74 protein-coding genes and 2 pseudogenes (1 of these 76 only partly in view) are annotated in these 54909 nt (G+C 35.1%); 13 read left to right on the forward strand and 63 right to left on the reverse strand.

Annotated elements, in window-relative coordinates:
- Positions 1-253: 253 nt before the first annotated feature.
- The 4 genes and pseudogenes from DN389_RS27415 to DN389_RS27430 form a co-directional block, all read right to left on the reverse strand.
- Positions 254-373, reverse strand: a pseudogene (locus DN389_RS27415) (phosphonate ABC transporter, permease protein PhnE); the annotation flags it as partial.
- Positions 373-1167 (reverse strand): phosphonate ABC transporter, permease protein PhnE, encoded by a 795-nt coding sequence (gene phnE / locus DN389_RS27420; RefSeq protein WP_088122906.1) that lies wholly within the window; start codon positions 1165-1167, stop codon positions 373-375. The gene phnE and the pseudogene DN389_RS27415, both read right to left, overlap by 1 nt.
- A complete protein-coding gene (gene phnC / locus DN389_RS27425; protein ID WP_060487432.1) occupies positions 1164-1937 on the reverse strand; it encodes a phosphonate ABC transporter ATP-binding protein in 774 nt (257 codons plus the stop codon). Before phnC ends, phnE begins: the two co-directional genes overlap by 4 nt.
- A gap of 84 nt (positions 1938-2021) precedes the next feature.
- Positions 2022-2960 carry a phosphate/phosphite/phosphonate ABC transporter substrate-binding protein gene (locus DN389_RS27430; RefSeq protein ID WP_060487433.1) on the reverse strand — a complete coding sequence of 313 codons (939 nt, stop codon included), beginning with the start codon at positions 2958-2960 and terminating at the stop codon, positions 2022-2024.
- A gap of 184 nt (positions 2961-3144) precedes the next feature.
- Between DN389_RS27430 and DN389_RS27435 the strand changes: the two genes are divergently transcribed.
- Positions 3145-4728 (forward strand): bifunctional metallophosphatase/5'-nucleotidase, encoded by a 1584-nt coding sequence (locus DN389_RS27435; RefSeq protein WP_149237787.1) that lies wholly within the window; start codon positions 3145-3147, stop codon positions 4726-4728.
- Positions 4729-4767: 39 nt separating this feature from the next.
- On the opposite strand, the gene DN389_RS27440 is transcribed toward DN389_RS27435, so the two are convergent.
- Together DN389_RS27440 and DN389_RS27445 are read right to left on the reverse strand one after the other, a co-directional pair.
- A complete protein-coding gene (locus tag DN389_RS27440; RefSeq protein WP_001190582.1) occupies positions 4768-5007 on the reverse strand; it encodes a DUF896 domain-containing protein in 240 nt (79 codons plus the stop codon).
- A gap of 45 nt (positions 5008-5052) precedes the next feature.
- Positions 5053-5709 carry a YneB family resolvase-like protein gene (locus tag DN389_RS27445; protein ID WP_060487435.1) on the reverse strand — a complete coding sequence of 219 codons (657 nt, stop codon included), beginning with the start codon at positions 5707-5709 and terminating at the stop codon, positions 5053-5055.
- Positions 5710-5850: 141 nt separating this feature from the next.
- On the opposite strand from DN389_RS27445, the gene lexA reads away from it, so the two are divergent.
- Complete coding sequence (gene lexA / locus DN389_RS27450) at positions 5851-6471, forward strand: transcriptional repressor LexA (RefSeq protein WP_149237788.1); 621 nt, start codon at positions 5851-5853, stop codon at positions 6469-6471.
- Positions 6472-6549: 78 nt separating this feature from the next.
- Here the strand turns inward: lexA and DN389_RS27455 are convergent, their stop codons facing one another.
- The 3 genes from DN389_RS27455 to DN389_RS27465 are packed head-to-tail and all read right to left on the reverse strand — an operon-like array spanning position 6550 to position 8215.
- A complete protein-coding gene (locus tag DN389_RS27455) occupies positions 6550-7356 on the reverse strand; it encodes a DUF4097 family beta strand repeat-containing protein (RefSeq protein WP_060487436.1) in 807 nt (268 codons plus the stop codon).
- Positions 7357-7899 (reverse strand): DUF1700 domain-containing protein, encoded by a 543-nt coding sequence (locus tag DN389_RS27460; protein WP_149237789.1) that lies wholly within the window; start codon positions 7897-7899, stop codon positions 7357-7359.
- Positions 7892-8215 carry a PadR family transcriptional regulator gene (locus DN389_RS27465; protein ID WP_001102620.1) on the reverse strand — a complete coding sequence of 108 codons (324 nt, stop codon included), beginning with the start codon at positions 8213-8215 and terminating at the stop codon, positions 7892-7894. The genes DN389_RS27460 and DN389_RS27465 overlap by 8 nt, the downstream gene beginning before the upstream one ends.
- 947 nt (positions 8216-9162) lie before the next feature.
- On the opposite strand from DN389_RS27465, the gene DN389_RS27470 reads away from it, so the two are divergent.
- The 3 genes from DN389_RS27470 to DN389_RS27480 all read left to right on the forward strand — a co-directional run bounded on the left by DN389_RS27470 (position 9163) and on the right by DN389_RS27480 (position 10947).
- The gene (locus DN389_RS27470) at positions 9163-9657 is read left to right on the forward strand and encodes a protein phosphatase 2C (RefSeq protein ID WP_255451151.1); all 495 of its coding nucleotides are present in this window, start codon (positions 9163-9165) and stop codon (positions 9655-9657) included.
- 106 nt (positions 9658-9763) lie between these two features.
- Complete coding sequence (locus tag DN389_RS27475; protein WP_223265765.1) at positions 9764-10210, forward strand: protein phosphatase 2C; 447 nt, start codon at positions 9764-9766, stop codon at positions 10208-10210.
- 200 nt (positions 10211-10410) lie between these two features.
- On the forward strand, positions 10411-10947 hold the full coding sequence (locus DN389_RS27480) for a protein phosphatase 2C (protein WP_255451152.1): 537 nt from the start codon (positions 10411-10413) through the stop codon (positions 10945-10947).
- 137 nt (positions 10948-11084) lie between these two features.
- Here DN389_RS27480 and DN389_RS27485 read toward each other — a convergent pair whose 3' ends face one another.
- From DN389_RS27485 to DN389_RS27620, 33 genes are all read right to left on the reverse strand, one after another.
- Positions 11085-12149: an N-acetylmuramoyl-L-alanine amidase gene (locus DN389_RS27485; protein WP_149237791.1), complete on the reverse strand. Its 1065-nt coding sequence runs from the start codon at positions 12147-12149 to the stop codon at positions 11085-11087.
- Positions 12146-12385: a holin gene (locus DN389_RS27490; RefSeq protein ID WP_149237792.1), complete on the reverse strand. Its 240-nt coding sequence runs from the start codon at positions 12383-12385 to the stop codon at positions 12146-12148. The genes DN389_RS27485 and DN389_RS27490 overlap by 4 nt, the downstream gene beginning before the upstream one ends.
- Positions 12385-12621 (reverse strand): hemolysin XhlA family protein, encoded by a 237-nt coding sequence (locus tag DN389_RS27495; RefSeq protein WP_149237793.1) that lies wholly within the window; start codon positions 12619-12621, stop codon positions 12385-12387. The genes DN389_RS27490 and DN389_RS27495 overlap by 1 nt, the downstream gene beginning before the upstream one ends.
- 46 nt (positions 12622-12667) lie before the next feature.
- The gene (locus tag DN389_RS27500) at positions 12668-13627 is read right to left on the reverse strand and encodes a tyrosine-type recombinase/integrase (RefSeq protein WP_149237794.1); all 960 of its coding nucleotides are present in this window, start codon (positions 13625-13627) and stop codon (positions 12668-12670) included.
- A 101-nt stretch (positions 13628-13728) separates the two neighbouring features.
- Complete coding sequence (locus DN389_RS28575) at positions 13729-13875, reverse strand: hypothetical protein (protein WP_175361206.1); 147 nt, start codon at positions 13873-13875, stop codon at positions 13729-13731.
- Complete coding sequence (locus tag DN389_RS28580) at positions 13868-14380, reverse strand: hypothetical protein (protein ID WP_179955908.1); 513 nt, start codon at positions 14378-14380, stop codon at positions 13868-13870. Before DN389_RS28580 ends, DN389_RS28575 begins: the two co-directional genes overlap by 8 nt.
- A gap of 25 nt (positions 14381-14405) precedes the next feature.
- Positions 14406-15620, reverse strand: a complete 1215-nt coding sequence (locus DN389_RS27510; RefSeq protein WP_149237795.1) for a BppU family phage baseplate upper protein — start codon at positions 15618-15620, stop codon at positions 14406-14408.
- Positions 15595-15744: a hypothetical protein gene (locus DN389_RS28585; RefSeq protein WP_179955909.1), complete on the reverse strand. Its 150-nt coding sequence runs from the start codon at positions 15742-15744 to the stop codon at positions 15595-15597. Before DN389_RS28585 ends, DN389_RS27510 begins: the two co-directional genes overlap by 26 nt.
- On the reverse strand, positions 15744-17768 hold the full coding sequence (locus tag DN389_RS27515) for a phage tail protein (RefSeq protein WP_149237796.1): 2025 nt from the start codon (positions 17766-17768) through the stop codon (positions 15744-15746). The genes DN389_RS28585 and DN389_RS27515 overlap by 1 nt, the downstream gene beginning before the upstream one ends.
- A 15-nt stretch (positions 17769-17783) precedes the next feature.
- A complete protein-coding gene (locus tag DN389_RS27520; RefSeq protein WP_149237797.1) occupies positions 17784-18572 on the reverse strand; it encodes a phage tail domain-containing protein in 789 nt (262 codons plus the stop codon).
- A complete protein-coding gene (locus tag DN389_RS27525) occupies positions 18569-22387 on the reverse strand; it encodes a phage tail tape measure protein (protein WP_149237798.1) in 3819 nt (1272 codons plus the stop codon). Before DN389_RS27525 ends, DN389_RS27520 begins: the two co-directional genes overlap by 4 nt.
- 221 nt (positions 22388-22608) lie before the next feature.
- The gene (gene gpG / locus DN389_RS27530) at positions 22609-22926 is read right to left on the reverse strand and encodes a phage tail assembly chaperone G (RefSeq protein WP_149237799.1); all 318 of its coding nucleotides are present in this window, start codon (positions 22924-22926) and stop codon (positions 22609-22611) included.
- A 49-nt stretch (positions 22927-22975) separates the two neighbouring features.
- Complete coding sequence (locus tag DN389_RS27535; protein WP_149237800.1) at positions 22976-23581, reverse strand: major tail protein; 606 nt, start codon at positions 23579-23581, stop codon at positions 22976-22978.
- Positions 23582-23941, reverse strand: a complete 360-nt coding sequence (gene gp17 / locus DN389_RS27540) for a tail completion protein gp17 (protein WP_149237801.1) — start codon at positions 23939-23941, stop codon at positions 23582-23584. It lies immediately after the preceding gene.
- Positions 23938-24372 (reverse strand): HK97-gp10 family putative phage morphogenesis protein, encoded by a 435-nt coding sequence (locus tag DN389_RS27545; protein ID WP_149237802.1) that lies wholly within the window; start codon positions 24370-24372, stop codon positions 23938-23940. Before DN389_RS27545 ends, gp17 begins: the two co-directional genes overlap by 4 nt.
- On the reverse strand, positions 24365-24688 hold the full coding sequence (locus DN389_RS27550) for a phage head closure protein (RefSeq protein ID WP_149237803.1): 324 nt from the start codon (positions 24686-24688) through the stop codon (positions 24365-24367). Before DN389_RS27550 ends, DN389_RS27545 begins: the two co-directional genes overlap by 8 nt.
- Complete coding sequence (locus DN389_RS27555) at positions 24685-24963, reverse strand: head-tail connector protein (RefSeq protein WP_149237804.1); 279 nt, start codon at positions 24961-24963, stop codon at positions 24685-24687. The genes DN389_RS27550 and DN389_RS27555 overlap by 4 nt, the downstream gene beginning before the upstream one ends.
- A gap of 20 nt (positions 24964-24983) precedes the next feature.
- The gene (locus DN389_RS27560; RefSeq protein WP_149237805.1) at positions 24984-26156 is read right to left on the reverse strand and encodes a phage major capsid protein; all 1173 of its coding nucleotides are present in this window, start codon (positions 26154-26156) and stop codon (positions 24984-24986) included.
- Between the two features lie 37 nt (positions 26157-26193).
- Positions 26194-26904: a head maturation protease, ClpP-related gene (locus DN389_RS27565; protein WP_149237806.1), complete on the reverse strand. Its 711-nt coding sequence runs from the start codon at positions 26902-26904 to the stop codon at positions 26194-26196.
- A complete protein-coding gene (locus DN389_RS27570) occupies positions 26891-28144 on the reverse strand; it encodes a phage portal protein (RefSeq protein WP_149237807.1) in 1254 nt (417 codons plus the stop codon). Before DN389_RS27570 ends, DN389_RS27565 begins: the two co-directional genes overlap by 14 nt.
- A 188-nt stretch (positions 28145-28332) precedes the next feature.
- Positions 28333-30027, reverse strand: coding sequence for a terminase large subunit (locus DN389_RS27575; protein ID WP_149237808.1), 1695 nt, complete (start codon positions 30025-30027; stop codon positions 28333-28335).
- A 1-nt stretch (position 30028) separates the two neighbouring features.
- Positions 30029-30532: a phage terminase small subunit P27 family gene (locus DN389_RS27580; protein WP_149237809.1), complete on the reverse strand. Its 504-nt coding sequence runs from the start codon at positions 30530-30532 to the stop codon at positions 30029-30031.
- A 129-nt stretch (positions 30533-30661) separates the two neighbouring features.
- A complete protein-coding gene (locus DN389_RS27585; protein WP_149237810.1) occupies positions 30662-31039 on the reverse strand; it encodes an HNH endonuclease in 378 nt (125 codons plus the stop codon).
- Positions 31029-31382: a hypothetical protein gene (locus DN389_RS28590; RefSeq protein WP_179955910.1), complete on the reverse strand. Its 354-nt coding sequence runs from the start codon at positions 31380-31382 to the stop codon at positions 31029-31031. The genes DN389_RS27585 and DN389_RS28590 overlap by 11 nt, the downstream gene beginning before the upstream one ends.
- Positions 31379-31633: a hypothetical protein gene (locus DN389_RS27595; protein WP_149237811.1), complete on the reverse strand. Its 255-nt coding sequence runs from the start codon at positions 31631-31633 to the stop codon at positions 31379-31381. The genes DN389_RS28590 and DN389_RS27595 overlap by 4 nt, the downstream gene beginning before the upstream one ends.
- Entirely contained in the window at positions 31633-31803 is a 171-nt protein-coding gene (locus DN389_RS28595; RefSeq protein WP_179955911.1) for a hypothetical protein, read from the reverse strand. Before DN389_RS28595 ends, DN389_RS27595 begins: the two co-directional genes overlap by 1 nt.
- Positions 31803-31985 (reverse strand): hypothetical protein, encoded by a 183-nt coding sequence (locus tag DN389_RS27600; RefSeq protein ID WP_149237812.1) that lies wholly within the window; start codon positions 31983-31985, stop codon positions 31803-31805. Before DN389_RS27600 ends, DN389_RS28595 begins: the two co-directional genes overlap by 1 nt.
- Before the next feature lie 353 nt (positions 31986-32338).
- Entirely contained in the window at positions 32339-33304 is a 966-nt protein-coding gene (locus DN389_RS28600; RefSeq protein WP_179955912.1) for a hypothetical protein, read from the reverse strand.
- A gap of 211 nt (positions 33305-33515) precedes the next feature.
- Positions 33516-34058 carry a site-specific integrase gene (locus tag DN389_RS27605; protein WP_149237813.1) on the reverse strand — a complete coding sequence of 181 codons (543 nt, stop codon included), beginning with the start codon at positions 34056-34058 and terminating at the stop codon, positions 33516-33518.
- Positions 34058-34540 carry an ArpU family phage packaging/lysis transcriptional regulator gene (locus DN389_RS27610; protein ID WP_149237814.1) on the reverse strand — a complete coding sequence of 161 codons (483 nt, stop codon included), beginning with the start codon at positions 34538-34540 and terminating at the stop codon, positions 34058-34060. The genes DN389_RS27605 and DN389_RS27610 overlap by 1 nt, the downstream gene beginning before the upstream one ends.
- 27 nt (positions 34541-34567) lie before the next feature.
- Positions 34568-34738, reverse strand: a complete 171-nt coding sequence (locus DN389_RS28605; RefSeq protein ID WP_179955913.1) for a hypothetical protein — start codon at positions 34736-34738, stop codon at positions 34568-34570.
- A 115-nt stretch (positions 34739-34853) separates the two neighbouring features.
- Positions 34854-34976, reverse strand: a complete 123-nt coding sequence (locus DN389_RS27615) for a DUF3983 domain-containing protein (RefSeq protein ID WP_000645582.1) — start codon at positions 34974-34976, stop codon at positions 34854-34856.
- 30 nt (positions 34977-35006) lie between these two features.
- Complete coding sequence (locus tag DN389_RS27620) at positions 35007-35402, reverse strand: hypothetical protein (RefSeq protein WP_149237815.1); 396 nt, start codon at positions 35400-35402, stop codon at positions 35007-35009.
- A gap of 108 nt (positions 35403-35510) precedes the next feature.
- Here DN389_RS27620 and DN389_RS27625 point away from each other — a divergent pair, with 108 nt between their 5' ends.
- Positions 35511-35699, forward strand: coding sequence for a hypothetical protein (locus tag DN389_RS27625; RefSeq protein WP_149237816.1), 189 nt, complete (start codon positions 35511-35513; stop codon positions 35697-35699).
- A 98-nt stretch (positions 35700-35797) separates the two neighbouring features.
- On the opposite strand, the gene DN389_RS27630 is transcribed toward DN389_RS27625, so the two are convergent.
- Together DN389_RS27630 and DN389_RS27635 are read right to left on the reverse strand one after the other, a co-directional pair.
- Complete coding sequence (locus DN389_RS27630) at positions 35798-36157, reverse strand: hypothetical protein (RefSeq protein ID WP_149237817.1); 360 nt, start codon at positions 36155-36157, stop codon at positions 35798-35800.
- A 568-nt stretch (positions 36158-36725) separates the two neighbouring features.
- Complete coding sequence (locus DN389_RS27635; RefSeq protein ID WP_149237818.1) at positions 36726-37100, reverse strand: hypothetical protein; 375 nt, start codon at positions 37098-37100, stop codon at positions 36726-36728.
- Positions 37101-37616: 516 nt separating this feature from the next.
- On the opposite strand from DN389_RS27635, the gene DN389_RS27640 reads away from it, so the two are divergent.
- Positions 37617-38081 carry a hypothetical protein gene (locus DN389_RS27640; RefSeq protein ID WP_060487471.1) on the forward strand — a complete coding sequence of 155 codons (465 nt, stop codon included), beginning with the start codon at positions 37617-37619 and terminating at the stop codon, positions 38079-38081.
- 217 nt (positions 38082-38298) lie between these two features.
- Positions 38299-38898, forward strand: a complete 600-nt coding sequence (locus tag DN389_RS27645) for an undecaprenyl-diphosphatase (RefSeq protein ID WP_149237819.1) — start codon at positions 38299-38301, stop codon at positions 38896-38898.
- Positions 38899-39356: 458 nt separating this feature from the next.
- Here the strand turns inward: DN389_RS27645 and DN389_RS27650 are convergent, their stop codons facing one another.
- From DN389_RS27650 to DN389_RS27695, 10 genes and pseudogenes are all read right to left on the reverse strand, one after another.
- Positions 39357-39833 (reverse strand): hypothetical protein, encoded by a 477-nt coding sequence (locus tag DN389_RS27650; RefSeq protein WP_098831925.1) that lies wholly within the window; start codon positions 39831-39833, stop codon positions 39357-39359.
- A 3-nt stretch (positions 39834-39836) separates the two neighbouring features.
- The gene (locus DN389_RS27655; RefSeq protein ID WP_098831924.1) at positions 39837-40352 is read right to left on the reverse strand and encodes a dUTP diphosphatase; all 516 of its coding nucleotides are present in this window, start codon (positions 40350-40352) and stop codon (positions 39837-39839) included.
- 20 nt (positions 40353-40372) lie between these two features.
- Positions 40373-40846 (reverse strand): sugar ABC transporter substrate-binding protein, encoded by a 474-nt coding sequence (locus DN389_RS27660; RefSeq protein WP_149237820.1) that lies wholly within the window; start codon positions 40844-40846, stop codon positions 40373-40375.
- 25 nt (positions 40847-40871) lie between these two features.
- Positions 40872-41036 carry a DUF3954 domain-containing protein gene (locus DN389_RS27665; RefSeq protein WP_098831922.1) on the reverse strand — a complete coding sequence of 55 codons (165 nt, stop codon included), beginning with the start codon at positions 41034-41036 and terminating at the stop codon, positions 40872-40874.
- 19 nt (positions 41037-41055) lie between these two features.
- On the reverse strand, positions 41056-41415 hold the full coding sequence (locus DN389_RS27670; RefSeq protein ID WP_098774645.1) for a cell division protein SepF: 360 nt from the start codon (positions 41413-41415) through the stop codon (positions 41056-41058).
- The gene (locus DN389_RS27675; protein WP_149237821.1) at positions 41408-41686 is read right to left on the reverse strand and encodes an AbrB/MazE/SpoVT family DNA-binding domain-containing protein; all 279 of its coding nucleotides are present in this window, start codon (positions 41684-41686) and stop codon (positions 41408-41410) included. Before DN389_RS27675 ends, DN389_RS27670 begins: the two co-directional genes overlap by 8 nt.
- A gap of 3 nt (positions 41687-41689) precedes the next feature.
- Entirely contained in the window at positions 41690-42760 is a 1071-nt protein-coding gene (locus DN389_RS27680; RefSeq protein ID WP_149237822.1) for a DnaD domain-containing protein, read from the reverse strand.
- Positions 42761-42995: 235 nt separating this feature from the next.
- Complete coding sequence (locus DN389_RS27685; RefSeq protein ID WP_098831918.1) at positions 42996-43256, reverse strand: group-specific protein; 261 nt, start codon at positions 43254-43256, stop codon at positions 42996-42998.
- A gap of 40 nt (positions 43257-43296) precedes the next feature.
- A pseudogene (locus tag DN389_RS27690) lies at positions 43297-43584 on the reverse strand (ORF6C domain-containing protein); the annotation flags it as partial.
- On the reverse strand, positions 43544-43831 hold the full coding sequence (locus tag DN389_RS27695) for a helix-turn-helix domain-containing protein (RefSeq protein ID WP_255451163.1): 288 nt from the start codon (positions 43829-43831) through the stop codon (positions 43544-43546). The pseudogene DN389_RS27690 and the gene DN389_RS27695, both read right to left, overlap by 41 nt.
- Before the next feature lie 227 nt (positions 43832-44058).
- Here DN389_RS27695 and DN389_RS27700 point away from each other — a divergent pair, with 227 nt between their 5' ends.
- Entirely contained in the window at positions 44059-44403 is a 345-nt protein-coding gene (locus tag DN389_RS27700; protein ID WP_098152302.1) for a helix-turn-helix domain-containing protein, read from the forward strand.
- A 309-nt stretch (positions 44404-44712) separates the two neighbouring features.
- On the opposite strand, the gene DN389_RS28610 is transcribed toward DN389_RS27700, so the two are convergent.
- Together DN389_RS28610 and DN389_RS27705 are read right to left on the reverse strand one after the other, a co-directional pair.
- A complete protein-coding gene (locus DN389_RS28610; protein WP_167514909.1) occupies positions 44713-44865 on the reverse strand; it encodes a hypothetical protein in 153 nt (50 codons plus the stop codon).
- Between the two features lie 34 nt (positions 44866-44899).
- The gene (locus DN389_RS27705; RefSeq protein WP_149237823.1) at positions 44900-46039 is read right to left on the reverse strand and encodes an AimR family lysis-lysogeny pheromone receptor; all 1140 of its coding nucleotides are present in this window, start codon (positions 46037-46039) and stop codon (positions 44900-44902) included.
- Positions 46040-46532: 493 nt separating this feature from the next.
- Here DN389_RS27705 and DN389_RS27710 point away from each other — a divergent pair, with 493 nt between their 5' ends.
- Positions 46533-46886 carry a helix-turn-helix domain-containing protein gene (locus tag DN389_RS27710; protein WP_149237824.1) on the forward strand — a complete coding sequence of 118 codons (354 nt, stop codon included), beginning with the start codon at positions 46533-46535 and terminating at the stop codon, positions 46884-46886.
- Positions 46887-46953: 67 nt separating this feature from the next.
- Here the strand turns inward: DN389_RS27710 and DN389_RS27715 are convergent, their stop codons facing one another.
- Positions 46954-47415 (reverse strand): DUF4429 domain-containing protein, encoded by a 462-nt coding sequence (locus DN389_RS27715; RefSeq protein WP_149237825.1) that lies wholly within the window; start codon positions 47413-47415, stop codon positions 46954-46956.
- A 140-nt stretch (positions 47416-47555) separates the two neighbouring features.
- A complete protein-coding gene (locus DN389_RS29020) occupies positions 47556-47681 on the reverse strand; it encodes a hypothetical protein (protein ID WP_255451165.1) in 126 nt (41 codons plus the stop codon).
- Positions 47682-47843: 162 nt separating this feature from the next.
- Between DN389_RS29020 and DN389_RS27720 the strand changes: the two genes are divergently transcribed.
- Positions 47844-48989 (forward strand): tyrosine-type recombinase/integrase, encoded by a 1146-nt coding sequence (locus tag DN389_RS27720; protein ID WP_149237826.1) that lies wholly within the window; start codon positions 47844-47846, stop codon positions 48987-48989.
- A gap of 122 nt (positions 48990-49111) precedes the next feature.
- On the opposite strand, the gene glnA is transcribed toward DN389_RS27720, so the two are convergent.
- From glnA to hflX, 4 genes are all read right to left on the reverse strand, one after another.
- The gene (glnA, locus tag DN389_RS27725) at positions 49112-50446 is read right to left on the reverse strand and encodes a type I glutamate--ammonia ligase (protein WP_000135338.1); all 1335 of its coding nucleotides are present in this window, start codon (positions 50444-50446) and stop codon (positions 49112-49114) included.
- 48 nt (positions 50447-50494) lie between these two features.
- A complete protein-coding gene (gene glnR / locus DN389_RS27730) occupies positions 50495-50884 on the reverse strand; it encodes a transcriptional repressor GlnR (RefSeq protein ID WP_000656785.1) in 390 nt (129 codons plus the stop codon).
- A gap of 174 nt (positions 50885-51058) precedes the next feature.
- Positions 51059-52330, reverse strand: coding sequence for a methionine gamma-lyase family protein (locus tag DN389_RS27735; protein WP_087982013.1), 1272 nt, complete (start codon positions 52328-52330; stop codon positions 51059-51061).
- On the reverse strand, positions 52323-53597 hold the full coding sequence (hflX, locus tag DN389_RS27740) for a GTPase HflX (RefSeq protein ID WP_142310519.1): 1275 nt from the start codon (positions 53595-53597) through the stop codon (positions 52323-52325). Before hflX ends, DN389_RS27735 begins: the two co-directional genes overlap by 8 nt.
- A 92-nt stretch (positions 53598-53689) precedes the next feature.
- Here hflX and DN389_RS27745 point away from each other — a divergent pair, with 92 nt between their 5' ends.
- Positions 53690-54313, forward strand: a complete 624-nt coding sequence (locus DN389_RS27745) for a trimeric intracellular cation channel family protein (RefSeq protein ID WP_000312271.1) — start codon at positions 53690-53692, stop codon at positions 54311-54313.
- A 99-nt stretch (positions 54314-54412) separates the two neighbouring features.
- Positions 54413-54550 (forward strand): hypothetical protein, encoded by a 138-nt coding sequence (locus DN389_RS28615; protein WP_000181498.1) that lies wholly within the window; start codon positions 54413-54415, stop codon positions 54548-54550.
- Between the two features lie 30 nt (positions 54551-54580).
- On the opposite strand, the gene spoVK is transcribed toward DN389_RS28615, so the two are convergent.
- On the reverse strand, positions 54581-54909 hold the 3' end of the coding sequence (gene spoVK / locus DN389_RS27750; RefSeq protein WP_000438186.1) for a stage V sporulation protein K. The gene runs 628 nt beyond the window's last position; the window shows 329 of its 957 coding nt (coding positions 629-957); the start codon falls outside the window, past its right edge — the gene reads right to left on this strand; its stop codon occupies positions 54581-54583.

A 54909-nucleotide genomic window follows, 5' to 3' on the forward strand; every position in this document is an offset into this window, starting at 1 on the left:
TTTTGACTTAGATGATTCGAGGCGGAAGACCCATTGCTCTAGTGTTTAGGATTTAACCTTGCACCATCTGATTGATTTTTTCTGCTTTCGCAACATTCACGCTCACCATTTCTAGACACGTTGTAGTTCAATCAGCTTTAGGGATTGCCCGCAGTTAACCCTCACTACTAGCCAATCACTTGACTAGCAGGGCTTACTGATATATTTAATTAACTTTGGTTATAATTGGTTAAATAAATCGTAACAGTTAGTTACCCTCTAGCGGGACTCCTGAAAAAGCCCATACATAAACAAATGCAAGTGCTATAAAAATAAACCAGCGATACATACTCGGTTTCTTCGGTTTTGGTACAATTATCGTCGTTTTACTCATTATAATTTCTCCCGCAACAATGTACTTACATAATCAATTAACAATACAACCACAAGAGTATAAATAATAATAGATGCAGTTTGTTGATATTGTAAAAATCCAAGTGTACGGTCATAATACAACCCAATACCACCCGCTCCTACTAAACCTAAAACAGCTGCTGCACGTACGTTCACCTCAAATGTATAAAGAACATAGGAGACAAAATGTGCTTTCACTTGCGGAATTACCCCATACGCAATCCATTGCACTTTATTTGCTCCTACTGCTGTCATCGCCTCTAATGGACCTGGATCAATCGATTCCATTGACTCATACAACAATTTCGCCACGAGCCCAATTGAGAAAAAAGTAAGAGCTAAAATACCTGGAAGTGGTCCTATTCCAAAAATAGCTACGAAAATTGCCGCTAATAATAAATCTGGTATCGTTCGGATAAAATTTAAAACCAATCGAGCTGGACCGTACAAAAATGTACTAGTAAACACATTACTTGCCGCAAATAGTGCCAGTGGAATAGCTAAAATCGCTCCTAAAGTCGTCCCAATAATCGCCATACGTATTGTATCTAACATCGCTGTTGTAATAACTTGAAAATAACTCCAATCAGGCGGCACCATCTCTTTTAACAAATCAATCATATTAGGAAAACCAACTACTAGTTTTGAAAATGATGCGTCGACCTGTACACTACTTCCCCACAACAGTAAAATGACTAGAATAGCCGTTAACATATGTTTCAACTTACTCGGCGGCTTCGGTATCGATTTTGAATATATCGTCGCGTCATTCATTTAACTGCCACCTCTAATAATTCACTTTTCTGCGCTACGTCTCCATAAATTTCAGCAAATTTTTCATCCGTTGCCTCTTCTACTGAACCATCAAAAACAATTTCGCCTGCATGTAATCCAATAATGCGTGTCGCATATTGCCTAGCTAAATCAATAGAATGTAAGTTTACAATTGTTGTAATCCCAAAATCTTCATTAATTTTTTTCAAATCATCTAATACTTGCTTTGTTGTTAGCGGATCTAACGACGCAACAGGTTCATCTGCCAATATGATTTTTGCTTCTTGCGCCAACGCTCTAGCAATCGATACACGTTGCTGTTGTCCTCCTGATAATTCATCAGCTCGCGCATATGCTTTTTCTAAAATATTCACCCTTTTTAACGATTGAAAGGCAAGCTCCAAATCTTCTTTTGGAAATAGACCTAACGTTGTACGAAAAGTCGAATGGTATCCAACACGCCCAGCTAATACATTCTTCAAAACCGTTGATCGTTTTACAAGGTTAAAACTTTGAAAAATCATACCAATATCCCGGCGCATGCGTCGTAATTCTTTTCCTTTCGCAGCAGTAATAGAATCACCTTCAATCAAGATTTCTCCTTCTGTAATCTCATGAAGGCGATTTACCGATCTAAGAAGTGTAGACTTTCCAGCCCCCGACAGCCCTACCATTACAACAAACTCACCTTTTTGAATGTTCAAGTTTATATTATTCAATCCTTTTGTACCATTCGGATACATTTTGGAAACATTTCGAAATTCTATCACACATCTTACCTACCTTCTATGTATTCAAAATGGCAAACTAACTGGAAACATATGCCTTCCAGTTAGCTGCCATTTCCATATGTATTATTGCGTTTTTACTTTCTTTCCATATTCACGAACGATATCAAATTTACTATCATCAGATTTAACATATCCTTCATGTGAATATACTTCTTTAATGATTTTGTGACCTTCCTCATTCTTTCCTATTTCAATGAAAGCGTCCTGTAATTTCTTACTCCACTCTGCATCTAAATCAGAACGTACCGAAATCGTATCATTTGGAATTTTTTCCGTAAATTTCACTATTTTCGTTTGATCGAATATATTCGGAGAATCTTTTTTCACAATATTACGAGCATCTTGGAATACAACAGATGCATCTACATCACCATTTAAAAGAGCAATCAGCGACTGATCGTGACCTTTTAATGTAACAGGTTTCACATCCTTTAGCGGATCAATTCCCTCTTTTAACAATACAGCCGCAGGCCATACATACCCCGCTGATGACGTTACATCTTGATAACCAATTTTTTTACCTTTTAAATCTTTTACACTGTTAATATTGGAATCTTTCTTAACTACAAACTCAGATTTATAAAAGTCTACTAAATCCTTTGTAGGAGCTCCCGTTTCATCATCTACTCCAAAACGTTGTGCTTGTAAAATTACGTTTGCAGCCTTTTTCTCATGCGCTAGCACATACGCTGTTGGAGGTAAAAACCCTACATCTACTTGCTTAGACGCCATCGCTTCTACAATTGTATTGTAATTCGTTGAAATGCTAACTTTTACCGGAATATTTAATTTATCACTTAATAACTTTTCCAATGGTTTTGCCTTTGCCTCTAACGTATCTGCATTTTGAGAAGGAACAAATTGAACATTTAAAGTCTTCGGTACATAACCTTTTTTCGTATCTTCAGTTTTACTTGCACTTGATTCTTTCGTTCCACAACCACTTAATAATCCCGCCGCTAGTGCAACTGTCGTACTCATTGCAAAAACTTTTTTCAACATATTAATGCCTCCAATTTTGTTGTTATAAAATTGCCTTCCGTAAACATGAAGAAATATATCACACATTTTCACGTACAATTGCTTATTTACAGAATCTTTACACATTCTATACATTCTCATTAAAATTCTCTTCATATATTTGATATGCTTAATTAGTAGATAACAATAGAAAAGGTGAATGATATTGAATCCAAATCAAATTGTAACTTTAAACATTTTATTAACAAGTGATATACATGGCACTGTTTATCCAATTCACTACCAAGATAACTCCCAAGCTGAAATTGGTTTAGCCAAAATTTCTACTCTTATAAAAAAAGAACGTTCCCAAAATAGAAACGTTCTTTTAATTGATAACGGTGACTTCATACAAGGAACACCCTTCACTTATCATTACGCTACATATGAAGAAGATAAGAAAAATCCAATGTCTTTATTAGCGAACTATTTACGTTATGATGCTGCAGTTATTGGGAATCATGAATTTAATTATGGAATGGACATATTAAATAATGCTATTTCTACTGCAAACTTTCCGTATCTATCAGCAAATATTTTAAATAAAAACAGAAAAGAACCTTATTTCGGGAAACCATATATAATAAAACATATTGAATCAAATATAAAAATTGCTATTTTAGGGATGACAACGCATTACATTCCCAATTGGGAACAACCCCATCACATTCAAGATTTACAATTTGAAGATGCATTAGAAACAACAAAAAGATGGGTTTCTTACATTCGCGAACACGAGAAACCCGATTTATTAGTCGTAGCCTACCATGGGGGATTTGAACGCGATTTACAAACTGGGGTACCGACTGAAGTTTTAACAGGTGAAAACCAAGGATATGCAATGTGCCATGAAATTGAAGGTATAGACATTTTACTAACAGGCCACCAACACCGGGAAATCGCTCACACCGTAATGAATGGTGTAACAATTTTACAGATTGGATGCAACGGACACTCCGTTGGAAAAGTAACAGTAACATTCGAAAAAACAGAAAAAAAATGGGTAAAAAAAGAGAGTTATTCACAATTATTGCCCGTACAAGGAATTGAGGCTGACCAACATATTCTTTCCTTGGTTGCCGATTATGAAGAAAAAACACAAAATTGGCTAGATCAACCTATTGGAGTAATCTATGGGGACATGCAAATTTCAGATGCTATGCAAACTCGTTTGCAAGACCATCCTTTTATTGAATTCATAAATAAAATACAGATGGATATAGCTAATGTTTCCATTTCTTGTACAAGCTTATTCCATAATACATCTCCAGGTTTTCCTAATCGCGTAACAATGCGTGACATCGTTTCTAATTATATTTATCCAAATACATTAAAAGTAATTAGAATAACTGGAGCGGATATAAAAGATGCCCTTGAACTCTCTGCTTCTTATTTCAAATTAAAAGCAGATGGAACTATCATCGTAAACCCTACCTACATAGAACCAAAGCCGCAACACTATAATTACGATATGTGGGAAGGAATTTCGTACGTATTAAACATTTCCAAACCAATTGGCGCGAGAGTAGAATCCTTACAGTATAAAGGCGCTCCACTTCATATGAATGAAGAATATGACGTCGTTATGAATAATTATCGCGCAAGTGGCGGAGGGAACTTCTTTATGTTTCAAAATAAGCCCGTAATAAAAGACATACCAACAGATATGTCTGAACTTATCGCTAACTATATATTGAAGCACAAAAATATAGAAGCAACAGTCAATAACAACTGGAAAGTTATTAAATAACGGATATAATAAATAAAAAAGATGGGCTTCGCCCATCTTTTAGTTTAATTTTGCATTATCTTGCTTTTTTAAAGCTTTTAATTTCGCCGGTGTAACATCAGTACCTTCTTCGTTAACAACTTTAATTCCTTTAAGTTCGTTTAACATATTTTGACGAAATCCTTTTAAATATTGTTCACGTAGCGATTGGCGCTCACGTTGTTCTTCTTCAGTTAAACCTTCAGCTTTTGCTTTTTTCGCTAAGAAGTTAATGCGTTCAATGAGTTCGTGACTTTGCATCTCGAATCCCCCTTTTACTCAAAACTGATTATTATCATACAATAGTTAGTCCTCTTTATCAAGCAATTGCTTTGTATATTCTACATATCTTCGATGTACAGTTGCTTTTGAAACATCATGACCAAAACCACGAAGTGTTGCTGCAATTTCTTCAAAAGTTAATTCATTCCGGCGTAAACGTACAATTTCCTCAATTGGCACTTCTTTTTTCTCACGTCCTATACTTAAATGACGATTTTTCAAATTATTCTCTGGACGAAATCCTTTCTCTACCGCTCTTTGCATGCCACGTTTAATTTTTAAATTGTGGATCTTTCTTTGATACTCTTCAACAATTCCAATTATATCTAGTACCATCGAATCAGAGTCAGAGAGTTCTAATTCTCCATTATGCGTATGCGTATATACTTTTATTCCCTCTTTATGTAAACAGTGCATTAATGCAATCTTTGCATTCCCTCTACCAAGGCGCGTTTCATCTTGTATGAGAAGTACATCAACTTGTTCATCGCGAATTGTATCTAGCACTTCTAATATGCCATCACGTTCAATTGTATAACCACTAGCCCGCTCCTCAATCACCTTTACAACATTCATTTGATAGCGCTCAGCTAAATGCAATAATTCATCTTTTTGACGCAATAATGATGTTTCCTGTTCTTCTTTTGTTGTGCTCACACGCGCATAAATAATTGCATTCATTTTGAACCCTTCTTTCTCACTATATTTTCCTTATAGTGTATCATAAATTCGTCTTTCGTTCGAACTTATGTTTGTAGAATGTTTTTTCGCATGTTATACTTATTAATAAGAAAAATGAAAGAAAACGAGGTGTTAGAAAACATGGAAAAGTTAACGAAACGCCAGCAAGACATTCTCGACTTTATTAAGCTAAAAGTACAAGAAAAAGGATATCCACCTTCCGTACGTGAAATCGGTCAAGCAGTCGGCCTCGCTTCTAGTTCTACAGTGCACGGACATTTATCACGACTAGAAGAAAAAGGATATATTCGACGCGATCCAACAAAACCACGAGCAATTGAAATTTTAGGTGAAAACCGAATGGATACAGAGACACAATCTGTTATTCAAGTTCCAATTGTCGGAAAAGTTACTGCTGGATTACCGATTACAGCAGTTGAAAGTGTAGAAGATCACTTCCCACTTCCAGCTAGCATTGTTGCTGGAGCAGACCAAGTATTTATGTTACGTATTTCCGGAGATAGTATGATTGAAGCTGGTATTTTCGATGGGGATTTAGTTGTTGTTCGCCAACAACAGTCTGCATACAACGGTGAAATTGTAGTCGCTTTAACAGAAGATAACGAAGCAACTGTTAAACGTTTCTATAAAGAAAAAGACCATTTCCGTCTACAACCGGAAAACTCTTCATTAGAACCTATCATTTTAAAACAAGTATCAGTTATTGGAAAAGTAATTGGCGTATATCGTGATTTACATTAAGAATAATAAAAGAAGATAATTACCTTATTTATATACGGTAATTATCTTCTTTTTTTGTATTTTGATAGATTTTATTTCTTATGAACGAGTTTCAATCGTCACATCGCCAGCAGCTGTTTTACCACTAATCTTTTTACTACCATTGCCAATTGTTATATTTTTATTTTCTTCATTAAAAATCATTACTTCGCCAGCAGCACTTTGCCCAATTATAACTGCATCTTGTGGTTTTTCTAATAAAGTAATATCTACATCCCCAGCAGTTGAACTTGCCTCTACATCATATTTAGGATCATGATCCATAATATGCACTTCCCCGCTAGCCGACTTCGCAGTTACTTTTCCTATTACCTTCTTAAAGCTCACCTCACCAGCTTTTGAAGATCCTTCCACACTTTTTGCTGTGACATTTTTCAAATCTACTTCTCCAGCGAGTGTCCCAACACTTACACAATCACTTTTCACATCACTTATTTCTATTTGTCCAGCTGATGAATTTATTTTTATCTCTTGGTATGAACGTTCAGGCACGAGGAGAGTTATTGTAGATGTTTGAAATCTAAAATCGTAAAAAGAAAAATCAAATGAAGCACCTTTTTCTCTTTCCCCAATAATTTTTAATGTGTCACCATCTTCGTCAATACGAACCTCGTGTTTACGTACATCTCCTGATTGCTTTACATAAAAAGAAGAGTCTGGAGATTTTTGGACAACAATATCCCCAGCATCTAACTTAACTTCTATATTTTTTAGTGTTTCGTTTTTAATTACGTCTTCTTTATTTCCTTCTTCTGCAGTTTGCACTGCTTTTTCATATGTTTGTGAAATCCCTATTACTCCAATAATGATACAAGCGATAGCTACTAACAATATTTTCTTCATCATCTACTCCCCTTTTATCATTTTGAAGTTCCATATTACATAACGTACGCATAACTTTTTAAACCACTTCGTACTATAATAAGCGATAATACATAACAACAAACCTACTCCAACAAACGTTATACTAACGAATAAATCCAACCATATAAAAGTACCCATAAATACTTTTCCAATAACGAAAAATGGTGTCACTACACTAGCAATTCCACCGAGCCAGAAGGAAAATATAAAAGCAATAATTGCAACTAACGGGCCTAACACAATAATAAAATTAAACAAACTAAGTCCAATCGCTGCCATGACAGCCCTTGTTATATTCGGAGTAGATGGGTCCTTTTTCATTTCATCAAAGCGATACAAGGCAAGTAAGTCTTTCGCAATTACTTTCGGAGAGCCAAGGCACTTTATTATTTCCGATTCAGTTTTTCCTTCTTCTATTCCAAACTGAAAATGCTCTTCATAATCAAATAAAATATCTTTCCTCTCTTCTTCCGGTAACTTTCTAAGATGACTTGATAATTCTTTAAGAAACTGTTCTTTACTCATCCCACTCCACCCCTTCAATAATTTCTTGTACGCCTTTTGCAAAATCACGCCACTCCGTTACTAACAAATTCAGTTGCGTTTCCCCTTGCTCAGTTAGTTGATAATATTTACGAGGCGGTCCCTCTGTAGATTCTTTTAAATACGTTTGAAAATATCCTTCTTTTGTTAAACGACGTAATAAAGGATACACTGACCCTTCCGATATTAAAAATTTATTTGAGATTTGCTGAACAAGTTCATAGCCGTAACAATCTTTACGTTTCACAAGTGCTAAAACACACAGTTCTAACACGCCTTTTTTAAACTGAACGTTCAAGGTCAATCCCCCTTTCTCATTTCAGTACTATTCAATACACGGTACCCGTTATATCCATAATATACCACTTAGTATTATTCATTGCAAGGTACTATATTTTTCAATACTTAATTTTCGAATTAAATACATCCACACCATATTTCAACTTCCACATTTTCATTCATAGCTAGCACGCATTTTAAATAATCCACATGACTTTTTTCGGGCATTTTGCGGGCACCCATCTAATTCATTTCACAAGCCTTTATATTTGCCCACAAATAAAAAAAGCCCTGATACCGTAGTATCAAGGCTTTTTCTCTCTTAGTATAGAGACATATATTGATCGCGTTCCCATTGGTGAACTTGCGTGCGGAAAATATACCTTTGTTTTATATAGTTTCATTTCGTTTCACACATAGCATAAATTGAGTGTTTGTCTGATAACGTTTTTCTGTGATTTCACTACTTGTTATTAATTCGTGGCTGTTTTGTGGCTGTTTTATGGTTCGTAATGTGGCTGTTTTTATTTAAGCTAAAATTCATCTTTGCTTAACAATCTCTTCTTATATATACTCATCAGTTTTTTGATTTATTTCCTCATATGGGCTGTATAAAGTATAGCGTATCATTTAGTGTAACTTGTATTACTATTGTTCATTCTATCGCAAATAAAATAAAATGTAATGTCTTTTTCGTGCATTGAATGTATTTAATTTATTTTAAGTGTGTGGTCACTTTTGTGGTCAGTGGTCAAAAAAAGAGCTTCCTTAGGGCGGCTCTTTTTTATTCATCAAACTATTCTTTTATAAGAAATCACTTCCCATATATATAATTCCATTTTTGTTGTCAACTTCACAAATTATGACTAAAAGAATATCGAAAATTCTAATATATTCGTTTACTCTGAAAATCGAATAACGTAATATAATGGATGTAACAAACACATAGGGAAAGGGATGGAAAAGATGTTAAAAAAACTTAAAAAAATTATGGTAGTTGTTGCTGCAGCTGTTATGTTATCTGCTGGCTTTGCAACAGTCGCACCAAAGGAAGCATCTGCACATTGGGCGGATGGAGCTATGGACTGGGGGCTACGAAATGGCTATATCACCGCTGACTTAAGAGATAATTATGCTACCCGACAAGATACTTGGCTGATTATAACACGTGTCGCTAATGACCTTTCAGGTGGATCAAGTTACGCAGCATCACGTAATTACGTAATGAACAGAAAAATATCAGATGGATCAAACCCTCAAGCATATGTTACACGTGAGCAGGTATACACAATGTTGTATAGAGTTGCTTATCCAAACGCATACGGAACTATGGAAGATCATAAAGCATTAGGTTGGGCAGTCAAAAATAGGATTACCACCGACGGGAGACGTGCTGATTTCGCTACAAGAGCTGAAGTTATGACGATGATAAGACAAGCTTGGTATATTGACGCAATCTAATAATTAAATTGTACGAAATCTCAGGTGTTAAAAACATTTAGAGGAAGGAATGGAAAAAATGCTAAAAAAACTTAAAAAGTTCATGTTTGTTGTTGCTGCCGCCGTTATGTTCTCTGCTGGATTTGCAACAATTGCACCGAAGGAAGCTTCTGCACATTGGGCTGACGGAGCTATGGATTGGGGACTACGCAATGGTTACATTACTGCTGATTTACGAGATAATTATGCTACCCGACAAGATACTTGGCTAATCCTAACACGTATTGCTACTGATCATTCCGGAGGCTCCACCTATGATTCCGCGCGTAAGTATGTGATGAAATATAAAATCTCAGATGGTAGCAACCCTCAAAACTATGTTACTCGTTTTCAAGTAGTACAAATGCTACATAGACATACGTATAAATCCATTCATTTCGCAAGTGCGGATTATCAAGCACTCGAGTGGGCAGTTAATAAGGGGATATACGATGGTACACGAAATAGCGATCCTGCTACAAGAGCTGAGGTTATGACTATGATGAGGCAAGCCTGGCTTGTAGGTGCACTCTAATAATTAAATCAATGGAAACAATGAACTAAACAAATGCCGCCCAATTAAGGGTGGCATTTGTTTTATCAAACTATTCTTTTATAAGAAATCACTTCCTATACAAAATTCTCTTTTTTTGTAATCCAACAAATTATTACTAAAAATACCACAAATTACATTTTATCTATTTACTTTTAAAACATAATATATTAATATAATACATGTCACAAACACATAGGGAAGGAATGGAAAATATGTTAAAAAAACTAAAAAAGGTTATGTTTGTTGTAATTGCTGCTATTACGTTATCTACAGGGTTCGCAACAATCGCCCCAAAAGAAGCTTCAGCACATTGGGCAGACCCTCAAATGAATTGGGCTATTAGAAACAATATCGTTAGATTTGATATGAGAGAAGGCCCGGCGTATCGAAAAGACGTTTGGATTATGATGGCTAATTATCAAACTAAAAAACTCACCTTCTCTTACGAAGATGCGCGCCAACATGTAATAAGCCAAGGTATTTCTGATGGATCACGTGGAGATGATCGGATCACTCGTGATGAAATGGTAGGTACGCTCTTTCAATATCATTTTAAAAGCCCTGCATGGTCTCCTAAGGGCGGTTTCACTAATTCAATGGCATGGGGAACAGACAAAGGTATTTATGACGGTAGTCGTAGAAACGACTTTGCAAATAGAGCGGAAGTTATTACTATGATGTACAAGTACACTAAGTACTATTCGTATATCAGATAAAGCTCTACGCCAGCAGACGAAGAGAATAGATAAAAAAGAATGCTGCGTTTAAATTTAATGAACCGATAAAAAATAAAAGCCGCCCAATAGGACGGCTCTTTTTTTATGTTAATCACACTATTCTTTTGTTAAAAAAATCACTTCACATATACATAGGCTTCACTTGCCGTAATATAGTATGTTTTTCCCTTGCTATTGTGTACTTTATATTGTGGTGAACCATTTACACTTACTTTTGCATCAATTGTGAATCCTAAACCTGTATCTACAGAACCAGCAACATCTTTATCTTGCCAAGATGGAGCGTCATAGAAACGTAGATTGTTAACTTTTGAAATAACACGCTTTCCAACAATAGAAGAATCCACTGTACTTTTCTTATTAAACTTCACATAAGATGGATCGTTTTTAATCCATTGCTCACCGCCAAGATTTAACCAACCATCCTTTTCAGCCCACACAATATAAGATTCTGGTTTATTTAACTGACGAATCTTAGAATAGCTTGTACCAGGTCCTTTACGTAAATTAACGTTGTAACCTTGAATGTAAGCAATACCGTCTGTTACAGCTGTTGGCACTTCTGCTGGCTTAGATGGCTTCTCAGGAACAGAAACATCTACACTAGAATTATTGTATGCTCGTTGTACATCTGCTCTAAATTGAGCTTCTGAAACGCCATGAGACTTTAAGTAATCAATTGGATCTTCATGATCCGTACCGCCAAGGTAATGAGTTACATCGCTATGTGTCCACAATCCTTTTTCTACAGATAGCCCACGGTCTCGTAAGATTTTAGCTAGTAACTTAACGTATTTGTCATAGCTACGTTTGAATTTTGTATAATCCGCTGTTTCGCATAACTCTACATGTACAAAGCGCTTATTCGCAGCAGGACCGCCGCCATAAGCAATGTATTTTGTATCAGCAATTTGGATTGTTTCGTTCCAATCGACTGCATAGTGAACAAATGCGTTTCTCCATGTACGAGACTCATATTTTTGAATGTTAATAGCTGGGGCTTCTGGAGTTGCTGTAGAATGTGCTACAACTCCCTCATAAGCACTTACACCATAACGGTATGGTTGTTTTGGTAAATCAGGAATAATAAGCGTTCTATCAGCAAAAGCACTTGTAGCAAAAGAACCAGCAAGTACTAGAATCATAAGGAACGAGGTAATATGTTTCATTGTCTTTTTCATTTAGCATCAACATCCTTTTTTATAATTTTTGTGTGGTCAAATAATCCACTTGCTGACAATCCAATGATGATTCCTTGAAATACATTTGTTTTGATATCTCCACCCAAAAATAAAACGCCTAGCACAATGCCAAGCGTTAAATTTAATAACGGAACATATTTTGTTTGTAATCCAATTGTTTTTACAATCTGCGAAAGACCAACTACAATTCCAATCATTACGGCTAAACTAACCATTACATACCACCCCCCTTCAAGAAGAAGGTAAGTGCCGCCCCGATAATCCCACCAACAATAAGACGCAAAATCCAAGTAGTGTTTGCGCTGATCTTATCTAGTTGTTTGTTAATATTATCAATATCTTTCTCATTTCCTGTTGTACGCATTTCCAAACTTTTGATATCAAATCTTATTTCTTTGATTTCTTGCTTCATTTCTTGTACATCGTTTCTTACATCTTGTAATCCGTCCACTTCAATCACCCCGTTTCAAAATAAAAAGAAGCATAATTATGCTTCTTCACGCTGCAAAATAACTTGGATCCATTCCAAATATTTCTGCAATATCTTCTTCACTTCTATCCTTAAGATAAGATTCCGTTGTAGAAATATCAGAATGATTAGCAAGCGATTTTAATTTTTCAAGTGGCACACCTTGCACCTTTAAATTATCTAATCTGCTATGACGGAAACAGTGAGGATTGATTTTAAATTCTTTTCCTTCCTTTTCGTTCAGCATCTTAGCAAATATCTTGCACCAATAATTAAATACACTTTTATTTAAAAGTTTTCGCCCGCCATTCTTATAAACTCTTACAAATAAATCTGGAATAGTATCTTTACCTCGATGATCTATATATAAACGAATACATTTTTGTACTCGTAGATTGTAATATAGTCTAAACTTCTTACCGCGCTTCCCTCGGACCACATTTGTATAATATTGTTCTGTCAATCCTTCCTTTTGAACCTGGTAAACTTCATTCTTTCTCGCTGCACTGTAATAAGAAAGGGCCAAATAAGTTGCTAACATATATTTTTCTTGTTCAAGTAATTCATCGATTAACCAATTAATTTGATCATCAGTAATAAAGGTAATTTCTCTAATTGGATTCTTAGGTAAACCACGTACCCTTGAACCTACATTGAATTCATAATTATAGTCATCATCGTCTGCGCAAAATTCAAGCGCTGAACGTAAAGCACTCATCAATCCATTTACACGTGCATTAGACATTCCCATTTCTTGAAAAATAATAGATAAATTTCGAATGTCTTTGCGTGTTAACTCAACCAAATTTTTATTTTCGAAGTGTTGATGTATTAGAAACAAAATAATTCGCAAATCCCAACCATATTGTTTTAAAGTGCTTGCCGCTTTCCCTTGTGCTTTCTTTTCAATTAGAAAATCCTTGACTAGGTTTTTGTTTTCTTGGCTAACATGCTTTTCATAAATTGCTTGGTCTACTATTCGTTTCACACTGATCATCTCCTCAAAATAAAAAGAGAAGCGAAATCACTCCTCTTGATCTATGAATTGAATTGATTCAAAGTCGTATTTTGTTCAAAATAAAAAGCCCACTATTGTGCGCTATCCGTAATTAAATCTGCTCTTCCGTTTTCAGTTAAGTATTTATCGATTCTTTCTTTATATGCCCCTAGTTTTGTAATAACAGCAATATACGTAAAAACTCCATCAATCACTCGCTGTGCCATGTACTCAGCCATTTTGCGCCAGCTCCTTTTTATAAACATCGCTACCCATTATTAAATCGTCCAAAGCTTTCTCAGTTAGTTCCAGTTTCTTTTTAAGTTCTTCCAATTCTGATGGTTCCTGTGGCTTTGGTTTGTTCATCTCTTCTAGTTCTTCCTCTGTAATCGTTTCAATCCATTTTTCGCCATCCCATACAGGTTTCCAATTTGGAACAGGTAAAGGTATCTCCGTGTAAGGGTAGTCAGGATATTCATAAATCTCTGTATAACCATCGGACACTTCTTCTTGATAACTTAATTCAACTGATTTGTACTGTAACTTTTTTTGCTCAACTTCTTTTTCTTGATAATTTCCATCTGTATCAAGGTATCTATGAGTAGTTTTTACCGTTATGATTTCTGGTATATCAAATGGTCGTTTTGTTTCTTCCAGTTTATTTAAAGATTTAAAAACTGGAGATATCATTTTTGTTTCTGTGAAAGCGCCCGTTTCTTTATCATATAAATACAAAGTTTTCATGTTAAAATCTCCTATTCTTTTATTTTTAGATGATGTATGTGAGTGTGAATGACCAATATTTCAAAGGATTTGTCCCTTCCGCTATCCACTCACAATGGACTGATCCATCTGCGCGAATTGTAACAAATCCTGTGTTTGTGTCTAAGTTGTTTAAAACATACGTTGCCGAAAATGTTAAATCTCTTACAGGTCGGAAATTCACTGGAAGTGAAGCGATAATGTGATTGTTTTTCACTCCTATAACATTCATATTAAGACAAACTGTATTCCCTGTTCGTTTTATTTGAGATGTTTTACCGGATTGATTTGTTACACCGTTTATTAATGTTAAGTTTGTCCAATCAGTGTCTTTCTTTGTTTTAAGATCAGCTACAGTGATTGCCCCAGTATTTAAGTCCATAGATAATTCGTTTGCCCAGGTAGTATTACCACCAACCTTAGGACCTATAGACCACTTATTCAGAGAATCATTAACTACAACGTTTACCCCTTTAGAACCATCGGAGATTGTATGTTCCCAGTTGTTTCTTAAATAAAGAACCCCTGTCATAGTGTCGCCTGTTTTCTTTAGGAGATTTGATTCTGCTTGCATGGTAAACATCTTATTAGTTGGAGAGTAAGTTAAAATATCTATCAAGTTTTTTCTATCTTGCCAGACAACATTTCCGTTAGCTATTGAAATAAGTCTAGAAGTTTCTGCTCCTGTAGTGTCTTGGAAGCCATAACCTACTGATCCCGATGAAGGGACGGTCATCTTAAGTGACCCTACCATAGTATCGCCACTACGTTTTACAACGTCTGCCTTATCGACTGCTATTTGCAAAGCATCTATCTGTTTCTTGAGCTTATCAAACTCTGCAATATAGTTTTCTATTTGGATAGACCCTTCTTTCACATCGCTTCCTAACACAATCTTTAAATCTTGTGTGGTAAAACGTTCTTCTCCTTTTTCAAAAGCGAAATAGGCTAACCATAGTGAAGATGTAGATACCGCTTCTTTCGAAAAGATATATTCAAAGATTCCTTTTGTTGCATCAATAACTTTCGCATCCACACGAACGAAATTACCTGATTGACCTGCCGCTTCATATTTCACCGCATACCCTGTTAAATCAACGGGTTTCCCGTATTCCCTAAGATAAACCGTTAACTTCAATCCGTTTTTGTCGTTTTGACGTGAATAAATTGTTTTGGCTAGTGAAGGACTAGATAAATCAATTCTGATCGTCTCGTTTCTCATTTATCTCACCTTCTTTCTGTTGTGTCGTTATTGCTTGTATTTGTGCTTTTAACGCTATATTGTCAGCGGTTAATCGAAATATTTCTTCCATCGCAATCTGTAAGATAAGTTTATCTTTGTTCATTATTTCACCTTACTTTCTAATGCTGATAATCTTCTTCGTACTTCATCCGCAAATGTATCCAAATCTCTACGAAGGTTATTATCACGTCCTATAGATTCATCATTTACCCTATCAAGGTCTTTCCTTATAGCATTATCACGACTGACGGATTCGCTATTTACACGATCCATCGTATTCCGGACACTATCGAAAGCTCCGTCCACCACTTTTACCCTTGCTTCAAAAACTCCCCTAGTCGTAAAATCACTGAAGGCTACTCCATTCCATTTACTCACCCACATTTCAGCCCATGTCCAAGTAGTCGTTCCAAGTGATCCTGTACCGGATTTCTTAGGCGCAAAAATAGCACCTTGATGACCACCAATATTGTCAATTGTCCAAGATGTCCCTTGTATTTGTGAATTTACGTACGATGACGGCGTAAAGTTAATTGGTCTCGCAAAATCACACCATCCGAAGAATTTTTGATAAGCGTGCGTTTCGAAAAATGGAGCATTGATAGCAACATTACCCGATTCGCCATCAACAAAGATGTTATTACCTACTGAACCATCTGAGTTACGAACACCGATAGATAAAGATGCTTTTGGATTTCTGATACGTTCGATCGTCCAGTATGTGATTTCTCTACCATCAGGGCCAATCGCTTGCGAAATTGTAGAAGCTGGTGATCCGGTTAAACTGTAAAATTCAATTGAAGATTCGTCTAAGTTGATCCCAAATCGATTATCAAGTGCCTTCATGATTCCTGCTCGAATATTGTTAGCCTTAATAAAACCAATAAAACCTGCATCCGTTACTAAACCATCATAAGTGAGAGCATTTTTGAACGTCTGACCACCATTACGAGTGATTCCCACTCCATTACTGTTAATTAACAGCATGTTGTTAGGGTTGTTTTTATCTTTAGCTATAATCCCATTTTCAAAAAACAATTCAGTTTGAGCACTTTTAATTGCTTCTGTAGCAAGTTTTACAGCTTCATCTAGTACGTTGTATTTAACTTTCCCGTCATCGGTTACAATCTCACCAAGGGTTTTATTAACGTTTTGTAATAACGTACCAGCAAAATCTTTTCGATAATTCGCTAAAGTAACTCGACAACCGATTGGTTCTAAATTGAAATCATAGTCTTCTTCGATTTCCATAATACGCGTTTCAATATCAATATTCATTGGCTCATAGATAAGAAGGACTCGATCACCTTCGTTCGGGACAATATATGGATATCCGGCTTTTCTCATGTCCACAAAATCAACTGTGATGCTTACAAGTGGCGTATCCTGTATCGCCTCTCTTAAAGCTCGATCCATTCCTTCTGGCGTTGTGAAACGATCATCATTTATTTGTGGTGCTTCAATAAAGCCGAATATATCTTTGTTAGGGCTTGTATATTCCCTCATTAGTTCATTTGCACCATATCCACGAATATAGGTACCAAGATTTTTTGTATCGACATTTCTTTCAAATGTTTTTATGTTGAAATTATAGCGGAATTGAAAATCCGTATCCTCACCAATTCGAGTTTGAAATTTAACTATATTTCCACTGATAGACATTTCAGCTTTATAGCGCTCTAAGACTTTCTTTAATAGTGCTAATCGATTGTCCTTGCCGAAATTCTGAAAGTCCTTAGCATAAAAATTTTCAATCGCTACCGGTTGGTATCCTGTATCTTTAAAAACAAAATTTAAAGCATCTAAAAATTGCATGCTCCCATCATGAACTTCGTATTTTTGTTTATTGATCATATTTATAAAAAAGTCATGGATACATTCGACTTGTTTATAATAGGTTTTTCCGATATTTGCTTCCGTTAAAGACTTAATAACATACGTTTCATTTTTAAACTCAATTTTATGTTCTTCTTGGACCATCGGAAAAGAATGTTGATTCCCTTTAGTTGGCAAGATTAAAAACCTTATTATTTTTTCCCCATTAACTCGACGAACTAATTTAAAGTTTTTAAATCCTGTAAGTATTTCTGTGTTCCCTTGCAAATCGGTAATTGTGAGAGTTTGCAACTTATCACTCCTTTCTTAGAAGTAATAAAAGCGAAAATCAAATGAAATAGAAAAAGCGCCTGTAGCGCCTGTAATTTCAAATTCGTTGATTCCTGCATTTAATCGAATTACTTTTTTATTTGTATCTCGCACAATCGATAAACTGTTTTTTGTACTTCTCACTCGATCCAATCGAATAATATCGTCCGCTGTTGTTTTACCGTTATATGTCCATTCATCACCAGTTGTTTTATTTGTAATTCTCAACTTATCCGATGCACCTTTAAACGTAATAAGCAATGGAGTGTGTAGGCTTCTTGGATCAATCTTTTTACCAGCATTGTATATAGAAAATGAGCTTGAATTGTATACATATTCACTACTATTTGATTCTAGGGTTGTATAAATAGATTCTGAGAAAGTAGAGTCTGATTTAAACACAATGTCAAATACTCCATATTTCCCATTTCCTTTTGGTTCAATTTCATATTTATAGGCAACCTTCACATTCCACCTTTTTTCAGGAGTACGGCTGCTTATAATATAAAATGGTTCTTGTGAATCGAATAAATCGTATATTTGATTACGAAATAAATAAAAATCATCAATGTTTTTTGAACGAAAGAAAATACGGGATTTAATGCTATCTTGTGCATCAAATGATCCCCCTAAATCTATTAATCCATCCATGCCAGTAACCTTTTCGTACACAGTATTAAAGAAAGGTGAAGAGGGTAAGAATGTTAAAACCCTCATGTTCTCATTTGTAGAAATAACAAACGATTCACCGTTTTCTTTTACAATTGTGAGAGTTTGTTCACTCATCCTTTCACCCCTTGTATAAATAAATCTGTACTAAATCTATTACCTTGTAATAAATCTAGTGGTGATATTAATATTTCAGCTAGTGCCATATCATTGATTACAATTTGAACTGGTTTTTTCTGAGATAAGTTATAATTGTTTTGACTATAATTATATGGTTGAGACTGGGACGAACGATTTATGATTTCTCCTGATGAAATTTGATTTGGAATAGCGAAATTAGGAGTAGATATTGATGGCATATTGTTCATTTCTGTTTGTAAAGTACTTGCCGCTCTTCTAGAAGCATCTATTAAAAATCGCTTTCCACGATCCATACCTACTCCCATACCTTCCGGAACTGCACTACCAACAGGTATCATTACTTTTGAAGGACTGTTTATGTCTAAAGCCCCCGAAATGGTACTTTTTATTTCTCCTGCAATTTCTTTTGCTTTGCTATACAATCCACCCGATGCATAATCTAATCCTTTTTCAAGTCCTTCTATAATCGATGAACCAATTGAAGATAAATCTATTGAACTGAAAAACTTTTCAACTTCATTCCATTTATCCTCAACGCTTTTTTTTACCTCTGACATTTTATCTGTAACAGCTTTTTTCTGCTCTTCAAATTTCCTTGAAACTGTATTTTTTATTTCTTCTACCTTATTACTTGCAGAGGTTTTTGTATCATCCCACCATTTCGTTACGTCAGACCATAATTCTTTCATTTTCTGAACTACATCATCTTTCATAACTTGATATTTAGATTTTATTTCGCCAGTTTCCCAATCTACTTGATTTGCATGTTCACCAGCTTGCGCTTTTGCTTCATTTACAATTTCAGTATGTTTGTCTTTTGCTGTTGAAACTGTGCTATCATACTGACGTTTAGCTTCGGCAATAATCGCATTAGCTTCTTCTCCTGAAATAGTTTTATTTTCATCTCTTTGTCGGATAGCCTCAGCGATTTTATCATCACGAGTCTTTTTCGCATCTTCAATTACTTTATCTCTTGCTTTGGCGCTATGCTCAACAACCTCTGCTGCTTGTCTAGCTGAAATTTCACTAGCTTGCACACGCATATTTTCAAGAATTACCTTTTGTTCCATTTGGTTTTTAGACATATGTTCAACAGCAACTCTGTCCATTTCATCTTGTAATGCTTGCAAAGAAATACGCTCTGTTGTTGTTAATTCTCGGTTTTCTCTAGCTGCGGTTTGCAATATTTCTTTGATTTTATTTTCTTTTTCTTGAGTCTTTAGTTTTTCTTGTTCGTAATGTTGATTCAATTGTTCTATACGTTTATTCTCTTCTTCAGATGTTAATACATATGAATCAGCAAAGAACTTTTTGAGTCCTTCAATTTCCTTTTGTTGTCTTGCGTTTGTTTTTTCTATAATTGTGTTAGCTAACTTGTCATACTGCCCGATTAACTTTTGTGATTGTTCTTCTGTTATTACTTCATGATTCAATCTAATTTCAGTTAACTTTTGTCTAATACCATCAGATAACTTGAAGTAATCACCAAGAACTTTCTTTGTGGAGGAACTTACTTTTCCTTCCGTATTTGTAGTAAAACGATCAACTGAAGCAATACTATCCTCAGTTGCTTTTTGGTATCCCTTGTATGCTAGAACACCAACAGCAACGGCGGCTGCTACTACGCCCAAAGCAATTGCTACTGGGCCTAATGCTGCGGCCAACAATCCTGCAACTCCACCTGCTATTCCTAAGGATGTTGCCAATGTACCTAATGCAACTCCTAAAGCACCAATTCCCGAAACTATCATTCCGACCGCTGCTAGAACTACGCCAATAACTGTTGCAATAGCCGTTAAAGCAAGAACAATACCACCTGTAATTGCGATAGCTTTTTGAATTGGTCCAGGTAACGCATTGAAGCCGTCCACAAGGTGCTGAAGTCCAGCAACAAAAGCACTAACCACAGGGGCAAGCGCATCACCAATTGTCTTTTTCATTGTATCGAATGCTCCACTTAATTGTTCGATACGACCTTTCAAAGTATTCATTTTTGTATTGGCTGTCTCTAAAGCAGTTACTTTAGACATCTCACCATACATTTTATTCACACCCTGTGCGCCTTCATTAAACAAAATCGTTGCGCCACGAACTGCGTCTGATCCAAATAACGTTTCTAAAGCCATACTTCGTTGTTGGTCTGTTAAATCTTTCATGGATTCATGAAGAATTCCAGATATATTTTCCAAATTTTGAATCTTCCCATGTTGATCGTAAAATTTCGATGATAAGAAAGCTGAACTCGTAGCTAATTCACGGAATGTAGTTTCACATTTATCATTCCATTTCTTGACCCCTTCAGTTTTCATTACATATTTCTCTAACGCCGTTTCGATATCTCCTACACTTCTTGAAGCCGGTGTAATACCATTCTGCACTAAGAAATCAAATCCAGCTTGAGCATTGTATGTGATTAGACCTAAATCTTTCATCTTGTTATACGCTTCTTTGGTAGATGGATTTAACCTCATAAGCATCGTTTTTAAAGATGTACCTGCATCCGAACCTTTTAAACCATTTTGAGCGAAGACCGCTAAAGCTGTTGATGTATCTTTAAATGTCATACCTGCTCCTGCTGCAACTGCTGCAACTGCTGATAAACCGTATTTCAGTTCATGTACATCAGTCGCTGATGCGTTAGCTGCACCTGCAAGTAAGTTAGCTGCATCCGTAACGCTTAAACCATCCTTTTTAAATGCATTTAAGGCGGTTGAAGCAATTTCAGCTGCTTCTCCTAGTTCTAATTCACCTGCGGCCGCTAAGTTTAGGGCTCCTTCTAATCCACCATTGATAATATCCTTTAAACTAACCCCGGCTTTGATTAATTCTTCAATCCCTTTTCCGGCTTCTACAGAAGAATATTTCGTATCTTCTCCGTATTTAACAGCTAATTCGGAGAGTTTACTCATTTCTTGTCCTGTCGCACCAGAGACTGCTTTTATGTTAGCCATCTGTTGTTCAAAGTTCATGGATTCTTCCACAGCTGATTTCAAACCTCGACCAATTGCATAAGTCATACCACCAAATACCATGCCAATCTGCATTCCGGCATTTTGCAAATGGTTACCTAATGTCTCCATACGATTACCAAAGTTCAATAGACGATTACCTTGCTGCTCTAATTCTCGATTTGACTGTTGTAATCCAGTTTCAAAGCGATTAAGTTCAGCTGTTGCTCGATGAATTTGTTCGGCATATCGTTGTGCTGACTGACTCGCTTCACCTTCTTCTGTTTTTGCACGATTATAAGCTTGTTGAAGTTCCCTGATCTTCTCTTTTTGTTTATCCACCATGCGAGTGAGAACATCAATTTTCGCTCGGGTTTGTTCAGTTGCATTAGAAAAACCACCCATACCAGATGTAATAGACTGGAATTCAGCTTGTAGAGACTTTAAAGAATTGTTTAACTTATCAATTCCCTTTTGTTCAGCTTGCTTATTTACTTGTTTTAATTCATTTTCAAATCTATTTAAATCAGCAACTGCTTTATTAACTTGTGAAGCGTATCGTTGGATTGCTGCATCATTTTCACCTAATTTAGCCTTATTTTGATCATAAGCTTGCCGTAACGCTTTAACTTTCTCTTTTTGCGCGTCAATGAGCCTGCTTAGAGTATCCATTTTTGCTTGTGTTTGTTGGCTAGCACTAGCGAAACCGCCCATACCTGTACTTACAGATTTCAATTCATTCTGTAATGTCCTTACTGCACGTCCTGAATTTGCAATGCCTTGACGGAAATTAACATTATCAAGCGAAAGTCTAACTACTAAATTATTCATTTCATTCGCCAATGTCTCACCCCCTTGCTAGATAATATTTTCTGCTGGCACTTCAATCTCGTTTGAATTTTGGCTTCCATCATTTGAATTACCTTGTTCACGACTTTTCTGATTCAACCTTAAATAATGCCAAATATCCATTTCGTTATCTATATGATGGTGTTTATATCCCTGACGTAATAAAGAGAGGTAAAGCTCGTCCATAAATTCACTGAACGTTAGCCCTCCTCCCTCTACGCGTTTGGGTTTTCTTCTTCTCCAGATCCAGGATTACCACCAGCCGCTTCTACAGTTTCGTTAATAATTGCATTGATTACATCTGAAGTTGTAGATAAGAATTTACGTGCATCCACACCATCCCAGTACTGATCTAATGTAAATTGACCGTCATACACTTTCACCACGAAATGAACCATTTTATCCATATCTTCTGGACCAGGATTGTTTGGGATTTCAGCAAGCTCAGGAGCCTGACGGATAAGACGTGCCGGAATAAATTCTGGCATATTAAAAGTTTGTTTTTCTTTATTAATCATTAAAGTTAATTTCATAGTTTTTTCCTCCTAAGTTTAATAAAAAAGAGAGAGCTTGTGCTCCCTCTTACTTTCCTGTTGATGGTGTTGCTGTTTTTTCATATACCTTACTAAACCAAGTATCTCCTACCGTTTTTGTAAATGTAGGTTCATCCGCATCAGCTGTAAATTTTGGTCTATCATCAAAATCACGTTCAATGAATGAACCTTTAAGTTTTGTAGTTTGGAAGTTTGGCTTGTCTTTTTTTGTTTCAGCCTCTTCTTCTTCTTGAGATAACTTCCCTTTGAGTAACCAAACATAACGATATTTACCGTTAGCTTTTAAAAAGCGATAGCCAATTGCTAAATATGGCTTTTCTCCCTCGCGTTTCTCATCTAAAACGCCATCTTTAACTTCTGGATATCCTTCAATATCTGCCTTCGTGGATAGTGAAAGTCCCCTAACTTCAATTTCAACTTCAACTTCACCGTCAGACTCAGCGATTTCCGATTTCTTGTTATCGCTCCACATAATTTCAGAAGCTACTTTTTTAGATGTTTTAACCTTTACAGCACCTTCCATTTTCTTTACTTCTGAATATGAAACCCCACTCGCATCGTCTTTTACTAGCTTTGCATAAACAAGACTATCTACACCGACAGTCGAACTAATTGTAATGATTTCTCCAGCCATCTATAATTCCACTCCTTTCGCGAATCGCATCGCGTAATGAAAAATTTTTGTATCCTCTTCATATAAATCAGCAACCTTATAACGTGAGAAACCAATACTTTTCATGACCTCATTCACTTTTTGATGGATTGCTGTTGTACTACCTTTTGACCAAATATCGATTTGGAATGTGATTTCACTTTCGCTTTCATCATTATCTGCAAATCCATCTGGCCTATTGTCTAATTCGAAAAACGTAATACGTGGGAACTCTTCAGCGTTCTTGGCTTTACGATAATAAACGCGTTTTCCATCTAATAAAGAAACAAGCTCCTGATTATTTTCAAGAGCTTGTATAATTTCAGGGCGTAAATTTATCATAAATTCAGCCTCATTTCATTCTTTAAAATGTCTGTCATAGCACGAATCGCTGCTTCTTTTGAAGAATTAAATCCTGGTTCTATAAAAGGTTGAGCTGGCATTTTAGATGTTCCCCATTCTACAAACTTGCCATAGAAATATGGAGAACGATCCGCTTTATCTATACCGATTTTGATAGTCTTTATGCCGCCCTCCATTTTCGCTTTTGTCACACGGATATTATCGGCTAAATGTTGTCCTGTGCGCCATGGTTCGCTTTTTGTTGATTTTTTAGGGCTATCACTTCTTGGGGCTATTTCAGAAATAGCTTTTTGAATAGGTTCTCCACCTGCCGCAAGAGCTCTATCTTCAATCTTTTCCCCGCGTAGTCCCATTTGATCTAATTCAGTGATTAAACGATCAAAACCTAATAAATCTAAACCATCAGCCATTCATTCCACCACGCTTCCACATGATTGATAACGTGTGTTTTTCAGTTGGAATAACCGAAACAATGTCATAAATCGTATTCTTATATTTGATTTTCATATCAGCATTCACATCTGCGCGAAATCGGATTTCTGTTTCACCCCGAACTTCGCTATTTGCTGCGGCTGCTTCAAAGTATTTTCTTCCTTTTAAAAAAATAAAAGAGCCCCATACAGTAAAAAAATCTTTATATCCTTCTATTGGATCACCATCTGGGCTCTTTGCATCCTCGTCTTTTACTTGGAATGTAAGACGTTTATCTAATTTCCCTGGATTCATGTGGAATCACCTACACAATATTGCAATTGAACTAGTATAGACTGTAAACTAAATGCTAATTGTTCAGCTTTTCCAACCGCTTCACGATTTTCATACCAATGAGAAATTAAAATACGAGCCGCTAATTTAGCAAGCTCGCTCTTCAAATCTACAGTTTTACTTGTTGCATTTTTAATATATAATTCAGCTGCTGCTATGAAAGATGTAATGAGCTCGTCCTCCTCATCACCATCCACACGAAGATACTTTTTTGCTTCCTCTAATGTTAGTACCAAGAAGGACACCCCCTACCTTATTAAGCTCCAGTTTTCGGCGTAACAATAATTTGTCCATATACAACCGCTTCTGTATCCCATGGTGTAACATCCTCACGCTCAATCGCTCGGAACTCAGAAGTATTTGTTCTCCAAGCGTTTCCACCCTCTGTAGTCATATCGATAGATAATTGTTTTCTATCCCAAAGAATAATAGCTTCCTTTAAATTACCAACAATGAAAGGTGCTTTTCCATCTTTATCTGTAGCAATTGTCTTATTTGATAAAGGAATAACTGGTTTTCCTGACAATAACTTACGAGTTGGATTTGTCGGATCTGGTTGAAGAAGTGGACGGCCATCCTTATCTTCTAATTGATCTAAGTAATTGAATCCATCTTGGTTTGTGAAAATATTAGCTCCATCTGCAAAAGCCGGGTCTAATGTAACATTTAATGCTGTTTTAATGCCTTTATAATCCTTAAAATCAACCTTTGTCAATTTGTTAAGTTCTTGCAAAATTAGATAGTTACGAGTAGCAATAGATTTCTTCGCGATCCATTGGCGTAAATATTCCTCTAAAGCTTGATCAGTATCATCTAATAAATCATTCGGTACTGGTAAGAATCCTGCATAATCTTCAATAGCGTAAGATAAACGTTCGAATTCAGGAGAAGCAATTTCTTGCATTGCATTCGGTTTACCATACTCAGATAACGGAGCAAATGGTGTTGATGCCGCTCGTTTTTCCAATGTACGAGATCCCTTATTTGTTGAAACAGGCTGCACGTTTACATATTGCTCTAAGTTATCAACCGTTTGTTTTAGTTGATTAATAGTTGTAGTAATGTCCTCTGGAACAATATACCCACCGTCTTTTCCTGCATTCTCAGATAATGCTGCTTTATATTCATCCATAACGCTTGCTTCTTCACGACTTAAATTTTGACCACGGATAGCTTTCATAAATACTTCTTTGTAAGATGGATCTTCATTGTTAACTGATGCTGGAGGTAGCGCACCTGTCTGTGAATTTACAGGCTCAGGAACTTGAATTTGCTTCATTGCTAGATAGTTATCTAGTTCGTTTTTTGCGTTTTTCGCTTCCTCAATTTTCGCCTTTGCATCTTCATATTTACCGCTATTATTAAACTCTTCGGCCTTAGCTTTTAAGTCAGCAACTTTTTGACGTAACTCTTGTTCATGTTTATCCATTCGGTATTTCCTCCTTGTTTTGGCACAAAAAATAGACCTATAGATTTAACAGGTCTAGTGCATTTTGATTTTTTAATTTTTCATTAAGATCCTTCTCAGAAATTGAAGGGGCTTTTGCTACTACTTTATTAGGTGTTTTTTGATATTTATCAAAGTAATCACTCGTACATGCTGCAACGTCTTTTGCTTCCACAACTTCGATGTTGAAGTATTTCTCAGCTTGTTCACCACTTAACCAAGTCTCGGCATCTACTAATTGCTGAATTTCTTCGATTTCAATACCTTCTTTTAAGTTCTCTTTGTATACATTCATAATTCCAGACTCGATGTTATCCAGGTCTTCTGCTGCTTTTCGGAAATCAATTGCATTTCCAGCTGCATATGTCCACGGTTTGTGAATCATTAAGAAAGCATTAGAAGGGACAACAACACGATCGCCAGCTAGAGCGATTACAGAAGCGATAGAAGCTGCAACACCATCCACATAAACAGTTTTTTGAGCCTTATTTCGCTTTAGCATATTATAAATAGCTAAACCAGCAAATACAGAGCCACCGCCACTATTTACATAGATGTTAAGGTTACTTTTATCATCTAATTGCCCCAAAATATTTTTTACATCATCGGGCATAATGTCAGAATCATCCCATTTCCAGCCTGTATTATTTATGATGTCACCATATATAAAAAGGTCTGCTGACGATTCCGTTTGATTTTTAATAGTAAATACGTCTTTAATTGTCCTCACCTCCTTTCAGCGACAAACCGCCACTGGCTTTCGCTAATTGGTATTCATCCGCAATCTCAATAGATACATGGTTTAGATCGACACGATGCTTATCACCGTATTCTCCAATTCCATCTATATCTTCAAGCTCTAATACTTTATTAATTGAGAAAGCACCAGCATCTAACATAATCTTATAGAATTCTGCTCGTGATTTAGAATCAGCACGTAATAAGCTTGTCAGATTGAATTTTAAATAATATCGTTTTTGCTCATTAAATGAAAAAGATTTGTAAGAAAACTCTTCTTCGTACTGTATAAGAATTGGGCTCAAAGTATTTTGAATAAAATCCAACGCCTGTTGCTCAATATTAGAGAAAGTAGCACGGTCTAACTCATTAATCATGTGCAAAGGAATATTAAAGATATTTGCGATCTCAGCCTTATCAAACTTCATTCCTTCAATAAATTGAGCATCTTTTAAAGGCATTCCAACCTTCTCGAACTCTAAACCAGCATCCAAAATTGCTATTCTTTGAGCGTTATTTAAACCTGTATTGGCTTCTTCCCAAGCATCACGAAGCACATCTTTCGCTTCTTTCCCAAGTGCTTGTTGAGTTTTTAATATCCCACTATGAGCTGCGCCATTTGTAAAGAATTTACCTTTGAATTTTTGCGCTGCTTGCGAGCTACCTATAGACTCTCTTGCAATTTGAATGGGTGGTTTTCCCTTCAAACCATCAGTAGACAATGTAGTGAGATGAATAATATCATGATCCGGTATTTTTACAGGTGTACCATCTGGCAAACTAGTAAAATACCATAGTTTATTAGTCTTTAAGTCCACAGTTGGTGTTGTGACAGCCGGATTTAACGCCCACAATTCTTTTGGCCTGCCATCCACACCCCAATGAATATTGATGTAAGCATTTCCCCATGTATTACGATGTGTTTCGATTAAATGTTTGAATTTAAATGGACTTTGGTAAGGATTTGGACGCCTTTCTAAAACAAACGACACTTGGTGCATCTTATCTCGCTCTCTTCCCTTTGATGTCTTTCTAAAAACCTGAAAAGGAAGCATAGCCACACTATTCGCAAGGATGTTAATGCATCGATAAACTGTCGGAACGCCTAATGACGACTCGACTGTTACCTTTTCACCGCTCGCGGCTTGATAGCCAAATAAACTTTTAAACCAGGGAGATGGATTTTTTAAATTTGTTGTATCCTGGTTTCTAAATAACTGCCGAAAAATCAAAAGTTTCACCTCCTTTCTATCTTCTAATCATTACCACCCCCAGAACTGTTAGAATAATACCTAACAGATACCATCCGTAAATTGGATTAATAAAAAAAGTCGTCCCTATAATAATGGACAACCCTGAAACAAATAAAATATCATCTAAAATATTGATAAAAAACATTAAAAACCGCATGTAATTCCTCCTAGAATGAGAAATCTTGACTTAAAATATATGAATTTAAGTTCATCTCACCAGAATTGAGCATACAACGAACATGTGAGTTTATTACAGCCGCAATCGGATCAATTCTTTCTGTTGCTTTTGATTTGTCTAACATGATGTTTTCGTTAGCATCCTGCCTCGTTATAGCATTACTAGTTGCCCAATTTAATACAGGATTGTTATTGTGAATGACTTTATTTAAATACACTTGTTCTCTGAAGTCTTTTGTAGGGCCTGATAAAGTCGCCATTCCTTGGCGTATCTCTATCATCGTATAACCTTCAGCTTCCATGTCTTGCATAAACTGTGTTGCATTCCATGGATCGGCACATATTTCTTTAATTTTGAACTTATTCTCTTTCTCCATATTTCTGATATGTGTTTTGATAAATTCATAATCAACTACCGCACCAGGAGTTGTCGTGATCCATTTTTGTTGTACCCACAGATCATAGGGAACTTTATCCGTTTGTCTCTTCTCAGCTAACGTATCTTCTGGCATAAAACTATGACTTAAAACAATATACTTATCATCCTTCTTGAACTCAAATGAAATGCTTGTTAAGTCAATTTTGGCTGATAAGTCAACTCCTACTGTACATTCCAAACCTTTTAATTCAGATAATTCAATAGTTCCATCGCAATCTTTCCACTTTTTCATGTCCATATAGCCGTTTTCCTTCATATCAACCCATCGGTTCATATTTTTAGTAAGGAAATTCCGCATTTTCTCTGGCACATCTAACGCTGATTGCAATTCTCCCTTTAAAAAAGAGCACCCTTCTTCATAGCTACATAAAATAGGATTTGCCTTTTCCCAGACATTTGGATTTGTGATTTCATCATCCTTATCTAATTCATTGACCATTACAAAATACTCTTCATTTTCAATATCAATATTCGGATCTAGAATCTTAGAAACATATTGATATTCCACACGATAGCACGGATTATTCAGATTGAATCCTGCCGTTGTAATAATCATCATTAAAGGATTGGGTCGCGCACCTGAACCTGATACAAGAACATCATAAATCTCGGAAGTAGAATGAGCATGATATTCATCAATGATCCCACATTGAACGTTTAAGCCGTCACCAGACTTACCTGCATCTTTTGATAATGCTGAAATAAAAGAGTTTGTCTTTAAATGTTCAATTTTCCCATAAGCGATATTAAATTTCCCTTTTAAATCATCGCATCCATTCATCTGCGCTTTAATCTCATTCCATACAATTTTACTTTGCTCTGTTTTTGTGGCACCAACATATACTTCAGACATATTCTCACCAAAGGCCATCGCTTCATATGAACCAACGCATGCTAAAGATTGCGACTTTGCATTTTTACGACCTACTTGCCAATACGCTTTTTTAAATCGGCGTAATCCCGTATTTCTATGCATCCATCCATAAATATTGCTAAATACAAAGATTTGTATAGAATGTGGTTCGATCCTTTCCCCAGCCAACTTCCCTTTTGTATGTTTAAATAAAGACATCCATTTTAAAAAGCGAAGTGCCTTTTCTTCATTGAAAACATAAGGGAAATCTTCAGAACCTTCACGCTCGATATCTCTTAAAAATCGTTTACAAGCTTGTTTGTGTTTCTGACAGGCAATGACCTCACCACTTAGTACATCATCACAATAATCCAACATCCATTGTCTAATCATGTTATACGTCAAACTCCTTTTCTACGTTAGTTTTCGGTCCTTGTTTTATATTCGGAATTACAATTTTTGCTCTTGCACTTGGTGTAAGACCAAACTCAATAGCCAGGGCCTTCATTTGCTCATGTAACTGTTTCTTCTTTGTGAGTAGTGGATGTGGCACTTTATTGGTTTCAGCCGCCTTATTGGTATATTCAACAAGTAGTCCTTCTTCTCGAATGATCTTGGTGCATTCAACATAGTCAGAAAAAGCATCGCAATAGGTTGCTAGTGCATTTACATCTATGTTTGTAATAACATCCAATTCCAATAATTCACCTGCAATTCGTTTGAACTCTCTCTTAGCAGCTGAATCTAACCATGTTGGTGGTTTTACTTTATCTTTTTTTGCTTGCAACTTCTTTTCAGCCGCTAATCTTTGATCGATTTCTTCTTTTGTTAATCGATTTGTATTTCCTTCTAATAAATGTAGATGAATCGGTTTAGCTTTTCTTCCTATGAGAACCACCTCCTTCAGCCGAACCCCCTTTTATGGAATAAAACGAACTTTTTGCACGGAAAGCTAGGCGGCGGTCTCCAGAGATTCGCCTTTTGCTTTTTCATGGTGGGGGGTTGTTTATGAATTTTTTCTTTTGGATTATTTTCTGTTTTTCTTTTCATCTTCTTTTGTTTTCTTGTTGTGGCAAGCATGACAGAGTGTTTGTAAATTAGTTGGTTCTAATCGTTTTGACCAATCAATACGAATAGGTATGATGTGATCGACTACATCGCCTATCTTAATGATGTCATTGCTTCTACATTGAACACATAAGCCATGATCTCTACGATAAATAAACTCACGCATATCCTTCCACAATCTTGAGTTGTAGAATGAACGTGAGCTTTTGTTTCGTATATGTTTGTCGTAGTATCTTACGGTTTCGTTTTCCTTTTCTAAATGTTTACTACAATACTTATCCCTGGTTAGTTCGTGGCAACCTAATGACTTACAGGGTTTGTATGGTTTACTTGGCATGTGTACCACCTGACGCTTTAGGTATTGTTATACCATCGCATTTAGAACAACGATTACCAGCACCTGTTACTATATCTATTGTTGATTCATAACCGCAATTAAAACATTCACACTTCATTTGGTTTCTATTCTTCCATTTATAAAACAACTTCGCTATATTAAACCCAAGAAGAATAATCCAGAAAGGAGTGAGACAGATGGCAAATGCAATAGAAATAATAAATGTACTTACTATATACACACCGTCATGTTTCTTTCGTTGTCCAACGTCTCTCGCAACTGGATACATTGTAATGGAACTATAAAGTAAACCAATAATAAGATAGGCTAATATCATCATCATTTACTTCCCTCCATCCTCTTCCTCAACCGTTTCATTTCATCCTCGATAGCAAGATTATTTTTATTAATCCGTTCATGACACTTTGCTATATCCGCTTGATGCTTACGAATCTTATCGTTCACATACGCAGCAACATGTTCACGGTCACAATGAGGACATATGAAGTAGCACTTCTCAATACGATTAGGAAGCTGTGCTACTTGTGGTTGCATATCGTATTCCTTATTACAGTTAGAACAGTAGACTTTCATTACTCATCTTCCTTTTCAATTAGATGTTCAAGACCTTCTAAAGCTTCTTCACCATTCACATATATCGTTACATTTCTTAAAATAGTAATTACATCATCTAATGATTGAATTTTATTCGGATCAATCTTATATTGCTTTAAAGGTTTAAATGTTATTGTTTTACCTTCCATCATTTATCACCCCTAGCTAATCTCAAGAACTCTTTCAATCCATCCACAACTTCTTGATTATTCTCTACAAGTTCACCTTTAACATAGATGTCTCCATTACCCTTAAGAGATATAATCACTTGACCACCAGCATGAAAGTCAATGTTTTGATTTACATCTTTATCAGAAAAAAATACAGTCATCTTTCATCCCTCCAAAATAAAAAAGCACCCGAATGGATGCTTTTCTTTCAATTATTAATTTATGTTTTAATTACGGTACGTGAAGTTTTATTCTTCTTCCAATTACCTAATGTTGTTACAATCATCTGCCCCAACATTATTAAGTAACTGGAAGAAGAGCAAAAGCTCTTCCTAATCGCGGTATCATTCAATCGTTACCATCTGCTGGTTTCGGATTTTTTATCATGCCGCAAATATGAAGCCGTTTAGAATTCAAAAAACAACATAGCGAGTTGTGTTTTCCGCCACTTCTCACAATACAAATATATCACGTTGATCCCAAAACAACCGGCACACTTCCTGCCAAAAAGCGGTCACGACTCTGCCACTTTTTTTATTGGTAATTTATTTTTATCAAAGACCTTTAAAACAGTAGCTGCCTTAAGTATTTGAAAAAGTTTCAGCACATCACTTTTACTAATCGAATCATAATCATGAAGACCATGAGCAATTGTATTTCTATTCAATTTAAAACTTGTATATTGAGTATCGAACATTTTTCTAAAAACCCGAATAACCGATAATGAGAAAACTTTGAACATAGGATCTTCTTCTACATTTTTATATCTTTCAGGGTGAACATTTGAACGTAAGCCTTTTACATACTTCGTTTGATCAATTCTCTGCTTATCTTCATTTATTGTTCCTCTATACCAAGATGTCATAACATATTCCAATGTCGCAAATAATGGAAATGTACACAATTTATATAATCCAGCTTTATACGCTTCATAAGCTTCATTAATAAGGGTAGTATGAAACTTATACATAGGATCTTTATTAATTTCCGATATGTACACCTCAAGTTTTTCTTCAATATATTTTGGAACTTTTTCAAACTTTAATTCCCTATCTTCTATAAGAGCAAATAGTTCCATATCAAGGCACCAAAAGTTTCGTTCATACTTTTTTAAAAACTTCTCTACATTCCTTGCATCTTCTTCTAAATCCTGATTTATTGCTTCCCAATCTATATCACTTAACACATTATTTATCGCTTCTGACATCATCAATAATGATTGATTAACCACATTTCTAAATGATTTAATTGTGTCATTTAGAGATGTGGCATGTACGGTGAACATATCATTTTTCAATTTTACTGCCTCAAATATCTGTTGTCCCATCGCTCTCGCTCTTTTGTCCCATTCAATTATTTCAGACAATTGTTCTTCTCTTGTTTTAGGTATCGCTAAACCTTTTTCAAACTCAAATTTTAAAGGTTTACTGTCATTATTTTTTGAGTTCTCTTCCTGCTTAGATTCAGTGTATCTTTCCATAAACTACTCCACCTCTCTTTATCTATTATTTTATCATCAAGGTAAATCTTGTTAAAAACATTTATTCTCACTTACCCATATCTTATATTGTGTGTAACTGACCCCTTCGCTGAATCCCTTGGTATCATTGATTTCATTTAACTTTCTCTTTTGAGTTACACAGTACGAAATTTATGAGTAACTGTATAGTTTTAAAAAGAAAAAGCAATGCTTAGATTTTAAACCTAGTCATTGCTTTATCCATTGCATCTTGGTTTACACCTATATAACGTAACGTGACCTTCTCTGACGAGTGATTGAATATCTCCATGAGTAATACTATGTTTTTTGTTTGCATGTACATATGATACCCGTACGTCTTTCTTAGTGTATGTGTTCCTATTTCATCTAACCCAAACTCCGCTGCCGCTCCACTTAGTATCTTATATGCCATACTACGACCAATCGGACGATTACTCCCTTGTCTACTTTGCAATAAGTACTCATTATCTTCTCTTTCTTCAATAAACCATTTAAGTTCTCTTTTCAGTGCTGCCGTAATTTGTATTCGTTTCTGTTTCCCTGTTTTCTTTTCTCTCATAGATATATGACTACCTTTGACATCTCCTACCTTCAATTTCAAAATGTCCGAGATTCTCAGGCCTGTATTGATTCCCATAATGAAGAGAATGTAATTACGTAAGCTCTTTTCCTTAAAATAATCTTTCAGCTGTTGTATTTCTTCTGGATTACGTATAGGCTGAACAAAATTCATTATTCATCCCCTCCAATTTCTTCTGTCTCATAAACTTCTAATCTGAGAGCAAAAGCAAGTTTATAAAACACTCTGGCCTTAACGCGTCGATAAGTACGCTCACTCATGCCAATTTCGTTATAGACCATATAATCACATACATCTTCATCTTCTAAATAACGCTTAATGATGATGTTTCTTTGATCCTTTCCTGCACGCCCATTTCCCAAACGACTAAGGAACTGATCAATACGAAATGACGTTTTCTTAATCCACTCTTCTCGTTCACTTTGTTGTATATTAGCCATCGCTACATCTTCTAATGGCTTTCCTACATCGTTTGTAGGTCCGTGATATCTAATTTCATAAGAAGGAGTGACTTTCATTTCTTCACGCATCATTCCAAACTGTCTATATAAACGTACATTTTCAAGAACACCCTCTAATTTTTTCTGCGTTGCTGTTCTGTCGATTTTCGGTAAGAAAGATAATTGTTTAGTCATGTAAGACCACTCCTTTTTATTTTAAAATTACTTTTGTCTTAAAGCTCCACGTCTACGTTCGTAACAAGGTCTATGCATTCCCATTAAATCCTCGATTTCACGAGTACTTAATTTCTCTTTTCGTTTTTTCTTAGCTTTCTTTTTCGCTTGATTCGATTGCTTTTTCCATTCACGTAGCTGATCCTTTAACGGCTTCATTTCCCCATCTCCCTTTTCAAAATAAAAAGGACACCTATTCCTAAAACAGCTTTAATTGCTGCTTTAATGAATTGGTGTCCTCTAGTTTTCTAGCCGGACTGTATTCTGTTTGCATTCACTTTAAAATACCAGCTTGTACAAAAATGTTTCTCCAAGCTTTATTGACTTGATATTTCTCCACATCTTTTGCACGACGAGCAATTGCTTTTCTAATTTTTCTTTTCTTCAAAGCTTTCATTCTACCAACCTCACTTTAATAAGGATTATTTTAATAAATATCAGTTGACACAATTACAGACGGCTCTACATTGATTTTTATTAGTTTTCTATAGTACACTTCACCATTAATAACGATGGATGTTTTTCTTGCCTCTTTATATAGGAGATTCCGTTTTTTAAAATCACCCTCAGATATCAGTTTCCAAACCTTGACATCATCCATTGAATTTCTTAGATCGTCAGTATCATAACGCATCCATTTCCAAAACATTTTTTCTAACCACTCGTCCAACTCGTTATGTTGTACGAAAACGTAAGATGTATCACCACAGTCACATTCTTCAAATACAAAGTAATACTTAGTTAAATAATCGTTTTGTTTATTCTCCACAAATTCTTTAAACGCTCTCCAATTGCTCTTTAATCCCATATCGAATGTTTCCAAATCAATCTCTCCTTTCTCTCCAAAGGATTATTTTGTTGAATTTTTACTACCAATCACCAAAAAATATCTTATAATCGTTATATGCAAACTTTTTTAGGAGTAGATAAAATGCCAGTTACACTCGAACTTATTCTTTTCATTCTTATAGCAATTAGTGCTGTTGGCTATTTGATAAAAGAATCTCAAAAAACTAAGAAAAGAACTCTTGGAATTTTACTAGAACTTTTAGTTCTTTTCTGGTCAATATGGAGAATATCGACTATCATAATCCAAGTTTTAGAATATAATCTCTCATGAATAAAACTCAATATTCCGTCAACACTATAGATGACACGGTAATCTTTTCTCCTTGTTCCCCCTTGGAGATGAGCAGTTAGCTTTTGCTAGCTGCTCTTTTATTGCTTTTCCACCTCAACCCATTCGCCATCATATATCATCCAACCACCATGATCGTACAATTCTTCTTGCATTTTCCTTTTACTTTCCTTCTCCCTTTCGATACGTTCTATAATTTTTCTTAATGATTCCTGTGCATTTATATAATCGCTTTCCAGCTTCATTATTTTCTTTTCACTATCTTCTACATACCTTATATGAGCTTTAATTCTTTGCCCACTCCATTTAGTTTCTTGAATCGGCATCGCCCAATGAATTATCCCTGTATCCTTCGTTAGTTGTTGGGCCTCTTCACAAGCCTTAAAATAGTCTTCATGAGTTTCCATTAGCTCTACACCTAAATAAACTCCGTATTTCATATCAATTCCCCCTCGAATAAATTCCTAAACCTTGTCCATACTATAAATACACTTGAGTTCTGAACTTCCTTCTTAATGCTTTTCTGGAGAGCGGTTAGCTTTTGCTAGCTGCTCTTTATTTGTACAAGGTACTCAATTAACTGACGCACATATAATATCCTGAGTTCCTTTCTTTATAAAATAGTCGTTATAAAATGAGGCTCGTCACGAGAGCACTTTACTAAGTGCTCTTTTTATATTCCAACTTAATACAAAATGAAATTTTTATTTAGTTTTCTTACCTGCATAATATTTTGATATTTGTTTATACTATAGTTGTAACTTTTTGTTACAACATATATCCGTATCGATTGTAACTTCTAAAATTGTACAACGAAGCAGTTAGCTATTTCGGCTAGCTGCTTTGTTGTTTAAAATGAAGTTTTTGTCCAAGTTTTTCACTATTTGATAAAATAAACATAATAATAGTTAATGAAAAGGCATTTATATTCAACCTCCTGAGGAGCACTTTAATTAGTTGCTCCTTTCTACATATACAATTTAGATACCAAATAGCGTTTTTGTTTAACTATAACTTTTTATCAATCCCTACCCCTATACATCGGATATCTACCACTGTACAAGGCAGATACATCTTTTTCGCTTTTAAAAACGCCTTAACAGCCTCAAATGCTTCTCTGTCTGTTTCTGGTCCCTGAACATCGACAAAAAATTCTTTCTTAGATTCATCTTCCTGGATCAATACATTCCATACATTCCCGGTTTTTTTATGGTGATAAAAGAAATTCTTCTCCCTATGTTGATACTGGACACCTTCTTGTTTCGGATAATATTCGAGGAAACTATCTCCGCAATGTGGACAGTATGCGATATCCGGAACACTAGAAAATTGACCTATTTTGAATTTGAATGAACACATTTCACATTGAAGACTCAGAGCCATTCCCATTCCCCCTTTTCTCCCAAATAACGATTTTATCTAAATCCATTCACTAACCTCATACTTTGACATACAATAATAGTGCCTTTCTATATAATGTGAGCTCGTCACTGTCGTTATAATGAGGTATAAGGAGCGCTCTCGATTAGCGCTCTTTTTATTTAAATAAAGATTTTGTTATAAAATTTCACCTATCTAAAAAACATACATACAATATCTTGGGTATCCTTTTTCAACATTAGTTTTGGTCAGAGCGCCTTCCTCTCAAGGCGCTCTTTAATTTTCAAATAAGGATTTTGTTAAAAAACTGCACATTTATTAAGAACATGCATAAAATATAATGTGGTATTCTTTTTCAATATTATTGTTTATCCGAGAGCGCCTTGAATGGCGCTCTTTAATTTCTAAATAACATTTTTAGGTAATTACGAGAGCGGATTTTATTATGTTGTACAAGCACTACTTCACTTTATTAAATAGACTATATAGATATCTAAAAGAAGGGAGCTTTAAATTCATATGGCTGATTACTTTTATAAAGATGGTAAAAAATATTATAAAAACCAATCACATTCCAACAATCAAAAAAACAACTGTTTTATTGAAACTCATACGATAGCTGGTTTTGCAGAAAATACAAATGGAAATATACCTGTGTCTGTTTTCCTTCAAACCACCGCTCCACAAACTGTATTTGAGGATTTTACAAACAATCATAATAAAACATTAATTCAGTTATTCGTTGTCGGTATGAGTGCACCCGTTCAAGTAACTATTCTAACAAGAAGATCTAGCGTACCAATTACTACTACATTACAACCTGTTCAAACAAAAATATTTCAAGTTGAAGATTTTCAAAGTCTTACTCTTACAAAGCAGGAAGGTTCTAATAGTGAAGTTAGTTTATTTGTTCAAAAAACATTTTGTATATGCTGTAACGATAATAACGATTCATGTGATGAATATTACCACGAATGTAATTGATAGATTAAATCACCAGAAGAACCCTTTATATAAAGGGTTCTTTTCCTTTCACTCCCCTCATTTCCTCGTTTTTTATTAAAATAACTATTTTATTAAAAATCTTTAATGAGCTAATCCTTACAGTTTTGTAAGACTACTGTCACTAAAATCAATTTTTTCACTATAAACTCTTTACTATAATTTTCCTTATACACAAACAATAAGGAGCGATTTAAAAATGTCTTTTTCTCAATTAAATATTGATGCTTTTCGAGCCATCAATGATTTAGGGAAGCAATATTCATCCCTAAACTCCACTATGGTATTTTTAGCGGAATATATGGTGTATTTTTTAGGTTTAATTATTATGGCTTATTGGTTTACTCAATCTAGAAAAAACAAAATGATGATTATTCAAGCAATAGTTGCTTTCATAACTGCTGAAATAATTGGAAAATTAGCAGGGAATTTGCATTTGAATTATCAACCATTTGCAGTATTACCTAATGTTAATAAACTTGTCGATCATGCAGTAGATAATTCATTTCCTAGCGACCATACGATTCTATTTTTTTCAATTTGTTTTTCATTCTGGCTTGTTCGTAAAAAGGCTAGATGGTTATGGCTTGTACTTGCATTCTGCGTAGCTATTTCTCGTATTTGGGTAGGAGTTCATTATCCTTTCGATGTCATAACAGGAGCTTTAATAGGAATTATTTCAGCACTATTTTCATATTGGTTAACACCGAAAATTACATTCATCAAACAATTACTTAATCTTTACGAAAAAATAGAACAAAATGTAATACCCTCCAAAAACAAGTCGAAAAACTTTTGATTAATCTCACAAAGCTAAAAAGATTACATATATTACCGAGTATTTTTCCATATTGTCTTGATCGAAGAGCGCTCCCTTGGGCGCTCTTTAATTTTAAAATAACGCTTTTATTAAGTTTTCTTTTTTAAGGCTGTTTTCTAAAATATTGTCGTTTTTTAATAGACTGATAATTGATACTATTGAAATTCCTGCTATTATAGAATGTATATCAATTAAATACGCAAAGGAGGAAAGATAAAATGAATGAAATCTTACTCGTATCTATTTTGGTATTTCTATTTTTGACATACAAATTTATCAAAGTATTTAGAACTAAGGAAGTTCCCAAAAATAATAAAATTATCGCTTGGTCTATATATGGGTTTTGCTTCGTTGGATTGATTACAGTAAATATACTATTTTAGTCAGACCTCTATTACGAGGTCTTTCATTATCTATTTCTTAATAAAATTCAAATTTTAAAAGAATGCTAGTTGACCCCCAGGTCTTTCTAACAATGAAACACGTTCCTGCTCTGGCGTCTCTTTAATTTCTTCTTGCTCTGCTGCTAATTCTTCAAAATTAGCAAACCAATGTATTGGAAAACATCCGCATAATTTTTTACGTTCACGATCATGCCAGAAGAAACAATGATTACCCTTAGGCTTTATAATGTAATCCTTAAGCGATTTATTTTTATAACCTTTTGTTCGCCAAATCAATTGCGCTCTATACAGTAAACCTTTATCTAAATTAGGCTTATTAACTTGCGGCTCTGGTGTCCAAACCTCTTTTTCGACAACTTGGAATCTCTCTGCTGGGTAACATCCAAAATGTGATTCTTTACGATTAAATTTGCTGACAAAGTAATGATTTGGCTTTGCTGGGAATAAAAAATATTCTTCATTCATTCCCAACAAAGCTGAATGGTCTACATCTATGCATATACCTTTCATTGCTTAATACCCGTTATTCTGACGTTGATGGTTTACTTTGTTCTTCTTGCAATAGCCTTGCTCAATTTCTTCAAATGTGAACCCTAATTTCTTACCTAATCCTAGGAAGGAATACAGTAGCTCTTCATATAGCTCCATATCTTGAGTTGCACGAAATTCCGATACAGCTTCATATACATTGTTAAATTGATTGACTAACGAACTTGCTGCATAAACTTTTGATTTAAGCTCTAACATTTCCAAATTATACTTTTTAGAATTAAACCCAATGCCATTTCCTAATGATGCTATAAAGTGCAACCCGTCTACATATTCCATTAAAATGACTTCTTTTTCACTAGGACCTTTATTACTCCAATGCTTAAAGCATCTTGTTTCATTTGCAAGTTCTCCAATTTCAACCTGTAAAGCAAGGATCATATTGTAAAATAAATTTTGCCCTTCCAATCCATGTTCCTTGACGATTCTTGTATCTAATGCCTTTTGCATTCCCATTATTCTAGTTAAGTTCATTTTCATTCGCTCCCTCAATAATTTAATTAAACAACTCTTTTTTCCGTTTCTAGTAAACAATTAAGCATGTATTCTAAACCGAACTGATCCAGTATTAATGTTGCTAATTCAATTTGATGCCTTCCCAATCTGTTAGCTATATCCTCAATGCTGAATCTTTTTTTCCATAAATCCTTAAAACGTTCTATATCGTCCTCATTCCATATAAAATCTACTTCTTCTAAAGCAATATAGACGTATGGTGGTATTTCTTCTTTCTTTTTATTCCGAATACTCTTATCGCCAATTTCCCCTAAACCCATTTTCCGTTTATGAATTTTAAGCCTATCTATCTGATCTACAACAAGTGCCGCTACTTCTATTTGCTTTCTTTTAAACCTTTTGGAAATCTCTAAAATAGTGTAGTTACTATTCCAAAGCTCCCGGAATTGGAACACCTCTCTTTGATCCCATAAGAAATCCACTTCTTCTAAAGCAACCTCAACTTTAAAAGCCGACATTTCAAACACTCCTTTAAAAAGCTAATTACTTTATCATTTCATTAGAAGTGGTTTTAACATGACCAACCTTACCGTTAACCCAAATTACAACTTGTTCACCAAAACCACTTGCTGGTGGATTAAATGAAAGGACTTCACCATCCTTTACCACAAGAAGTTTATTGCTTGTTACATCAATTTCTTTTTTCATATGTCCCTCTCCCTTTTTCTCACTTCAAGTACTTAACAACATCAGGCTTGAAACCACTTCCTAAATAAATCCTTACCGGAATAGCTTCCTTTTTATCTCTAGCCGCCTTACACAATTCCTCCGCTGTTTCCCAATTACAAGAGCTATCAATTGACCGTTCATATCGCCAAATTGCTATTGCATACTGTTCAAATAATTCATAGCGATCATCTGGATTCGTTTTACGTGGTAACTCATCTGTACATTTTGCATTCTTAGGAACATGAACCCGTACATCTGCATATGTAGTGCGTCCAGTTCCCCTTTTTACATTTGCTTTCATTACATCGAACTCGCAAATTGCTGGCTCTACATCGAAAATATTTAATTGCTTAGGCATGTACCTTCACGCTCTTTTCAAGAAGGTACAGTAATTCACTTGCCCCTTCCTTGCTCAAAAACATTCGACCACCAAGCAATTCCATGTTTGATTCGGAAACTTCACCTGTTACAAAGCATGACTTTTCATGTTTTCTTAAAACGATGTTTTCCCCATCAACATGAAAGTCTAGTGCCGTTCCTTCAGCAATTCCCAAAGTTCTGCGTAACTCTACCGGAATTACTACACGCCCTAGTTCGTTTACTTTTCTTGCAACACCTGTGTTTTTCATACCTTACTCCCCTTTAGTATTTTTATATTTATTTAACAACTCATCTAAACGCTTTTGGTTATCCTCAGTACCCTCACTTTGAGATTTCTGTGGTTGCTGTATTGGCTCATCTTCTTCTTGCTCACGTAACCAATCAGGTACAACTTCCGTTCGTTTTGAATAACCTTTACCAGTACGTTTATTTTTCCCCTTACTCATTTCAAATCGAGTATCTAGTGCAGCAACATCATTTAATGTTTTTACTTTTGCCTTTTCCCAACTACTTAAAATACTGCGGATATATCTCCACTTTGGTACATTCTCATCAATCGCTTTATTAACAGCGTGAGTAATTAATTCATTACCAAATCTATCGCAAAACTCACCTAATTCTTGGATTGCAATCTCACTTAATGGAATTCCTTTTTTAAGTAAAAAGTTGTAACTGATTTTAAATTCTTGATCAATTAATTTCTGAGAAGAAGTAGCATTATCATCATCATTTATATTTGTAGTAATCTCTGTAGTAATATTTGTAGTAATCTCTGTATTTGTCTTACGTTTTAATGTAAGAGACTCTTCCGTTTTATCATAAGAGGGTGTTTCTTTAGAATGTAAGACCCTCTTACTCTCTGTTGTAATAGGGCTGTTACGTTTCAATGTAGGAGGGGTGTCATTTCCCCAATACATAACGGATATTTTCTGAATCATTTTAGGTATAGGTTCAACATACATAACGTTATTGCACCTTGTCCCGTTAACAACAATCGTCCTAAATTCAATTTTTATAAGACCACGTTCTTTTAAAAAGTCACACGCGTCTTTTACTTGCCTTTTTGTAAATCCAAATGAATCGGCTAATTGTTGATAACTCTTTTGAAGCATGTCTGCCTTGAACTTTTGTTTATATTGAACTTGACTAGACTCTTCACTTCTTACTTCAGTAGGTTTATACCAATAAACGAATTCCCCTAAGATAGTAATTGCAACAATATTAGGTTTGCCATTATCTAACGTAAGTGTTTTAAACCACCCATGATCTATAACATTGCCACGAAAATTTATTTGTCCTATTTGTAATACCTTGTTGTTCATAGCCTTCACTCCTTTTCATAAAACCAATGTGCTATTTTCCTGCTTTCCGTGATATACTTATAACAAATTGTTTTTCTTAAAGGACCCACTGCCATGGGTCTTTTTACTTTGTTCTACGTCACTCCAAGCCCACCGTTTTATTGGTTCGTAAGTAATGTAAAGCAACAATACACTGCATGCGATAAACGTTGCGAATACTCCTAACGATGTTGTATCTTCCACTAAATCACCTCCTTTATCTTTCAGATAGCCATTGCAATAGAAATTCTTTGGCTTTTTGGGATGGAAAGTACCATTTTGAGCCAACTTTAAATTTAGGAAACCTTGGATCAAAGAAGAATTCTTTTTGAATCGTGTTCCAGCTCATACAAGTTCTTCTTTTTAATTCATTCGTATCCCAAAATACTAACTCTGCATCGATTTCTTTAACTTTTTCTTCAACTTTTGCTAGATAAAGAGTTCTTACTTCTTTTTCATCGACTTGAACACTAATCATTTTTCGGATCTCCTTTTCTGTAAAATTTTAATTTTGTCTATTAAGAAATATAATCATCTAATGAACTAGGTCTTTCTGGCGGATACCATCCTGCGATAAATCGCATAGCATTTTGATAATATTTCCTTGGAATTTTATCGTATTTAGCTACACCAAAATGTCTTTTCAGTGCGCCGTATATTCCCTGATACGATGCATTAACATAACCTTCTTTTTTAAGTTCAAAAACACGTTGTTTTACTTTTCGTTGCACAGCTCCTTTGTGTTGCTCAGTAAGCCATAGTTCGTTATCTACTAGAAATTTCATTTTCTTTTCCCTCCGTTCCGTCAGTTGTCATCTCGACAACATTTTGAGCAAAAAAAAGTTCGTTTATTGATACTCCAAGTGCATTTGCTAAGGTTGGTATCTTTTCAGCATCTAATCTTCTCTTGCCATTTTCTATAAAAGAAATAGCTGAAGCGTGGCTGAAGTCAAGCTTCTTAGCTAGTTTTTCTTGTGTTATATTTTTTTGTTTGCGAATATCTCGGACTCTGTTTCCAAATGTCATATCCGCCTCACCTCCCTCGGTTGTCATTTTGACAACTCCTTGATTTCATTATAGGTTGTCATTTCGTAAATGTAAACCCTATTTTGTCATTTTGTTAAAAATATTTTTACAGATAGTGAAAAGTTGTCAAAAAGTATATATACTGTAATTAAGCAAAAGTTGTGCAATGCACAGTAAAGCAGTGTAATACACCTTCAAATAAGGAAATGCACATTAGTAATGGGATATTATTTATAAAGGGGAATAATAAAATTATGAACTTAAACGAAAGATTGAAAGCGTGTCGCGAAAAGAAAGGTTACACACAGACTTTCATCTCAGACAAATTAGACGTAAACAAAGCCACTTTATCTAGTTATGAATCAGGAAGACGTAAACCTGACTACGAAACATTAACTAAACTAGCAGACATATACGAGGTTTCTATTGATTACTTATTAGGAAGAGCTATGCATCAAAAACTAACGGTTAAAGAAACAGAAGAGATAAGTAAAGAGACTAACGAATGGATGACGCTGATCAACCAACTTTCAGAGGACAACAAAGAGTTATTTAAATCAACAATTCAAAGCTTTATATCTAAAAATAAAACTCCGTGAGACTAATAATTGTCTACGGAGTTTTATTTTACTTTTTTTCTGTATTTGATAATTCTATTAGCATTTCACGGAGATGTTCAATATTTACCCCTTCAACTTTCTCCATTAATAATAATTCAGACACTAACTTCTCCATAATACGTTGTCCCCCTCAAAATGTTTATTTATCAACTTTATTAAGCCTAATTTGGAAAGTATTTGACCATACGGTCGATTCGCTTCCATTCCCCTTAAATTAGAAATGACACTATCAATTGTTGATAGTGTCATTTCTTTTATCTATTGAATTCCCATTATGTTGTGACAGAATCAGCCGCCTGTCCCGCCAGGATCAACTTGCATATATAGTACAGGCTGTTCTACTTTCGCAACCTGCTGAGTATCTTCTGTTTTTACTGCTGTAAAAGAAAAACAAGCTACAGCGGCAATTGCTAAAATCGATTTAATAATCTTTGATTTCAATCATTTCACCACCTTTATGTATGGCTCCATTATATCATTTTAAAGCCATTTTAGGTAGGAAAATATAGAAAAAATCCCCTGTTTTTTCAAAATCTGCTATGGATTCTTCGAAAAATTTTCCATCTCCTGTAGCAAGACCTTTATAGTACTTTTGGAAAGGGGAAAGACCACCATTTTTCTTTTCTAACTCATCTAAAATAAATACAGCCTCTTTCTTCTTACCTATTTTTGTGTATAGATGTGCTTTTTCAGCTAAACTTGATGGTTTTATTTTTTCAAGATTCTTTTCATGAACTATATTTAGAAAATCAAGTGTGTTTTTTATGAACCCTTTACGATTAAGAAGTTTCTTATTAGTTATGATCGGAAGAGTAGCGAAAGATTGTTCTAAAAAATAGTATGACTTCTCATAATCCATCATATACGTCTCAGCTAATGTACAATAAGCTAATGATTTCATACAATCATAAGGGTTTGTTTCATCATTTATAATTTCTAAACACAATTCCCTTGAAGTCTCTAAATCATTTCCTCTTTGTGCACTCATCGACTCCATTTCTTTTATTCGTAAGGAATATGATTTTTTAATGGTATCTTTACTAACGTCATTAATTAATGGTTTTAATTGATTTGTATATTGTGAAACCATTCGATAATCACCGAAGTTAAGTTGAGCATATATAAACGCAAAACCAGATAATATTTTAGCTTCGTTGTTAGACGTTTTGAATGAATTTCTCATCTTTTCTGTCTCTACAAAAAAATCATCATTAGATATCCTTCCAGATAGGCGAAGAGCGAGTAAATCATAAATGGCTGCTATTTTCTTATTTATTCTTGCGTTTTTCGTAGTTTTATCTGAATTCATTATTCTAGCGGTTAACTGTTTTTGTAGGCCGTATTCCCCGTACATATTCAAAACTTCCATTGCTACCCGTTCATTAACTGGTGTTAATTGTTCAAACATCTTTTTTATGCATTCTCTTCTAAAGTTAATATTATTAGGCTTATGTAGCCTCAAAGATTCTACAAAGTGCATAAAATCAAACTCGCTAGTTTCCTTAAAATAACTGTTTACAGTTGTGTGACTAACATCAAATCGTTTAGCTAACTTACGATTGGTGTAGCCATTACTATTTAAATCCTCATGCATGTTACTTAATAAACTCTGCATTATTTGTCCTCCTTGTGGACAAAAAGACACGTTATACCCATTTTTTAACTTTTGAGGAAAACGCGTCACTACATTCAAAAGATGTGTTATAATTTATGTAAGACTTGCAGTAAGTGTTTTCCCTACCCAGATTAGGGAAAGCGGTGTAAGAGTGTTAGCGCACTACTTGCACACGCTGTGAGTCTTTTTTGCGTCCTTTTATTTTATTATTTTCATAATATCACATTTTTTCCAAATTTCAGTCACTTAGTTATCAGATAATTGTTGAGAAAGTTAAAAATCAATATAATACAACATTCCTCTATAATGACTAAGGCTATTACTTATATATCTGTAATGCTTATGTACACATTTTACCATTAATTAAGCAAGAAAAGAACACCTGTTCTTGTTTTCGTTTCAAATAAATCAAACTAAACAATCCGAATTGAACAATATGATTGTTTTACAATCAATTATAGTATGTTAAATCTTTAAATACTATACTCGAATTATGAAAGCATTAGAAGTATTCTCACAAAATTTAAAAAAGCTTAGAAAGTCTAGAGATTTAACACAAGAACAACTCGGTTTAAAACTTAATCTGAGTCGAAATCAGATTAATAATTATGAAAATGCAATGTTTGAACCGAGTATGGAAACGCTTCTACAAATCAGCTCCTTCTTCAACGTACCGTTAGACACTCTTTTCAGCGGCTACGATCAAACAAAAGATAGGTTATTAGAGAATGCTCTCCATGAAGTTCAATTAACGTATGGAGCGTTAGAAGAACATCAAAGAGAGCGATTTTGCAAACAACTCATATTTTATTCAAAAGTCTTAGCGGAGACTGATGAGTTGTTATGATTTGATTTTAGAAGAAATCATTTCCATTTTCAAATTGTAAAATAAAAAGCACTCATCAGAGTGCTTTTTAAATACCTAATAATTGCTTTTTCTTTTCCTGAAACTCTTCTTCAGTAATAATACCTTGGTCTAACAATTCTTTATACTTCAATATCTCATCCGCTCCACTTATAGTTGCTGCAACTTGCGACTTACCTTTATTAGATAAGAAACCTTCAATGTATTCTTTAATTTCATCAGCCATTTTTTGTTCTTTTTTTACAAACATAACTGTATTTTCATCTTGAGTTGCTGCAAACACACCTTTTTTACTTTCTTGACTTCCCATGAAAATGAATTGTATATAACCACTTGTAAATCCAGCCTTTTTGACTTGAATTCCTGTTAGGTTATTAATATCAATGGTTTTTTCGCCGTCCAAACCATGATTCATAAAGTTAACAAAACCTTTTCTCTTTATACGGATAAAGTTTCCGTCAATAGTAATAACAGATTTCCCAGAACCTTTAAATTCAAACGTTTTATTCATACTTTCATCCCCTATAAAAATATATATTATTTCATTAACATTATAACCCATTCCCTAAAATTTGGTTTTATGAATAGTGATATATATCCAAAATACTGATTTTATTAATAAAAAGGACACTTTAAAAGTGTCTCTTTTTGTTATATCCCAGTGCCAGGATCAAATAACTTTTGTTTACCCATTCCACCACCTGGTCCATATACAGATGACCATCCTCCTGGATCAGCTGTTTCGTGACCACCGGGGTCACCAATAAAACTCTTCATCTTTCCATTCCCCTTTCTGATTCTGAATACAAAATCATTTTAGCACGTACGTTCTATATATGTAAGTTTTTTTTTACAGTAATTAGGTTAACATGCTATTATTCAATTACAATTAATGTACAAGCTGTATGTTAACTGTAATTTATTATAAGGAGGATTATTATGGCTAGCTTTAGAAAAGTGAGCAACGGTTGGCAATATAGAATTAAATTCAAAGACCCCTATACTCACCAGTACAAAGAAAAAACTAAACGTGGCTTTAAAACAAAAAAAGAAGCCCAAATTGCGGCTGCTGAAGAAGAGCAAAGGATATTGAATGGTTTTGAAATCGAAAATGTCCCAACATCTTTAAAGTACTTTTTAGAAGATTGGCTTAAATTGTACAAAGAAAATACTGTAAGAAAAAACACGTTCATCCTACACAAAAGAAACGTTGAAAAACACATCATCCCGTATTTTAAAAATATAAATCTAAAAGATTTGAAACCGATGATGTATCAAAACTTTATTAATCATCTTACTGATCAAGGATACAGTAAGGGAACTGTAAAGATAATTCACCGAACTATGAATAATGCAATGTGTAAGGCTGTTAGTTTAAAAAAGATTGGAACAAACCCTTGTAATGATGTTGTAATTTCAAATAAAAACCAAAAAAAAGAGGAAGGTCTCAAGTATATGCGTACAGAAGACATTCCACGATTCTTAAAAGCATCTTATCAATATAATTACATCTATTATATCTTTTTTAAGACACTTATCAATACTGGAATGCGAAAAGGTGAGGCTGCCGCTCTTCAATGGAGTGACATCGATTTTAAAGAACAAACAATAAATATTACAAAAACATTAGATTTCCATGCTAAGATGGGTGAAGAATTATTTGGTGATACAAAAACGTTTTCATCCAGAAGAACAATTATGATTCCAGCTCCACTTGCTAAGGATTTGTTAAATCATAAGAAATGGCAAAATGAAAATAAATTAGTATTACAAGAAAGTTATAAACATGATTTAGATTTAATCTTCACCAGAACAGATGGTAATTTCTTACCGAAATCAACTTTATTCAACGCCTTTTCAAGAATTTTAAAAAAGGTTAACATACCTAGTCTTGATATCCATTCTTTAAGACATACACATGCTGTTTTATTATTAGAATCAGGCGCTAACTTAAAATATATACAAGAACGATTAGGTCATAAAAGTATCGAAATGACATCCAATGTCTATTCACATATTAGTGATAAAATCAATAAAGACTCTATTTCTGAATTTGAAAAGTATATGAGTAATGTTTTAGAGTAGAATTTTTTTTGGTATTTTTCGTGGCTGTTTTGTGGCTGTTTTTCATTTCGCAACCACATAACGTTGTAATTAGAGGTAAATAAAAAACCCTTGATACCAGTTGTATCAAGGGTTTGAGCCTCTTAGTATAGAGACATATATTGATCGCGTTCCCATTGGTGAACTTGCGTGCGGAAGATGTCCCACTCAATCTCTTTTGCTTCGATGAAGTGCTCAAGTAAATGTTCTCCTAGTGCACCGCATACTACTTCATTAGATTGTAATGTAACTAATGCTTGCGCTAATGTTGCTGGTAAGTCAACGATACCTGCTTCTTCGCGCTCTTCTTTTGTCATTACATAGATGTTACGGTCTACTGCAGCTGGTGGAGTTAATTTGTTTTTAATTCCATCAAGACCTGCTGCTAATAATGTAGCCATTACTAAATATGGGTTTGCAGCTGGGTCAACACTACGTACTTCTACGCGTGTACTAATACCACGAGATGCAGGGATACGTACTAATGGGCTACGGTTTTGTGCAGACCATGCTACGTAACAAGGAGCTTCGTATCCAGGTACTAAACGCTTGTAAGAGTTTACAGTTGGATTTGCTACCGCTGTAAATGCTGGTGCGTGTTTTAAAATACCTGCGATGAAGTGACGAGCATCATCACTTAATTGTAAGTCACCGTTTTGATCGAAGAATACGTTCTCACCATTTTTGAATAGTGATAAGTTACAGTGCATACCTGAACCGTTCACACCATATAATGGTTTTGGCATAAATGTTGCGTGTAAACCGTGTTTACGAGCAATTGTTTTTACAACAAGTTTGAATGTTTGAATGTCATCACATGAGCGAATTGCATTTGCATATTTAAAGTCAATTTCATGTTGCCCTGGAGCAACCTCATGGTGAGACGCTTCAATTTCAAAGCCCATTTCTTCAAGTTCAAGCACGATATCACGACGACAGTTTTCCCCTAGATCCATCGGCGCAAGGTCGAAGTATCCACCGTTATCGTTTAATTCTAATGTTGGATTTCCTTTTTCATCTACTTTAAATAGGAAGAATTCTGGCTCTGGTCCAAGATTGAAATCTGAGAATCCCAATGCTTCCATTTCTTTTAATACACGCTTTAAGTTGTTACGTGGATCGCCATCAAATGGAGTGCCATCTGCATTGTAAATATCACAGATTAATCGAGCTACTTTTCCTTTTTCAGCTGTCCAAGGGAAAATTACCCAAGTATCTAAATCTGGATATAAGTACATATCAGATTCTTCAATACGTACGAAACCTTCAATAGAAGATCCATCAAACATCATTTTGTTATCAAGAGCTTTTGTTAATTGGCTCACTGGAATTTCTACGTTTTTAATTACTCCTAAAAGGTCCGTAAATTGTAAGCGGATATACTTTACATTCTCTTCTTTCGCCAAACGGAAAATATCTTCTCTTGTGTACCTAGCCATTATAAATTCCTCCTTAGTCCCTCTAAACACCTTCAGAATCAGTTATCTTTAGTGAAAAAACCTTGAAATGTCACCTTGTCGCAATGAAGTCCGATTAAATCTACCTGTATGTTGTAGTTCATCTCGAAGTATTTTGCGAAGCTCAGTTTTTGAAATTTCTTTCGTTTCTTCTTTTACTTTCACTGTTTCTGTTTGATTTACTTTCATTAGTAACACTTGTTTAATACCAGCCATATTCAAGCCTTGATCTAATAAATCTTTAATCTCTAACAACTTATCTACATCGTTAAATGAAAATAATCTACGATTCCCCTTTGTACGGGTTGGAGAAACAAGATTATGCTCTTCATAGTAGCGAATTTGACGTGCAGATAATTGTGTTAAATCCATAACAATACCAATAGGAAACAGCGGGGCAGAACGTCTATCTTCTTTCATTGTTTCAGTTCCTCCTTCGCCTTAACTGCTTCTCATTTTATACCATGTTATGTTTAGTGTCAATAGATGTTAGCTTTTCTTACATGGTTTTTTATAAATTTTTTCATTCTTTTTTCTAATGAGATTAATCATTACTTTCACACGAAAAAAGCTGTCGAAATCGACAGCTTCCCCTTAAGAAATTGTTAATAATTCTTTTTCAATTAACGCATCAATTGCAGAACAAATCGCAATCTTCACATGTGAATAAGTTAACCCACCTTGCACGTAAGCAACATAAGGCGGACGAATTGGACCATCAGCTGACAATTCAATACTTGCACCTTGAATAAACGTTCCCGCAGCCATAATTACATCATCTTCATAACCCGGCATATAGTTGGCATATGGAGTGAAGTGAGAATTAATTGGAGATGCATATTGAATCGCTTGGCAGAATGCAATCATACGCTCTTTATCATCAAATTGAACAGACTGAATTAAATCTGTTCTTGGTGCATTCCATGCTGGTGATGTATTCATTCCTAACTTCTCTAAAAATGCAGCTGTAAAAATCGCACCTTTTAGCGCTTGTCCCGCTACATGCGGCGCTAAGAAGAAACCTTGATACATTTCTTGCAGACTGTATAAAGATGCCCCTGCTTCCGCACCGATTCCCGGAGATGTTAAACGATATGCACACGCTTCAACATACTGTTCTTTACCAACAATGTAACCACCAGTTTTAACAATTCCACCACCAGGGTTTTTAATAAGCGAACCTGCCATTAAATCTGCACCTACATGACATGGCTCTTGCTCTTCAATAAACTCACCATAACAGTTATCTACAAACACAACAACATCAGGTTTAATTTCTTTAACGAATGCTATCATCTCTTTAATTTGAGAAATAGTAAACGATGGACGAGTAGCATAACCTTTTGAGCGCTGAATCCCAATCATCTTCGTATTACTATGAATTGCAGTCGCAACAGCTCCAAAATCAACAAGCCCCTCTTCAGTAAGCGGAACTGCATTATAACCAATATTATATTCTTTAAATGAACCTACACCTTTTCCGCGTACACCAACGATTTCTTCTAATGTATCATACGGTTTGCCAGTGATGTACAATAACTCATCTCCCGGACGTAAAACACCGAATAACGCTGTAGAAATAGCATGAGTACCTGAAATAATTTGCGGACGAACAAGACCAGCTTCCGCTCCAAATACATCCGCATACACTTTTTCTAACGTATCACGGCCAATATCATCATAACCGTAACCTGTCGTCGGAATAAAATGCGAGTCACTAATTTTATGTTTACGGAAACTTTCTAACACTCGAAACTGATTGCTTTCAATTACTTCATCCGCGCGTTTATGTACTTCTGTAATCTGGCTCTCTACTTCTTTTACGATTGGAGCAATTTTTTCTCCATTTTTCAAACGATCAAACATTTTTATTTTCTCCTTCTTCCACTAAAAATCTCTTTAATTGCACATTAAGCGATGAATGAGCAAAAATATACCCCACGCAATTATATACAAATTTATCTTCCAGAAACTCCATCTTTATTAATAGCGTCTCCGTCTTTAATAGCGTTAACAACTTACCTTCACTCGGTGGAATTTCCACTTGATAACGATTCATTTCTTCCTTCATTTTCGTTTCTATCGCTTCTTTTATATGCAATAAATCACTTTGTTCAAAGGCACTAGTCATTAAGAAGTCACTTTTCGGAAACGGAATAAAGTTTTGATGTAATTCATCTTTTTTATTATATAACGTAATAATAGGAATATGATTAATTTCAAGTTCTGACAATAATTGTTTTACTGTTTTCTCATGCCCTACATAATTAGGATCCGCTGAATCAACTACATGTAAAATAACATCCGCTTCACCAGCTTCTTCTAATGTCGAACGAAAAGCAGCAATTAATGACGTAGGTAAATCTTGTATAAAGCCCACCGTATCAGTTAGTAATACTGTATAACCTGAAGGTAACTGCATCTTCCTTGTCGTCGGGTCTAGCGTTGCAAACAACAAGTTTTCTTCAAACGTATCTGCTTCCGTCAATCTATTAAACAGTGTAGATTTTCCCGCATTCGTATACCCTATTAATGAAACTTGAAATACTTTATTATCTTTTCTTCTCTCACGATATCTTTTTCGATGCTCCACAACAACTGCAAGTTGTTTCTTTATTTCATCAACGCGTGATCGAATATGACGACGATCCGTCTCAAGTTTCGTCTCACCCGGCCCTCTCGTTCCAATACCACCACCAAGACGTGATAAAGACAATCCTTGCCCCATAAGACGTGGCATTGTATATTGCAACTGAGCTAATTCTACTTGAAGCTTACCCTCCCTCGACTTCGCACGTTGCGCAAAAATATCTAATATTAGTTGCGTTCGATCAATTACCCTCGCATCTAATACTGAGGATAAATTCCGAATTTGACTCGGCGTTAATTCGTTATTAAATACGATAACATCCGGTTCTAATTCTTCCGTTAACATTGTAAGCTCTTCTAATTTACCTTTACCTATATAAGTCGCCGGATGAAACTTCGGTCGTTTTTGCGTTGTAGACACTAACAATTCTGCTCGTGCAGTCTTCGCTAGCGATGCAAGCTCTTTCATGGAATGCATAAACTTTTCATCATCATCTTGTGGCAATTGACAGCCTACTAATATGACTTTTTCTTTTTCTTCCATCAAATATGTTCACTCATCCTTTTCGAAATTTAAACCTTCTAATATAATAGCAGAGGAAGCACATTTCATCTAGTTAGCGGGGGAGAAAATTCATGGCATGGGAGATTTTTAGCATCATAGGCACAATCGCTTTCGCACTAAGCGGAGCCATTGTTGCAATGGAAGAGGATTATGATATTTTCGGGGTGTATATTTTAGGAATGGCAACCGCATTTGGGGGAGGTGCCCTTCGTAATTTATTAATCGGTTATCCGATTGTCGCGTTTTGGCAACAAGACATGTTATTCCAAATCGCACTACTATCAATGACGATTATTTTTCTTTTTCCTAATAAATTAATTAGACATTGGAAAAAGTGGGAAAATATCACTGATGCTATCGGCTTATCAGCATTCGCCGTACAAGGAGCATTATACGCTCAAAAATTAAATTTACCAATTAGCGCTACAATCGTAGCAGCTGTTTTAACTGGTATTGGCGGTGGTATCATCCGCGATCTTTTAGCCCGCAGAAAACCTCTCGTCCTTCGAGCTGAAGTATATGCCTTTTGGACGATTCTAGCAGGTTTCTTAATCGGTGCTCAAATTATTGTTAGCGATTGGGCTCTATATACCTTATTCATTTTAATTGTTTGCTTCCGCATGGTTTCTATTCATTACAAATGGCATTTACCGCATAGACGTATCGATACAAAAGAACGTTCAGTGCATAAATAGCAATCCAACCTCTTTACAGATCGTAAAGAGGTTTTTCTTTTCTAACGAGTTTTTCTTTACATAATGTTTATACTAATCCTCAAAGCGAGGTGAACACAAATGACAAACCACGTTAATAAAGGTGCTCAAAAAAGCTCAGTAGGTCAAATTGGACACGATTCTAATTCTGCACACGAAAAAAGCGCTAAAATGGAACGCTTCCATAAATCTTATCAAGAAAAAGCAAAAAAAGAGTAGCAGCACTTATACAAAAAACAGACGCACAGTTTACGTACTGTGCGTCTCCTCTTCAAGCATCAAATCACAACTTGATATCCCAATTAAATCATATTTATCATACGTATCCTCTTGCAACAACCGCATAGCCTGTGTACGAATCGATTTTTCAACAATATTCCGTACATATCTTCCATTACTAAACGATGTAATTTGCGATGAGTACTTTACAGCATGTAAATGATCTCTAAATTTCCATTCAGCCTCTTTCGATAACTGGTATTCACGTTCTTCATACATCCTCTTCCCAATTTCCAACAGTTGATTTACTGAGTAATCAGAAAATTCGATTATAAACGGAAAACGTGATTGCAGTCCTG

This window comes from Bacillus sp. AY3-1, from assembly GCF_008368785.1.
Classification (GTDB): domain Bacteria; phylum Bacillota; class Bacilli; order Bacillales; family Bacillaceae_G; genus Bacillus_A; species Bacillus_A wiedmannii.

What these genes read in the sequence shown, in the direction of transcription:
- lexA (WP_149237788.1), top strand. Translation starts at nt 5,851, where the DNA reads ATGGAAAAGTTAACGAAACGCCAGCAAGACATTCTCGACTTTATTAAG.
- DN389_RS27510 (WP_149237795.1), bottom strand. Translation starts at nt 15,620, where the DNA reads ATGAGAAACGAGACGATCAGAATTGATTTATCTAGTCCTTCACTAGCC.
- DN389_RS27710 (WP_149237824.1), top strand. Translation starts at nt 46,533, where the DNA reads ATGAAAGCATTAGAAGTATTCTCACAAAATTTAAAAAAGCTTAGAAAG.
- DN389_RS27480 (WP_255451152.1), top strand. Translation starts at nt 10,411, where the DNA reads ATGTCACAAACACATAGGGAAGGAATGGAAAATATGTTAAAAAAACTA.
- DN389_RS27680 (WP_149237822.1), bottom strand. Translation starts at nt 42,760, where the DNA reads ATGAACAACAAGGTATTACAAATAGGACAAATAAATTTTCGTGGCAAT.
- DN389_RS27635 (WP_149237818.1), bottom strand. Translation starts at nt 37,100, where the DNA reads ATGGCTCTGAGTCTTCAATGTGAAATGTGTTCATTCAAATTCAAAATA.
- DN389_RS28575 (WP_175361206.1), bottom strand. Translation starts at nt 13,875, where the DNA reads ATGGCTGAGTACATGGCACAGCGAGTGATTGATGGAGTTTTTACGTAT.
- glnR (WP_000656785.1), bottom strand. Translation starts at nt 50,884, where the DNA reads ATGAAAGAAGATAGACGTTCTGCCCCGCTGTTTCCTATTGGTATTGTT.
- DN389_RS27485 (WP_149237791.1), bottom strand. Translation starts at nt 12,149, where the DNA reads ATGAAAAAGACAATGAAACATATTACCTCGTTCCTTATGATTCTAGTA.
- DN389_RS27430 (WP_060487433.1), bottom strand. Translation starts at nt 2,960, where the DNA reads ATGTTGAAAAAAGTTTTTGCAATGAGTACGACAGTTGCACTAGCGGCG.
- DN389_RS28600 (WP_179955912.1), bottom strand. Translation starts at nt 33,304, where the DNA reads ATGGAAAGATACACTGAATCTAAGCAGGAAGAGAACTCAAAAAATAAT.
- DN389_RS27625 (WP_149237816.1), top strand. Translation starts at nt 35,511, where the DNA reads ATGCCAGTTACACTCGAACTTATTCTTTTCATTCTTATAGCAATTAGT.
- DN389_RS28585 (WP_179955909.1), bottom strand. Translation starts at nt 15,744, where the DNA reads ATGAACAAAGATAAACTTATCTTACAGATTGCGATGGAAGAAATATTT.
- DN389_RS27470 (WP_255451151.1), top strand. Translation starts at nt 9,163, where the DNA reads ATGTTAAAAAAACTTAAAAAAATTATGGTAGTTGTTGCTGCAGCTGTT.
- DN389_RS27490 (WP_149237792.1), bottom strand. Translation starts at nt 12,385, where the DNA reads ATGGTTAGTTTAGCCGTAATGATTGGAATTGTAGTTGGTCTTTCGCAG.
- DN389_RS28590 (WP_179955910.1), bottom strand. Translation starts at nt 31,382, where the DNA reads ATGATGATGATATTAGCCTATCTTATTATTGGTTTACTTTATAGTTCC.
- DN389_RS28605 (WP_179955913.1), bottom strand. Translation starts at nt 34,738, where the DNA reads ATGAAGCCGTTAAAGGATCAGCTACGTGAATGGAAAAAGCAATCGAAT.
- DN389_RS27520 (WP_149237797.1), bottom strand. Translation starts at nt 18,572, where the DNA reads ATGAGTGAACAAACTCTCACAATTGTAAAAGAAAACGGTGAATCGTTT.
- DN389_RS27475 (WP_223265765.1), top strand. Translation starts at nt 9,764, where the DNA reads ATGTTCTCTGCTGGATTTGCAACAATTGCACCGAAGGAAGCTTCTGCA.
- phnE (WP_088122906.1), bottom strand. Translation starts at nt 1,167, where the DNA reads ATGAATGACGCGACGATATATTCAAAATCGATACCGAAGCCGCCGAGT.
- DN389_RS27735 (WP_087982013.1), bottom strand. Translation starts at nt 52,330, where the DNA reads ATGTTTGATCGTTTGAAAAATGGAGAAAAAATTGCTCCAATCGTAAAA.
- DN389_RS27745 (WP_000312271.1), top strand. Translation starts at nt 53,690, where the DNA reads ATGGCATGGGAGATTTTTAGCATCATAGGCACAATCGCTTTCGCACTA.
- DN389_RS27650 (WP_098831925.1), bottom strand. Translation starts at nt 39,833, where the DNA reads ATGAAAGGTATATGCATAGATGTAGACCATTCAGCTTTGTTGGGAATG.
- DN389_RS27445 (WP_060487435.1), bottom strand. Translation starts at nt 5,709, where the DNA reads ATGAATGCAATTATTTATGCGCGTGTGAGCACAACAAAAGAAGAACAG.
- DN389_RS28615 (WP_000181498.1), top strand. Translation starts at nt 54,413, where the DNA reads ATGACAAACCACGTTAATAAAGGTGCTCAAAAAAGCTCAGTAGGTCAA.
- DN389_RS27560 (WP_149237805.1), bottom strand. Translation starts at nt 26,156, where the DNA reads ATGGATAAACATGAACAAGAGTTACGTCAAAAAGTTGCTGACTTAAAA.
- DN389_RS27600 (WP_149237812.1), bottom strand. Translation starts at nt 31,985, where the DNA reads ATGACTGTATTTTTTTCTGATAAAGATGTAAATCAAAACATTGACTTT.
- gpG (WP_149237799.1), bottom strand. Translation starts at nt 22,926, where the DNA reads ATGAAATTAACTTTAATGATTAATAAAGAAAAACAAACTTTTAATATG.
- DN389_RS27550 (WP_149237803.1), bottom strand. Translation starts at nt 24,688, where the DNA reads ATGAATCCAGGGAAATTAGATAAACGTCTTACATTCCAAGTAAAAGAC.
- DN389_RS27645 (WP_149237819.1), top strand. Translation starts at nt 38,299, where the DNA reads ATGTCTTTTTCTCAATTAAATATTGATGCTTTTCGAGCCATCAATGAT.
- DN389_RS27630 (WP_149237817.1), bottom strand. Translation starts at nt 36,157, where the DNA reads ATGAAATACGGAGTTTATTTAGGTGTAGAGCTAATGGAAACTCATGAA.
- DN389_RS27675 (WP_149237821.1), bottom strand. Translation starts at nt 41,686, where the DNA reads ATGAAAAACACAGGTGTTGCAAGAAAAGTAAACGAACTAGGGCGTGTA.
- DN389_RS28580 (WP_179955908.1), bottom strand. Translation starts at nt 14,380, where the DNA reads ATGAAAACTTTGTATTTATATGATAAAGAAACGGGCGCTTTCACAGAA.
- gp17 (WP_149237801.1), bottom strand. Translation starts at nt 23,941, where the DNA reads ATGATAAATTTACGCCCTGAAATTATACAAGCTCTTGAAAATAATCAG.
- DN389_RS27455 (WP_060487436.1), bottom strand. Translation starts at nt 7,356, where the DNA reads ATGATGAAGAAAATATTGTTAGTAGCTATCGCTTGTATCATTATTGGA.
- DN389_RS27660 (WP_149237820.1), bottom strand. Translation starts at nt 40,846, where the DNA reads ATGTCGGCTTTTAAAGTTGAGGTTGCTTTAGAAGAAGTGGATTTCTTA.
- DN389_RS27640 (WP_060487471.1), top strand. Translation starts at nt 37,617, where the DNA reads ATGGCTGATTACTTTTATAAAGATGGTAAAAAATATTATAAAAACCAA.
- hflX (WP_142310519.1), bottom strand. Translation starts at nt 53,597, where the DNA reads ATGGAAGAAAAAGAAAAAGTCATATTAGTAGGCTGTCAATTGCCACAA.
- DN389_RS27615 (WP_000645582.1), bottom strand. Translation starts at nt 34,976, where the DNA reads ATGAAAGCTTTGAAGAAAAGAAAAATTAGAAAAGCAATTGCTCGTCGT.
- DN389_RS27700 (WP_098152302.1), top strand. Translation starts at nt 44,059, where the DNA reads ATGAACTTAAACGAAAGATTGAAAGCGTGTCGCGAAAAGAAAGGTTAC.
- DN389_RS27585 (WP_149237810.1), bottom strand. Translation starts at nt 31,039, where the DNA reads ATGCCAAGTAAACCATACAAACCCTGTAAGTCATTAGGTTGCCACGAA.
- DN389_RS27610 (WP_149237814.1), bottom strand. Translation starts at nt 34,540, where the DNA reads ATGACTAAACAATTATCTTTCTTACCGAAAATCGACAGAACAGCAACG.
- DN389_RS27575 (WP_149237808.1), bottom strand. Translation starts at nt 30,027, where the DNA reads ATGATTAGACAATGGATGTTGGATTATTGTGATGATGTACTAAGTGGT.
- DN389_RS29020 (WP_255451165.1), bottom strand. Translation starts at nt 47,681, where the DNA reads ATGAAGAGTTTTATTGGTGACCCCGGTGGTCACGAAACAGCTGATCCA.
- DN389_RS27720 (WP_149237826.1), top strand. Translation starts at nt 47,844, where the DNA reads ATGGCTAGCTTTAGAAAAGTGAGCAACGGTTGGCAATATAGAATTAAA.
- DN389_RS27665 (WP_098831922.1), bottom strand. Translation starts at nt 41,036, where the DNA reads ATGAAAAAAGAAATTGATGTAACAAGCAATAAACTTCTTGTGGTAAAG.
- DN389_RS27605 (WP_149237813.1), bottom strand. Translation starts at nt 34,058, where the DNA reads ATGAATTTTGTTCAGCCTATACGTAATCCAGAAGAAATACAACAGCTG.
- DN389_RS27655 (WP_098831924.1), bottom strand. Translation starts at nt 40,352, where the DNA reads ATGAAAATGAACTTAACTAGAATAATGGGAATGCAAAAGGCATTAGAT.
- DN389_RS27535 (WP_149237800.1), bottom strand. Translation starts at nt 23,581, where the DNA reads ATGGCTGGAGAAATCATTACAATTAGTTCGACTGTCGGTGTAGATAGT.
- glnA (WP_000135338.1), bottom strand. Translation starts at nt 50,446, where the DNA reads ATGGCTAGGTACACAAGAGAAGATATTTTCCGTTTGGCGAAAGAAGAG.
- DN389_RS27460 (WP_149237789.1), bottom strand. Translation starts at nt 7,899, where the DNA reads ATGAGTAAAGAACAGTTTCTTAAAGAATTATCAAGTCATCTTAGAAAG.
- DN389_RS28595 (WP_179955911.1), bottom strand. Translation starts at nt 31,803, where the DNA reads ATGGAAGGTAAAACAATAACATTTAAACCTTTAAAGCAATATAAGATT.
- DN389_RS27595 (WP_149237811.1), bottom strand. Translation starts at nt 31,633, where the DNA reads ATGAAAGTCTACTGTTCTAACTGTAATAAGGAATACGATATGCAACCA.
- DN389_RS27545 (WP_149237802.1), bottom strand. Translation starts at nt 24,372, where the DNA reads ATGGCTGATGGTTTAGATTTATTAGGTTTTGATCGTTTAATCACTGAA.
- DN389_RS27705 (WP_149237823.1), bottom strand. Translation starts at nt 46,039, where the DNA reads ATGCAGAGTTTATTAAGTAACATGCATGAGGATTTAAATAGTAATGGC.
- DN389_RS27695 (WP_255451163.1), bottom strand. Translation starts at nt 43,831, where the DNA reads ATGACAACCGAGGGAGGTGAGGCGGATATGACATTTGGAAACAGAGTC.
- DN389_RS27670 (WP_098774645.1), bottom strand. Translation starts at nt 41,415, where the DNA reads ATGCCTAAGCAATTAAATATTTTCGATGTAGAGCCAGCAATTTGCGAG.
- DN389_RS27685 (WP_098831918.1), bottom strand. Translation starts at nt 43,256, where the DNA reads ATGATTAGTGTTCAAGTCGATGAAAAAGAAGTAAGAACTCTTTATCTA.
- DN389_RS27715 (WP_149237825.1), bottom strand. Translation starts at nt 47,415, where the DNA reads ATGAATAAAACGTTTGAATTTAAAGGTTCTGGGAAATCTGTTATTACT.
- DN389_RS27440 (WP_001190582.1), bottom strand. Translation starts at nt 5,007, where the DNA reads ATGCAAAGTCACGAACTCATTGAACGCATTAACTTCTTAGCGAAAAAA.